General features: G+C 63.7%; 42 protein-coding genes and 1 pseudogene (1 of these 43 cut by a window edge). 26 read left to right on the forward strand and 17 right to left on the reverse strand.

Going from position 1 to position 57671, the window contains the following annotated elements; all coding sequences use genetic code 11:
* Window positions 1–48 precede the first annotated feature (48 nt).
* On the forward strand, window positions 49–1197 hold the full coding sequence (locus tag LZC95_34090) for an IS110 family transposase (protein ID WXA91476.1): 1149 nt from the start codon (window positions 49–51) through the stop codon (window positions 1195–1197).
* Between the two features lie 802 nt (window positions 1198–1999).
* Here the strand turns inward: LZC95_34090 and LZC95_34095 are convergent.
* Complete coding sequence (locus LZC95_34095) at window positions 2000–3106, reverse strand: type I restriction enzyme HsdR N-terminal domain-containing protein (GenBank protein ID WXA91477.1); 1107 nt, start codon at window positions 3104–3106, stop codon at window positions 2000–2002.
* 502 nt (window positions 3107–3608) lie between these two features.
* Between LZC95_34095 and LZC95_34100 the strand changes: the two genes are divergently transcribed.
* The 3 genes from LZC95_34100 (at window position 3609) to LZC95_34110 (ending at window position 7488) form a co-directional block, all read left to right on the forward strand.
* Window positions 3609–5702, forward strand: a complete 2094-nt coding sequence (locus tag LZC95_34100) for a RecQ family ATP-dependent DNA helicase (GenBank protein WXA91478.1) — start codon at window positions 3609–3611, stop codon at window positions 5700–5702.
* Between the two features lie 67 nt (window positions 5703–5769).
* Window positions 5770–6540: a hypothetical protein gene (locus LZC95_34105; protein WXA91479.1), complete on the forward strand. Its 771-nt coding sequence runs from the start codon at window positions 5770–5772 to the stop codon at window positions 6538–6540.
* 48 nt (window positions 6541–6588) lie between these two features.
* Entirely contained in the window at window positions 6589–7488 is a 900-nt protein-coding gene (locus LZC95_34110; GenBank protein ID WXA91480.1) for a LysR family transcriptional regulator, read from the forward strand.
* On the opposite strand, the gene LZC95_34115 is transcribed toward LZC95_34110, so the two are convergent.
* Window positions 7454–8629 carry a thioester reductase domain-containing protein gene (locus LZC95_34115; protein ID WXA91481.1) on the reverse strand — a complete coding sequence of 392 codons (1176 nt, stop codon included), beginning with the start codon at window positions 8627–8629 and terminating at the stop codon, window positions 7454–7456. The genes LZC95_34110 and LZC95_34115 overlap by 35 nt on opposite strands.
* Window positions 8630–8699: 70 nt before the next feature.
* On the opposite strand from LZC95_34115, the gene LZC95_34120 reads away from it, so the two are divergent.
* Together LZC95_34120 and LZC95_34125 are read left to right on the forward strand one after the other, a co-directional pair.
* The gene (locus LZC95_34120) at window positions 8700–9248 is read left to right on the forward strand and encodes an EF-hand domain-containing protein (protein ID WXA91482.1); all 549 of its coding nucleotides are present in this window, start codon (window positions 8700–8702) and stop codon (window positions 9246–9248) included.
* Entirely contained in the window at window positions 9245–16651 is a 7407-nt protein-coding gene (locus tag LZC95_34125) for an SDR family NAD(P)-dependent oxidoreductase (GenBank protein WXA91483.1), read from the forward strand. The genes LZC95_34120 and LZC95_34125 overlap by 4 nt, the downstream gene beginning before the upstream one ends.
* Here the strand turns inward: LZC95_34125 and LZC95_34130 are convergent.
* The 9 genes from LZC95_34130 to LZC95_34170 all read right to left on the reverse strand — a co-directional run bounded on the left by LZC95_34130 (window position 16648) and on the right by LZC95_34170 (window position 25189).
* Window positions 16648–17238 carry a hypothetical protein gene (locus tag LZC95_34130; GenBank protein ID WXA91484.1) on the reverse strand — a complete coding sequence of 197 codons (591 nt, stop codon included), beginning with the start codon at window positions 17236–17238 and terminating at the stop codon, window positions 16648–16650. The genes LZC95_34125 and LZC95_34130 overlap by 4 nt on opposite strands.
* Window positions 17235–19358 (reverse strand): xanthine dehydrogenase family protein molybdopterin-binding subunit, encoded by a 2124-nt coding sequence (locus tag LZC95_34135; protein WXA91485.1) that lies wholly within the window; start codon window positions 19356–19358, stop codon window positions 17235–17237. Before LZC95_34135 ends, LZC95_34130 begins: the two co-directional genes overlap by 4 nt.
* Entirely contained in the window at window positions 19355–19822 is a 468-nt protein-coding gene (locus LZC95_34140; protein ID WXA91486.1) for a (2Fe-2S)-binding protein, read from the reverse strand. The genes LZC95_34135 and LZC95_34140 overlap by 4 nt, the downstream gene beginning before the upstream one ends.
* A 64-nt stretch (window positions 19823–19886) precedes the next feature.
* On the reverse strand, window positions 19887–20714 hold the full coding sequence (locus tag LZC95_34145; GenBank protein ID WXA91487.1) for a hypothetical protein: 828 nt from the start codon (window positions 20712–20714) through the stop codon (window positions 19887–19889).
* Complete coding sequence (locus LZC95_34150) at window positions 20711–22015, reverse strand: major royal jelly family protein (protein WXA91488.1); 1305 nt, start codon at window positions 22013–22015, stop codon at window positions 20711–20713. The genes LZC95_34145 and LZC95_34150 overlap by 4 nt, the downstream gene beginning before the upstream one ends.
* A gap of 108 nt (window positions 22016–22123) precedes the next feature.
* Window positions 22124–22948 (reverse strand): phytanoyl-CoA dioxygenase family protein, encoded by an 825-nt coding sequence (locus LZC95_34155; protein WXA91489.1) that lies wholly within the window; start codon window positions 22946–22948, stop codon window positions 22124–22126.
* Window positions 22945–23682, reverse strand: a complete 738-nt coding sequence (locus LZC95_34160) for a DUF1989 domain-containing protein (protein WXA91490.1) — start codon at window positions 23680–23682, stop codon at window positions 22945–22947. The genes LZC95_34155 and LZC95_34160 overlap by 4 nt, the downstream gene beginning before the upstream one ends.
* A 172-nt stretch (window positions 23683–23854) precedes the next feature.
* The gene (locus LZC95_34165; GenBank protein ID WXA91491.1) at window positions 23855–24247 is read right to left on the reverse strand and encodes a nuclear transport factor 2 family protein; all 393 of its coding nucleotides are present in this window, start codon (window positions 24245–24247) and stop codon (window positions 23855–23857) included.
* Window positions 24248–24274: 27 nt separating this feature from the next.
* Window positions 24275–25189, reverse strand: coding sequence for a glycoside hydrolase family protein (locus LZC95_34170; protein ID WXA91492.1), 915 nt, complete (start codon window positions 25187–25189; stop codon window positions 24275–24277).
* Between the two features lie 49 nt (window positions 25190–25238).
* On the opposite strand from LZC95_34170, the gene LZC95_34175 reads away from it, so the two are divergent.
* The 3 genes and pseudogenes from LZC95_34175 to LZC95_34185 all read left to right on the forward strand — a co-directional run bounded on the left by LZC95_34175 (window position 25239) and on the right by LZC95_34185 (window position 28615).
* Complete coding sequence (locus LZC95_34175) at window positions 25239–26609, forward strand: hypothetical protein (protein ID WXA91493.1); 1371 nt, start codon at window positions 25239–25241, stop codon at window positions 26607–26609.
* A 177-nt stretch (window positions 26610–26786) separates the two neighbouring features.
* Window positions 26787–27989, forward strand: a pseudogene (locus LZC95_34180) (DUF2403 domain-containing lipoprotein).
* Between the two features lie 182 nt (window positions 27990–28171).
* Window positions 28172–28615, forward strand: coding sequence for a hypothetical protein (locus tag LZC95_34185; protein ID WXA91494.1), 444 nt, complete (start codon window positions 28172–28174; stop codon window positions 28613–28615).
* 15 nt (window positions 28616–28630) lie between these two features.
* Here LZC95_34185 and LZC95_34190 read toward each other — a convergent pair whose 3' ends face one another.
* Window positions 28631–30079, reverse strand: coding sequence for a glycoside hydrolase family 43 protein (locus tag LZC95_34190; GenBank protein ID WXA91495.1), 1449 nt, complete (start codon window positions 30077–30079; stop codon window positions 28631–28633).
* 539 nt (window positions 30080–30618) lie between these two features.
* Here LZC95_34190 and LZC95_34195 point away from each other — a divergent pair.
* The 5 genes from LZC95_34195 (at window position 30619) to LZC95_34215 (ending at window position 36136) form a co-directional block, all read left to right on the forward strand.
* Window positions 30619–32304 carry a serine/threonine protein kinase gene (locus LZC95_34195; protein ID WXA91496.1) on the forward strand — a complete coding sequence of 562 codons (1686 nt, stop codon included), beginning with the start codon at window positions 30619–30621 and terminating at the stop codon, window positions 32302–32304.
* 287 nt (window positions 32305–32591) lie between these two features.
* Entirely contained in the window at window positions 32592–32771 is a 180-nt protein-coding gene (locus LZC95_34200; GenBank protein WXA91497.1) for a hypothetical protein, read from the forward strand.
* 68 nt (window positions 32772–32839) lie between these two features.
* A complete protein-coding gene (locus LZC95_34205; GenBank protein WXA91498.1) occupies window positions 32840–33823 on the forward strand; it encodes a hypothetical protein in 984 nt (327 codons plus the stop codon).
* Entirely contained in the window at window positions 33823–34674 is an 852-nt protein-coding gene (locus LZC95_34210; GenBank protein WXA91499.1) for a hypothetical protein, read from the forward strand. The genes LZC95_34205 and LZC95_34210 overlap by 1 nt, the downstream gene beginning before the upstream one ends.
* A 67-nt stretch (window positions 34675–34741) precedes the next feature.
* Entirely contained in the window at window positions 34742–36136 is a 1395-nt protein-coding gene (locus LZC95_34215; protein WXA91500.1) for a hypothetical protein, read from the forward strand.
* Window positions 36137–36351: 215 nt separating this feature from the next.
* Here LZC95_34215 and LZC95_34220 read toward each other — a convergent pair whose 3' ends face one another.
* The 5 genes from LZC95_34220 to LZC95_34240 are packed head-to-tail and all read right to left on the reverse strand — an operon-like array spanning window position 36352 to window position 41622.
* Window positions 36352–37254, reverse strand: coding sequence for a hypothetical protein (locus tag LZC95_34220; protein ID WXA91501.1), 903 nt, complete (start codon window positions 37252–37254; stop codon window positions 36352–36354).
* Window positions 37255–37257: 3 nt separating this feature from the next.
* Window positions 37258–38331: a polyprenyl synthetase family protein gene (locus tag LZC95_34225; GenBank protein WXA91502.1), complete on the reverse strand. Its 1074-nt coding sequence runs from the start codon at window positions 38329–38331 to the stop codon at window positions 37258–37260.
* Complete coding sequence (gene fni, locus LZC95_34230; GenBank protein WXA91503.1) at window positions 38328–39419, reverse strand: type 2 isopentenyl-diphosphate Delta-isomerase; 1092 nt, start codon at window positions 39417–39419, stop codon at window positions 38328–38330. Before fni ends, LZC95_34225 begins: the two co-directional genes overlap by 4 nt.
* A gap of 23 nt (window positions 39420–39442) precedes the next feature.
* A complete protein-coding gene (locus LZC95_34235) occupies window positions 39443–40645 on the reverse strand; it encodes an HlyD family secretion protein (GenBank protein WXA91504.1) in 1203 nt (400 codons plus the stop codon).
* The gene (locus LZC95_34240; GenBank protein ID WXA91505.1) at window positions 40642–41622 is read right to left on the reverse strand and encodes a sigma-54 dependent transcriptional regulator; all 981 of its coding nucleotides are present in this window, start codon (window positions 41620–41622) and stop codon (window positions 40642–40644) included. Before LZC95_34240 ends, LZC95_34235 begins: the two co-directional genes overlap by 4 nt.
* A gap of 1130 nt (window positions 41623–42752) precedes the next feature.
* Between LZC95_34240 and LZC95_34245 the strand changes: the two genes are divergently transcribed.
* The 12 genes from LZC95_34245 to LZC95_34300 form a co-directional block, all read left to right on the forward strand.
* Complete coding sequence (locus tag LZC95_34245; GenBank protein ID WXA91506.1) at window positions 42753–43589, forward strand: polyprenyl synthetase family protein; 837 nt, start codon at window positions 42753–42755, stop codon at window positions 43587–43589.
* A 32-nt stretch (window positions 43590–43621) separates the two neighbouring features.
* Window positions 43622–45097, forward strand: a complete 1476-nt coding sequence (locus tag LZC95_34250; protein ID WXA91507.1) for a coniferyl aldehyde dehydrogenase — start codon at window positions 43622–43624, stop codon at window positions 45095–45097.
* Window positions 45098–45105: 8 nt separating this feature from the next.
* A complete protein-coding gene (locus LZC95_34255) occupies window positions 45106–45972 on the forward strand; it encodes an SDR family oxidoreductase (protein ID WXA91508.1) in 867 nt (288 codons plus the stop codon).
* Window positions 45969–47012 (forward strand): hypothetical protein, encoded by a 1044-nt coding sequence (locus tag LZC95_34260; GenBank protein WXA91509.1) that lies wholly within the window; start codon window positions 45969–45971, stop codon window positions 47010–47012. Before LZC95_34255 ends, LZC95_34260 begins: the two co-directional genes overlap by 4 nt.
* Window positions 46981–48246: a cytochrome P450 gene (locus LZC95_34265; protein ID WXA91510.1), complete on the forward strand. Its 1266-nt coding sequence runs from the start codon at window positions 46981–46983 to the stop codon at window positions 48244–48246. The genes LZC95_34260 and LZC95_34265 overlap by 32 nt, the downstream gene beginning before the upstream one ends.
* Before the next feature lie 12 nt (window positions 48247–48258).
* Window positions 48259–49848 carry a hypothetical protein gene (locus tag LZC95_34270; protein WXA91511.1) on the forward strand — a complete coding sequence of 530 codons (1590 nt, stop codon included), beginning with the start codon at window positions 48259–48261 and terminating at the stop codon, window positions 49846–49848.
* A gap of 31 nt (window positions 49849–49879) precedes the next feature.
* The gene (locus LZC95_34275; GenBank protein WXA91512.1) at window positions 49880–51079 is read left to right on the forward strand and encodes a hydroxymethylglutaryl-CoA synthase; all 1200 of its coding nucleotides are present in this window, start codon (window positions 49880–49882) and stop codon (window positions 51077–51079) included.
* On the forward strand, window positions 51072–52610 hold the full coding sequence (locus LZC95_34280; protein WXA91513.1) for a DHA2 family efflux MFS transporter permease subunit: 1539 nt from the start codon (window positions 51072–51074) through the stop codon (window positions 52608–52610). The genes LZC95_34275 and LZC95_34280 overlap by 8 nt, the downstream gene beginning before the upstream one ends.
* Window positions 52611–52644: 34 nt before the next feature.
* Window positions 52645–53592 carry a mevalonate kinase gene (gene mvk, locus LZC95_34285; protein WXA91514.1) on the forward strand — a complete coding sequence of 316 codons (948 nt, stop codon included), beginning with the start codon at window positions 52645–52647 and terminating at the stop codon, window positions 53590–53592.
* Window positions 53589–54554 (forward strand): diphosphomevalonate decarboxylase, encoded by a 966-nt coding sequence (gene mvaD, locus LZC95_34290; GenBank protein ID WXA91515.1) that lies wholly within the window; start codon window positions 53589–53591, stop codon window positions 54552–54554. The genes mvk and mvaD overlap by 4 nt, the downstream gene beginning before the upstream one ends.
* 67 nt (window positions 54555–54621) lie before the next feature.
* Window positions 54622–55887, forward strand: a complete 1266-nt coding sequence (locus LZC95_34295) for a hydroxymethylglutaryl-CoA reductase, degradative (protein WXA91516.1) — start codon at window positions 54622–54624, stop codon at window positions 55885–55887.
* Window positions 55884–57671, forward strand: the 5' portion of a protein-coding gene (locus LZC95_34300; GenBank protein WXA91517.1) for a type I polyketide synthase. The gene runs 1320 nt beyond the window's last position; only the first 1788 of its 3108 coding nucleotides appear in the window; it begins with the start codon at window positions 55884–55886; the stop codon falls past the right edge of the window. The genes LZC95_34295 and LZC95_34300 overlap by 4 nt, the downstream gene beginning before the upstream one ends.

Consider the following 57671-nt stretch of genomic DNA (forward strand, 5'->3'; position numbering starts at 1 on the left):
GCGTGGTCAGAGCCACAAAGAGAAGTGGGGGCCCAAGGGAGGTCGATCATGCGTAGCGTAGGCCTGGATTTAGGAGCGCGCCACATCGCTTATTGCGAGGTGTGCGATGGGAAAGTCGTGGAGCGGACGAGCGTGCAACAGATCGAACAGCTCAAGGGTCGATTGGGGCCCGGGACGCTTCCGGCCATTGTCGCCTTCGAGGCAGCGCGAGAGGCTTGGTTCGTCCATGATCTCCTCCGAACCTGGGGACACGAGCCGAAGATCGTCGACACCACGCGACTCAAGACGATCGGGATAGGACACCACAAACGCAAGAACGATGCGCTCGATGCCGAGCACCTCGCCATCGCGGTCGAACAGGGGCGCATTCCCGAAGCCCACGTCCTATCGGTGGAAGGTCGAGAGCTTCGCGAGCAGTTGAGTGTCCGACAAGCGCTGGTTGAGACCCGCGCGGGTTACGTGACCACGATCCGCGGCCTCGCGCGTGCACATGGGAAACGTGTTGCTACGTGCGATATCAGCAACTTCGTGACGCACTTGGAAGCAACCGAGATGAATCCTGGCTTGCAGAAGCTTGTTGCGCCGTTAGCCGCCATGCTGAAAGTACTCGACGAGCAGCTCGTGAGAGTGGAAGAGAAGTTGCAGAACTTGGCAGGGCGAGATCCTCGGATACGTCTTTGCGCCACAGCCCCCGGTATAGGGCTCATCGTCGGGGCCACGTTCATGTCCGTCATGGACGATGCCCACCGTTTCAAGAATGCCCATGCGGTGAGCGCCTATCTCGGACTCGTTCCGTCCGAATCGACCACGGGAGGACCGAGCAAGCGTCGTCTCGGAGGCATCACCAAACAAGGAAACCCTCACGCGCGAGCCATGCTCGTGCAAGCAGCCCACAGCCTACTGCGCACGCGCAAGCATGCCGGGGACCCCATTCGTCTTTGGGGAATGAACATCGCCAAGAAAAAAGGAAGATCGATCGCGGCTGTCGCCGTGGCCCGACGTCTTGCTGGTGTGCTCTGGGCGATGTGTCGTGATGGGGCTTTCTACGACCCGAATACGGCCACAAAGGGGACTTTCCAGAAAAAGAGCATGCGTGGAAGCGATGAAACTCAGCGCACCGTTGCGCTCCGGCGCGCGACCAAGAAACTTCAGCGGCGATACACTCGCCGTAAGACTTCGGAGGTCACCATGACGTGACCCACCCGATGCGCCGCAGAGCGCGCGACGTTTTGAGAACCCATTGGAGGACGATGAACGCGGGGAGAGCGGTGTGAGCACGACCGAGGTAACGCCAAGGTCGAGAGCTCGCCCCGTAAATTGCGTCTCGCTCCGCCCTACGAATCCCATACTGCGTCCCGGGGCTACCCGCGACCATCGCTGCCCGGTGAACGCGAAGAGTCAATTGACGGCAAACTCGAAACGCACGTCTGGCGGCCCATCTTTTTCAAAACGCAGCGGGCTCGTCTCGAGCCACAGGAGAGCTCCATGCTTCGCCAAAACACCTCCTCCCGGACGACGAAGAAAAATCCGAAGAAGAAGAAAATCGCCTTGCATAAACCGCCGGTACAGAGTCACCGCTCTGCGTGTTGTTCCCGCTGGCGAGGCCCCGTGGGAGTGGTTCCTCGCTATCAACGGGCACGCGGAGGGCTGTTGCCTCCCAATCATACCAATGGCAACCCATCGTCTTGATCTGCGACCTTGCGGGCGCGGTGTCCGGAGCACCGCGCACGAAGGTCTGACCCAACGCATTGCCAATGCAATGCCAACCCGCATCTAGCTAAAAATGCGCGCCCCCGCGCAGTGCGCCCCTGTCCCGGACGAATTTCGACCTGTCCGTGACACCCCGCCCCGCATTCACGCGCCACGCTCGGCTAACCGGTGGAGGCTCCCGCGGAGGCGGTAGGATCGCCCTCGTCGCTGCCCGATTCGCGCCGGCGAACGGCGTCTTCGAAGGCCGTGTGCATGAGGGAACGAAGCCGGGTCAGGTCCTTGACATTGTTCAAGTAGACGCGGCTGACGCCAAAGGTCGAGGTGCGGCGTCGACCTCGAAGCCCGGCGACATGATTTTCACCTTGTCGACGGCAAGACGCGTGACCACCGACTTTCGCTTTTGATCCCCAAAATATCGGCAGAACCAATAGCGAATGCTTCCCGCGTGGATCCCGAAGTAATTCTGAGAGTCCTTGTACTGAGGTGGATACTTCGCGAAAAGCGGCGAGTCCGAACAAAGCTCTCGAACGATCTCGAAGGCTTCGAGCTCCTCGGCGGTGGTCACGATCTTGCCACCCTCGGCCGGAGACTCGGGCACGGCCGCCTCCGTTGGAGCCGGCGCGGTCACTGCCGGAAGCGGCAGGACAATCGCGAGCTCTGGCTTCTCCGTTTCGAGCTTGATGGACCGCGTGGCCATCTCCAACAAGGTCCCCTGGATGGCCTTTCGAACGGCGGGCTGGAAGCGTTCGATGATCTTTGCCGTGAGGCGCTTGCCTGCACCGACCGCCTCGATTTCGTTCAGAAGGAATCGAACGAAGTTCTCCGACGGATTGCGCAGCAGATCCCCAACCAGCGCCGTGAGCTTTCCAACGTAAATCAGCTCCTCGGCGCCATCGTGCACCGCATCGCCATCGTAGCTTTCCCGGGTGAACTGCTTGAGGGTTTCCGCATCGCGTTCCGTGAAGGAATGAATGTCGAACACGAAGAAGGGCTGTTCATCGAGAAGATTCTCTCGCTTGAGATCGGTATAGAAGCGATACACGAGCCCATTCGTCAAAATGGCGGTCTTGACCGACGGGGTCGCGTTGAAATAGCGCGCGAGCTGGGCGTCGTGGTCGCTCGAGGTCACGTCGATCGCTTTGGCCTCGATGAAGATGGCGGGCGTGTCCACCAGATGGATGGCGTAATCGACTTTCTCGAACTGCCCATTCGTCTTCTTCTTGGCGAAATCCGCGATGTATTCGGGCTGAACCTCGGTCGGATTGTAAATGTCGTAGCCGAGTAACTGAATGAGCGGGAGCACGAGGGACTGCTTCGTGGCCTCTTCCCCCTTGATGTAAGACTGCCTGCGTTTGACTTGCTCTGAAAAGTTACGAAGATCCTCGAAGAAGCCCATACTGCCCTCCAGTCGACAGCGTCGTGATGGGCGATGTACGTACCGGCCCGCGTACGGCCGAACGAATATCGCTGCGCGTGCATGATACCAGAATGAAATGCCGAATCCGTGTTGGCCGTCTGGCAAATCGGAGTGCTAAGGCCAAATGTGACCAGCGAGATGAATTGACATCGCGTTTTGCGTCGATGTCAGGATTGTTCCTAGTCGGGATTCAACGCGGCCGCCCTCCTTAAAGAGATGAAGAAGAATGGCCGGCGGACCGCGATATTCGTGAGCATTCACGATGTCGAATGCAGGCAACAAATCCTCGCCGCGGCCGAATGCCCTTCACGACCTAAAGATCGCCAGCACCGGCCCGGCCAAAGGTGACCACCCCGCAGCGCCTGTCCGGGACACCGCCCATGCTGTCCCGGACACCGCGACGGGCCCGGATTTCCCGAAAAACAGGCCCTTCGTCATAACGGCATGACGCTCGCACCGCTCCCGTGCGATGAACTTACCCATGACGGACGACGCATTGCGACAACAGGCGGAGAGCAAGCTCAAGGCACTCGCAGGCCCGCGTGCCACCTTGCGTGACGATCAGTGGGCCGCCATCGAAGCGCTGGTCGTCGGCCGAAAACGAGTGCTGGTCGTCCAACGCACCGGGTGGGGCAAGTCGGCCGTGTACTTCATCGCCACCGCGCTGCTCCGCAGCCTTCGCACCGGCCCCACGGTCATCGTCTCACCGCTGCTCGCACTCATGCGCAACCAGATCGCCGCGGCCGAACGCGCGGGCATCCGCGCCGTCACCATCAACTCGGCCAACCTCGAAGAGTGGCAGGAGATTCATGAGAGGATCGCCGAGGGCACTGTCGATCTGATGCTGGTCAGCCCCGAACGCCTCAACAACCCCGACTTTCGCGATCAAGTATTGCCCAAACTGGCCGCGAGCGCCGGCCTGGTCGTGGTCGACGAGGCGCATTGCATCTCGGATTGGGGTCACGACTTTCGGCCCGACTACCGGCGTCTGCGCACACTCTTCGCGAGCATGCCGCCGAACGTTCCCATTCTCGCGACGACGGCCACCGCCAATGCCCGCGTCACCCGCGATGTGGCCGAGCAGCTCGGTCAAGATACCTTCGTCCTTCGCGGCGCGCTCGAGCGCGACAGCCTTCACCTGAGCGTCGTCAAGCTTCCCTCCGCCGAGCAACGCCTCGCTTGGCTGGCACACATCCTTGGTGAGCTGCCGGGCTCCGGCATCGTCTACACCCTCACCGTCGCAGGCGCGCTGGAGATCGCGGCCTATCTGCGCGAGCAAGGGTACCAAGTGGCCGCCTACCACGGTTCGACGGAGCCGGCCGAACGCATCGCCGCCGAACAGGATTTGATCGACAATCGACTCAAGGCCCTCGTGGCCACGTCGGCGCTCGGCATGGGATTCGACAAGCCCGACCTTGGCTTCGTCATCCACATGGGCGCGCCGGCATCGCCCGTCGCGTATTATCAGCAGGTCGGTCGCGCAGGGCGTGGCGTCGCGCGCGCCGAGGTCATCTTGCTCCCAGGCGCCGAAGACAAGGAGATATGGTCCTATTTCGAGGGCCTCGCCTTCCCGCCCGAGGCCATCGTGCGCACGACGCTCGACGCGTTGGAACGCGGGCCTCTCTCGACCATCGCCCTCGAAACCATCGTGGACATGAGCCGCAGCCGGCTCGAGACGATGCTCAAGGTCCTCGATGTCGACGGCGCCGTACATCGGGTTCGCGGCGGGTGGCAAGCCACGGGGCAACCCTGGAAATACGACGCCGATCGTTATGCGCGCGTTGCCGGCGAACGCCGAGCCGAGAAAAACGCGATGCTGGAATACATCGAGACCTCCTACTGCCGCGAGATGTTCCTTCGCAAGCACCTCGACGACGACAAGGCCGCCCCCTGCGGCCGTTGCGACAATTGCACGGGGCAGCACCGCTCATCCGCGCCCTCCGCGCTCGACCCAGGCGCGATGGCCGCCGCACGCGAACGATTGCAAAGGCCGGGGGTCGAAATCGAGGCACGCAAGCAATGGCCATCAGGGCTCAAGGAAATCGGCTTATCGGGAAAGATCAAAGCCGATATCGCCCACGAGGAGGGCCGCGCCCTGGGCCGCCTGACCGACATTGGTTGGGGCAACCGCTTGCGAGCGATGCTGGCGGATGATCACGAGGACGGGCCCGTTCCCGACGACGTGTTCACCGCGGTGGTGCAGGTGCTGGCCTCCTGGAAATGGGCCGAGCGCCCCATCGCCGTGGCAAGCCTACCGTCGGAGCGACGACCGCTTCTCGTCGCGAGTTTGGCCCAGCGCCTCTCCCAGGTGGGAAGGCTTTCCTACCTCGGGAGTCTCGCCTACGACGCCGGCTCGCCAGGGCGCCAGTTCAACAGCGCCAAGCGCGTTCAAGCCGTGCACCGAACCTTGGTTCTACCGCAAGAACTGGCCGCACTCACGGCCGCAACCACGGGGCCCATACTCCTCGTCGACGATCGCGTCGACAGCGGCTGGACCATGACCATCGCCGCCATGCTCTTGCGCCAGGCCGGCGCCAAGGCGGTGCTGCCGTTCGCTCTCGCTACGACCACGTAGCTTATGCTTCTCATCGGGTGGGCGAACACGGCGCGGCGATTGGCACGTGGTGTGCTGGCAGCGCGGCATGAGCACTTCTCGCGGAATTCGATGGGCCGAACGTGCAGGCGATGTGGGCGGGCTCCTGCTCGCGCCGGTAACGGCCGCGATCAGCCGTATTCGGCACGCGCGCATGTTTCATCCTGATGGCCGCATGTACCGCGCCAGCGTGAGGCCGTGCGCCGTCACGCCCGAGCTCGACCGGCTTGCGGAACGTCTTCAAGGCCCAGCCATCGTTCGCTTGTCGAGCGCCTGGTGGCGCGGAGAAAAACAATGGCGCGATGCCCTTGGTATGGCGGTGCGCTTCGTGCGCGAGGCGCAGAGCACCACCGAACCAAAAGGTGACGACCAGGATCTGCTCCTGGCGACCATCCGCTTTCCGCTCACGTTGCCCTTTGCGCCCTTCGCAACCAACGTCAAAAGCTATCTCTGGAATCATTTCCACGGAGTGTCCCCCTTCGAAAGCGACGGCGTGGGTCGGGTGAAGATACGGGCCCGCTCCCCGCGATTGCGAAACGATCGCGACGTGTCACGCGAGGACCATCTCGCGTGGGCGGTGGCCGCTCGGCAAGCCGTTTACACGCTGGAAGCGCGCAAGCTCGATCGGCCCGTGTGGCGACGCCGCTGGGAGCCCATTGCCGAATTGCGACTCGAGCAGCCCATCGAACTGGACCAATCGGCATTGCGCTTTTCGCCATTTCGATCGGGCCGCGGGCTCGAGCCCGTCGGCTTCGTTCACCATCTGCGAATCGCCGCCTATGCCGCGAGCCAACGCGCACGAGGGATGGCCACAACGTAGCGTAGCAAACGACAGAATCGCGCAGTATTCTTTCTGCGAAAGAACACAATGCGCGGAATCGAATTCACCGAGTTGAATGCCTTTGCAGCCGTTGCTTCCCAGGGAAGCTTCACCCGCGCCGCCGCGCAGTTGCGCGTCTCGGCGCCGGCGCTCAGTCAGACCGTGCGCAGGCTCGAGGAGCGGCTCGGTGTGCGCCTTTTGAACCGAACCACCCGCAGCGTCTCCCCCACCCAGGCCGGGGCGCGCCTGCTGGCGAAGCTCCGACCCGTTTTCGACGACCTGCATGCCGCCGTAACGGACGTGAAGACATTTCGCGAGCGGCCGGCGGGGATCGTCCGCATCAATGCGGCACGCGTGGCCGTCTTCGGGTTCCTCGCGCCCCTGGTGGGGCGTTTTTGCAAGAAGCACCCGGACATCGTGCTGGACATCGCGAGCGACGACGCACTCACCGACATCGTGGAAGGACGGTTCGATATCGGCGTTCGCCTGGGCGAGAAAGTCGACAAGGACATGGTGGCCGTCAAGTTGAGCGGCCCGCTGTCCACCATGGTGGTCGCCTCGCAAGATTACCTGGAGCGCCACGGCACCCCGAAGACGCCGTACGAATTGCACCGTCATCGCTGCATCAACCTGCGCTTTACGCCCAACGGCAACGTTTACCGATGGGAATTCGCGCGCGGCAAGAAAAGCCTCGATGTCGCGGTCGAGGGTCCGCTCATCGTCGACGATGCGGATATCTTGTTGCGCGCCGTGCGCGCAGGCGTCGGAATCGGCTACGGCATCGACGAAAAGATGCGCCGCGCCGTGGAACGCGGCCGAATCGTGCGCATTCTGGAGGCGTGGTCGCCCACGTTTCCTGGCTTCTATCTCTATTATCCAAGCCGCAGGCAAACACCGCCGGCGCTTCGCGCGTTCATCGACTTCGTGCGCGAGCATGCTCCGTCGTGACGTCCATACCGCTTTGGCGGCGCGACGCGATGGGGACGCGTCGCTCCGTGCCCGCGGGGGGAAGCCAGCGGCGTTTGACGAGATAGTCGATCATGCGATCGAGCAAGACGTCATCGGCTCGGGGAACGGTCATACCGAGCCGGCGCAACGCCGCAGACGTCGCGTCGCATCGGAAGATCGGCATGCGATGAGCCGGCGTTTCCTCCAGAAGGTACGCGCCGACCCGCCACACGGCGGCCATGGCAAACGCGTTCGAGTCACCGATGTTCTCGATCAGCGTGCTCCGCCAGCGTGACGCCGGCTCCTCGATGAGCCCGTAGCCGAGCTCCAATAGCCTGTCGAGCGCGCACTGGATCGCGAAAGGGACGTCGTTCGTGAGATGGAACGTCTGGCCAATCACACCTTCTTGCTTGGAAAGCGCGACCAGGGCGCGCGCGACGCCGTCGACGGGGCCAACCCACAGTTGTCCCGTCGTTCGTGGTACGATGCCAACGGCAACCGCAGCGCGAAGCAAGCGGACGAGAATATCCCGTTCACTGCTGGTGCCGGCCCGCGTGTCCCCGAGAATCAGCCCGGGCCGATAAATCACGACGGGCAAGCCCGCACCGCGAACCAGCGTTTCGGAGTCGAGCTTGGTGCGGCAATAGCCGATTCCTGCCGTGGTCTCGAGACTTGCAGGCGTTGTCTCGTCCACCTCCGAAAACCCGGCCGCACGGGCGCCAACGAACACGCCCAGCGACGAGACATGGTGAATCGTCTTCGGCTTTCGGTGCTTGGCAAACTCGAGGAGCGTACGTGTACCTTCGATGTTCGTCGGGGCGAGCCATTCGTACTCGGCCGCGAGGTTCAACGTGGCCGCGCAGTGATAGATCGAGTCGCTGGCTATCGCGAGTCGATCGTAGGCCGTGTCCGACAATCCCAGTCGAGGTTGGGTAATGTCCCCATGCACCACGACGAGCCGTTTCAGGCTGTCCGCACTCAGGCCGTGACCGGCCATGTGATCGCGCAACCTGCGCGCGGCCCCGGCCTCGGTGTGTCCTCGGATTAGGCAATGAACGGTGGCCTGCGTCTGCCTGAGAAGCTCGGCGGCGAGGTATCCGCCGAGAAAGCCAGTGGCACCCGTAAGAACGGTATCCGGCACCTCGCCGATCTACCACATTTCGATTGGCCGACGATGGCATTTGCTCCCCCAGCTAACCAGGTTTGTCGGCATGCAAAACCAATTATTGAAGAACAAACTCAACAGAGCATTCAAACATCTCGACGTGGACGGAAATGGATATGCCGAACACGAAGATCTCCTGAAGCTGGCCGCTCGGTTGATGGCTGGCTTTCACATCGATCCAGCGTCGTCGAAAGGACAAAAGCTTCTGAACACCTCCGAGCGCTATTGGCAAGCGATGGTCGCCGCCGCTGACCTCGACGGAGATCGGAGACTCAGTCCAGAGGAATTCCGCGCGGGCATGACGGGCGCCTTCGTCGAGACCGATGGCGGATTCGAACGGAACTTTCGACCGCTCGTCCAAGCTGCCATGGATATTGCCGACACGGACGGGGACGGCGTGCTCTCATTTCCCGAATTCGAAATATTTCAGCATGCGGTCCACACGCCCGACGATCTCATTCCGCAGGCGTTCAAGCATTTGGACCGCGACAAGAGCGGCACGCTGACGGTCGACGAGCTCGTCGAAGCCGCACGGGATTTCTATACCAGCACGGATGAAAGCGCGACGGGCAATTGGATGTACGGGCCCCTGTGAAAGCCGCGTTCGAGGAAAAGGGCACCCGAGAGTCCATTGCCATCGTGGGTGTCTCCTGCCGTATGCCCGGTGGCATCTCGGAGTTGCGAGCATTGTGGTCGGCATTGGAAGCGGGCCGCGATCTCGTCACGGAGGTGCCGCCGGATCGCTTCGATGCCGATCGCTTCACCGATCCGAACCGAGACCGCCCCGGGCGTAGCTACACGTGTGCCGGCGGGTTCCTGGAGGATATCGCCGGGTTCGATGCCGAGTTCTTCGGCATTGCACCCCGTGAAGCGAGCCGGTTGGATCCTCAGCAGCGTCTCATACTGGAATTGGCCGTGGAGGCCTTCGATGACGCCGGAATCGACGACGGCACGCTCGCCGGCTCGGACACCGCGGTGTTCGTCGGCGCGAGCTACGAAGATTACGGCGCTCTGCAGATGAACGGCGCGGAGACGCTGGACGCGTACAGCATCAGCGGCTGGACGATGTCGAACATCGCCAACCGGGTGTCCTACGCTCTGGATCTGCACGGCCCGAGCATCACCATCGCGACGGCGTGCTCGTCGAGCCTCGTCGCTCTCCACGAAGCGTGCCGATCCCTTTGGGCCGGCGAGACCGCGATCGCCATGGTGGGCGGTGTCAATGTGATGCTCAATCCCTGCGGCTTCGTGGCCATGGCCAAGGCGGCGATGCTCTCCCCCAGCGGTCGATGCCGGACGTTCTCTGCGGCGGCCGACGGCTTCGTCCGATCCGAGGGCGGCGGAGCCCTGGTTCTCAAACGGCTATCCGACGCGCTGGCCAACGCGGATCGCATTCACGCCGTGGTGCTAGGGACGGGCGCGAACAGCAACGGCCGCACGCCGGGAATCAAACAGCCGAGCTTGCGCGGACAGGAAGCGCTGCTCCGTACCGTCCTTGCGCGCGCCGGAGTGCACCCCGAGGAACTCGTGTACTTCGAGGCACACGGCACCGGAACGGCGCTCGGCGATCCCATCGAATGTGGGGCCATCGGCCACGTGCTCGGATGCGCGCGCATCCGGCCGTTGCCCATCGGTTCCATCAAGACCAATCTTGGCCATCTCGAGCCTGCCGCCGGCATCGCGGGCGTGCTCAAGGCCATTCTGGTGTTGCGCCACGGCGTGATTCCCGCCTCGCTTCACGGTACTCCGCGAAACCCTGCGATCGACTTCGCCGCCCTGAATCTCGAGCCGGTCGAACGGGCCGTGACGATCGAGCCGGTGCAGGAACATCCGCGGGCCGTGGTCGGCGTCAATTCCTTCGGCTTCGGCGGCGCCAACGCGCACACCCTACTAGCCGCGCCGCCGGCGGATCGAGCTCCGGAGATCGCGCTGCCCGCGGTCTTCCCGATGCTCCTTTCGGGTCGCTGCGAAGCGGCATCGAAGGACGCGGCCCGGCGCATGATCGAGCGACTCGACGGCGTGAGCGCGCAGCAGCTTTTCGATATCTGCTGGACGGCGTGCCGGCGAAGAAACCTCCATCCTTATCGTTGCGCGGTGATCGGTGCGAACGTTACGGAGCTCGCCGACCGCCTGCTGGCCGTGGCAACGGGGCAGCCGATGGCGGGAACGGCGTCGGCCCGGGCCGTTCCCCACGGACGAATCGCCTTCGCATTTTCCGGCAATGGATCCCAATGGGCCAGGATGGGTGCCGACCTGCTCGACGCCGATCCTATCTTTCGAGCCGAGCTCGAAGCCGTCGACCGCCGGCTCTCCGCGATGCTGGGCTGGTCCGTCCTCGAAGAGCTGAGGGCCCCACCGGAGCGGTCTCGCATGGCCCGGACCGAGGTGGCGCAACCCTGCCTGTTCGCCCTGCAAGTGGGCCTGGTGGAGGTGCTGCGAGGTCATGGGATTCGCCCGGCGGCCGTGTTCGGACACAGCGTGGGCGAGGTGGCCGCAGCCTACACGGCCGGAGCGCTCGACCTCGACGCCGCCGCGACCGTGATCGCCGTGCGCAGCTCCGCGCAAGCACGCACCTCGGGATCTGGGCGCATGGCGGCTGTGGGCTTGTCGCACAGCGATGCGCGGACGGCGATCACGCCGTACGGCGAACGGCTGGAGCTCGCGGCCATCAACAGCGAACACGATGTCACCATCGCGGGCGACGCCGAAGCGCTGCGCGAAATTGGCGCGGAGCTGTCCGCGCGCGGTGTGTTTTGCCGTGAGCTGGATCTCGATTATGCCTTTCACAGCCGCGCGATGCTCCCACTCGAACGTGAGATCACGACGGGCCTTCATGGACTTCGGGCCAAGAAGGTCCACACCCCATGCATCTCCACGGTGACCGGAGAGCCCGTTCGCGGTGACGAATTGAATGCCGATTACTGGTGGCACAATGTTCGGGACCCGGTGCTGTTCGCTGCCGCCGTCGAGCATTTGCTCGCGCAGGCCTTCGACGTTCTCGTCGAAGTGGGCCCGCAACCGGTGCTGAGCTCCTACCTGCGCCGGCTCGCATCCAACCATGCCGAGACCCTCGTCGTGCCGACGCTCGCGCGCTCCACGGTGGCGCACGAAGCCATCGCGAGCGCGGTCGCATCCATCCTGGCCAGCGGCGCGCCGATCGATTGGGTCCCGTATTTTCCGATACCGGGGCGGGTCGTCGATCTGCCTGCGTATCCGTGGCAGCGCACGCGCCATTGGCATGGCGATCCCGAACTGTGGGAGCGGCGCCAGCACGGAAAAAGCGAGCATCCGCTGCTGGGCGAGCGCGCTGCCGTCTTGGAGCCTACGTGGTGCGGCCTCCTCGATGTGAGCCGGCTCCCATGGTTGCGCGAGCACCGCATCGGCGAGGCCATCGTATTTCCCGCGACGGCATTCGTGGAGATGGGCCTCGCGGCGGGCCGAAATGCGCTTGGCGCGGCGGTGGAAATTCGGGATCTCGTCATCCCGCACGCGCTGGTGCTCTCGGAGGGCACGGAGGTATTTCTGCAAGTAGCCCTGAGCGATGAAGACGGGGCGATGCGCATCGCTAGCCGCACCGATACGGCGCAGGAATGGAAGGTGCACGCGCAAGGGCGAGTTCGCCGCGCGCTCCGAAGTGCGCCGCCGCCGGTCGATCTCGATGCCATTCGAGCGCGACTCCATTCACCCGAGGCAGGCGCGGTGCACTACGACCGCGCGGCCACCCGCTTTGGGCTGCGGTATGGCCCAACGTTTCGAACGCTGCGCGAGCTCTGCAGCGGCGCGGACGAAGTGCTGGCCCGCTACGTTCACGAGGGACCGCAAACGGAGTTCGAAGTCCATCCTGCGCTGCTCGACGGGGCTCTCCAAAGCGCGCTTCCGCTCATGCCGTGGACGGATACCCGCCACACCACCGTCGTTCTTTCGATCGGGGCGGTGCGCCTATGGCAGCGGCCGACCTCCATGGGTTTCGCGCATGCGCGGCTCCGTACGCGAGCAGCGCGGCAGATTCACGTCGATGTCCTCGTGACCGACGAATCCGGGACCGTCACCATCGAGGTCACCGGGTGCCGGCTGGGACGACTCGACGCGGGCTCCGCCGAATCTCCGACGCCCTTCACCTACGTCATGCGAGCCGCCCCTCGAGCCGATGTGCCGGCTGGACCGAGCCCGCTCCCGTTGCCTCACGATCTCGCCGCAGGATGCTCGGTGCGATTGGCAGCGCTCAACGGCGAGTGGCACACGACGGCGAAGGCGCACGCGACATTCGTCGCTCGGACGAAGGAACTCGCGGCGCAGTTCGCGGCACGCACGTTTGCGCAGCTCGTAGAGGATCGGGCTTTCGCACCGCACGATCTGGTGCTGGCGGGTGTGGACCGCAAGCACCTCCGCGTCATCGATGCGCTGCTCGCCCTGGCGTACCGCCACGGGTGGATCGAACATACGAGCGAAACGCACTGGAAGGTCACCAGGCAGGCCGCGCCGGAGGCGCTCTTCGCCTCGATGGTTGCGGATCATCCGGAGCATGCCGCCATGCTCGTCCTGCTGGGTCGATGCGGACGACACCTGCCGGACATCCTCTGCGGGCGATGCGACCCTCTGGAGATCATTCTGGGCAGCAACAGCCGCATCGCGGAGCAGTCTTACGAGGCCTCGCCGTGGAGTCTTCGATGCAACCGGCTCACACGGGAGTGGGTGCGCGCGATCGTCGGTCATTGGCCCGCCGACCGGCCCCTTCGCATCCTCGAAATCGGCGCGGGCACGGGCGGAACGACCACGCTGCTCCTTCCCGAGTTGTCCCCCGCGTGCACGCAATACGTCTTCACGGATGTCTCCGAGGCGTTCCTCACGCGGGCGGGTATGCGCTTTTCGGAATACGACTTCGTCGATTATCGGCTCCTCGACCTCGAACGCGATCCGATGGCGCAAGGGTTCGCCGAAGGGACCTTCGATCTCGTGATTGCCGCCAATGTCGTGCATGCCACGACGAACTTGCGCGCGACACTCGAACGAGTCGCCCAGCTTCTCGCCGACGGTGGCCATCTCCTCCTCACGGAGCTCAGCGACCCCGATTTTCCGCTCCTCTGCTTCGGGCTCCTCGATGGCTGGTGGAGTTTCGCCGACCGACCGCTGCGCACGCGATCGCCGCTGCTCGACGCAGTGCAATGGCCCACGGTGCTGCGGGAGTGTCGTTTCTCGAGTGTGATTCGCCTCGATGACGATGCCCCCGAGGAAGCGGTCGGGCACTGCTTCGTCGCCGCGCGGGCTCCTCGAACCACGACCCAGTCGCGGATGCTCGAGGTTCACGACACCACGCAATGGATCGTCGCCGCCGAGGACTCCCGGGCAAACGAGCTCGCATTGGCGACATCGGAGGCGTTGGTTGCCGCCGGGGCGTCCGCGGTGCGCACGATCGGGGTGACGAAGGACACCCCGTGGTCGGAGCTTCTCGCCGGTGCCATGTCCACGGTTGGCGTTGTCCTCATTCTGAGCGATCCGGGCATGGCTCGCGATGCACACGCCACCACCGAGCTGACGGTGCGCCGCCTCGAGGCGCTCGGCGCGATCGCCAAGGCCTGCCAGCTCCTTTCGTCCGAAATATCGCCCATGCTGTGGCTCGTCACCGCCCCATCGGGTGCGCTCCCGGCCCCGCAGTTGCCCCTGGCGCCTGCCGACGCGGCCGTGTGGGGCGCGACGCGCACCATGGCGCAAGAGCATCCGCGCCTCGCGGTTCGGCGGCTCTCCCTGGAGCGCGGCGATCGCGCGAGCACCGACGGGACGCGGTTGGCCCAGGAGTTGGTGGCGCCATCGGCGGAGGACGAAATCGTGCTTACACGCGCGGGGCGGTTCGTCCCGCGGCTCGTGCCATGGAAGGTCCCGACGCGCCAAGTCCTTGCGAGCGCGACGGATGGATACGCGCTGGACCTGCGTGAGCAAGGGCCGTCCTATCGGCTCGCTTGGGTACCGGCAGCCCTCCCCATTCCCGGTCCCGACGAAGTGGTCATCGGCGTGCGGACCATGGGGCTGAATTACCGAGACGTCCTGCGGGCACTCGGTAGGTTAACGGAAAGCGAGAGTGCGAACGCTCCGGTCTGGTATTTCGATTGCGCGGGCATCGTCACAGCCGTCGGATCGGCCGTCACCACCTGCCAACCCGGCGACCGCGTCTTTGGCGTCGTCGTGGGGGCGGGGCTGCAATCGCACGGGCTGGCGAAAGCTTCCCTGGTCCAGCCGATGATGGATTTCACGGGTTTCGACGCCGCGGCGACGATCCCCACCCCATTCATCACGGTGCATTACAGCCTCGAGCGCCTGGCCAGGTTGGCGGAAGGCGACACGCTTCTCGTTCACGCGGGTGCGGGCGGTGTCGGGCTCGCGGCCATTCAACACGCAAGGAGCGTCGGGGCACGCGTGATCGCGACCGCGGGCAGCGACGAAAAGCGCGACCTACTTCGATTGCTCGGTGTCGCCGACGTGGTGAGCTCTCGAAGCCTGGCCTTCGCCGACGAAATCCTGGCCATGACCGACGGAAAAGGAGTCGACGTCGTTCTCAACTCGTTGGCCGGGGAAGCGATCCCTCGCGGATTGGAACTGCTACGGCCCGGTGGCCGCTTCATCGAGCTGGGCAAGCGGGATTTCCACTTGGACAGCCCCCTGCGCATGCGCGCCCTGCGCAACAACGTCAGCTTCTTCGGTGTCGATGCCGACGAGCTGTATCGCCGGGCTCCCGACCGGATCGCGGAAGAATTGGCCGCCGTCACGCGGCTCCTTCGGACCGGCGAATACCGACCGCTTCTGCATCGGGTTTACCCGGCGTCGCGTATCGCCGAGGGCTTCGCCTTGATGCAACACTCCCGTCATATCGGCAAAGTGGTCATCTCGTTCGATGAGCACGTGCCGCTCGAACAGCGTTGTGCGACGCCAAAGTTCGACAACGACGCAGCGTACCTGGTGACGGGGGGCACGCGCGGGTTTGGGGCCGCCAGCGCGCGGTGGCTGGTCGAACGAGGCGCCCGCCACGTCGCCCTGGTGAGCCGGAGTGGACATGCGGACACCGAAGTGAACGCGACCCTCGAGGCCCTCGCCGAACGAGGTGCCACGGCCACCGTGTATGCGGCCGATGTCACCGACGAGGCTGCGATGCGCACCGTCGTCGCCGCCGTGGAGGCCACCGGCCATCGATTGCGCGGAGTCATCCACGCCGCCATGGTCGTCGACGATGCCCCCCTCACGGAGCTCACCGCGAAGCGCCTCGAAGCGGTCATCGCGCCAAAAATTTCTGGAGCGTTGATCCTCGATGCCCTAACGCGAGACCACCCGCTCGACCTCTTCGTCATGTGCTCGTCGATCGCGAGTGTCTTTGGCAACATGGGCCAGGCCAACTATGTGGCAGGCAACATGTTCCTCGAGGCTCTCGCGCGTGCACGTTCGAGAGCCGGATGGCGTACACTCGCCGTGGCCCTCGGAGCGATCTCCGATACCGGGTATGTCTCGCGCCACGGCTTGGCCAGCGGCTTCGCAGGGCGAGGCACATACGCCATGACCGCCGAGCAGGCACTGCGAGTCATGGACGAATTGCTCGGCGGGGAGGCGGATATGGCGATGGTCGGCCGCTTCGACTGGGGTCTCGCCCTCGCATCCACGGGACTCGCCGACGTCCCCCGAATGGCGTACGTCCGACCCGCCCGGCTCGAGCAAGACGCTCCTGCCGACGTCGATCTTTTGACCGCGCTGGCGAAGGCCACACCCGACGAAGCCAAGCCCCTCATCGAGAACGCCGTCGCCGCGATCGTGGCGAATGTTCTCAGGGTCGCGCCCGATCAGCTCGAACGAAGCCGTTCCTTCGAGCAGCTTGGCATCGATTCACTCATGAGCAACGAACTGCGCGCGGCCATCGTGCGCCGGTTCGGGTGTGAGATCTCCACGATCCACATCACGGGCAGCGCCGGCATCGGCGCGCTCACGCGGCACCTTTGCACCGTGATGCGCGTTCGTCACTAATCGGGGCAAGGCGCGCCCGCGCGCATCCACCTTTCCCACGCCGCAAGGAAGGTATCGCGTGGCGTCGGCACGGGCGCGCGGCCGTGGCCTGGAGTCCAACCCCAGACGACCAGCGGGTCTTCCAGGTGAACGCGCAACGCGGCCGCGTCCTTGTGGCCATTGCGTGCGGGATCGCGGACTTGCTCGCACAAGGCGCGCGGCGAAAGGCCGACGAAAACGAGCTTCGTGTCGGGCGGCGGCATGTGCCAGCCGTTGGCATTGCCCGGCGGGACGTGCGGGCCATAGGCGCTTGGCGGATTGGCCAGTCCATGGCACGTCGCGCATTCCGCGCCGACCATGCCTCGCCCTTCCGGCCCGCGTTGCACGTTTTGCGTGTGGACGTGGCTGTCGTCGCCCTGAAGCGGTGCATCGCCGGCCGGATGACAATTTTGACACCGCGGATGCTGCAGCACACGGCGCACCGTCTCGAAGGCCACGACGCCGTCCGCACCTCGTGCATCCGTGGGGCTCGCACCGTCGCTCGGGGGACGGCACGCCGAAAGAAGAAGGACGAGCATGACGAGCATGGCGAGGCGATGGGGATTCATGATTCGAGCCGCAGTGGGAGCGTACGCAGCCGCTGTTTGGTCAACGCGAAAACGGCATTGGCCACCGCGGGGGCAATCGGTGGGGTAGCCGGCTCGCCGATGCCGCCCATGGGGGCGTTGCTTCGAAGAATGTGAACCGCGATCTTCGGCATCTCGAACATGCGCAGCAGCGGATAATCGTGAAAATTGCTCTCCTGCACCTGCCCCCCGACGAGGGTGAGCTTCCCGTGGAGCGCCGCGGTCAGACCGAACGCAATCGCCGACTGCACCTGCGCCTCGACGGCCAGCGGATTGACCGCGGTACCGCAGTCCACCGCGCACGTAACCTCGTGTACGCGAATGCGCCGATTCTCGATGGAGACCTCCGCCACCTGCGCCACCACGGTCCCGAAGGCCTCGTGCACGGCGAGCCCGCGCGCACGCCCTGCCGGCGGCGCGGTCTTCCATCCGGCCTTGTCGGCGGCGAGTGCCAGCGCCGCCGCGAACCGCGGTCGCTTTTCCAGGAGCTCGAGCCGGTACTCGAGTGGATCGCGCCCCGCCGCATGCGCAAGCTCGTCCACCATGCACTCCTCGGCGAAGGCCGTGTGCGTATGCCCGACGGAACGCCACCACAACACCGTCACCGGTGTCTGCGGCAGGTGGAGCGACACCCGCTTCGAGGGCACGGCCTCCAGATAGGGCGACGATTTGATTCCATGCACCGAGGCCCGGTCGACCCCATTCTGAATGAGCTCCGATTCGAATTGCGTGCCACGGCCAATCGATTGCCCCACGATGGTCTGATCCCACGCGATCGGCTTGCCCTTGGCATCCACCCCGACGCGAACGCGATGCACGTGCGCCGGCCGATAGTAGCCGCCTCGAATATCGTCCTCGCGCGTCCACACCGTCTTGACCGGCACGCCTGCTGCCTTGGCAACATGCACGGCTTCCGACACGAAATCCGAAGTATCGTTGAAGCGCCGTCCGAAGCTACCGCCGAGAAACATCGTATGGACGCGAACCTTTTCGACGCGCGTGCCAAGGATGCTCGCGGCAACCCGCTGATCGTTGCTCGGAAACTGCGTGCCGGCCCAAATCTCGCAATGTTCGTCGTCGATCTTCACCACGCAATTGAGCGGCTCCATGGGCGCGTGGGCGAGATACGGAACTTCGTAATGAGCCTCCAGGCAACGGGCCGCCCCCTCGAATGCGGATTCGAGCTTCCCATCCTCGACGACCACGGCACCTGGCTTCTGCGCCAAGGCGCGAAAGCCCTCGAGCAAGGTGCGTGAGTCGACGCCACCCCCCTCGGGCGCGTTCCACCTGATGGCGAGCGCGTCCCGCCCGAGCTTCGCCGCCCAAAAGTGCTTCGCCACGACGGCCACGCCATTTGGAATCGCGACGACCTTCTCGACACCGGGCACCGCAAGTGCGGATTTCGCGTCGAAGGATACGAGCTTCGACCCGAAGGCCGGCGGACGTGCGATCACCGCCGTGCGTAGGCCTGGGAATGAGACATCGATGGCAAATACCGCCTTGCCGGTGACCTTTTCCGGAGAATCGAGCCGACGCACGGGGGTGCCGATGAGCCGCCACGCCTTGGGATCCTTCAGCTTCACCGACGCGGGCGGCTTCAACGCCATGGCCTCCTCGGCAAGCTCCCCGAACCGCAACGAGCGTCCCCCGTGCGAAATGATCCCATTGGCCACCGTGCACGCGGCGGGCGACACCTTCCACCGGGCCGCGGCCGCACGCACGAGCATGTCCTTGGCCGTGGCGCCCACCGTGCGGTACCGATCGAATTGACCGATGGTACTCGACGAACCTCCCGTCGCCTGCACGTTGTCTTCGCCATAGACCGAGGCCAGGGCGGGCGCGTGCTCCGAGCGCACCTTGGACCAATCGCAATCGAGCTCCTCGGCGATGAGCATGGCGAGCCCCGTCCAAATCCCCTGCCCCATTTCGGAATGCGCCAGCACCACGGTGACCGTATCGTCGGTCCCGATGCGCAGAAATGCATTGGGACGCGCCAGAGTCGGGGGCGCCTTCACGAGGGCCGCACGCGCGACCTCCGGCGCGACGTGGAAGTGCAGCACCAGCCCCGCTGCCTGCAAAAAGCCCCGGCGCGAGATCCTCATCGAGAGCCTTGTTTTCTCAGCAGCTTCGAGGCGAGATGAATGGCCTCGCGCACGCGCACGTAGGTGCCGCAGCGGCAAACGTTGCCGGACATGGCCGCGTCGATGTCCGCGTCGCTCGGATTCGGCTTTCGCTCCAGAAGCGCCACCGCGGTCATGATTTGACCGGATTGGCAATAACCGCATTGCACGACGTCGGCCTCGACCCACGCGCGCTGCACCGGGTGCGAGCCATCGCTCGAAATGCCCTCGATGGTGGTGATCTTTCGCCCGCCCACCGCCGAGACGGGCGTCACGCATGCGCGCACCGGGCGCCCGTCGAGGTGGACGGTGCATGCGCCACAGACGGCCATGCCGCATCCGAACTTCGTGCCGGGCAGCCCCACCAAATCGCGCAATACCCACAAGAGTGGCATATCCGGCGGCGCATCGATCTCCCGAGTCGAGTCGTTGATGTCGAGCTTCATCGCGGTTTGGCCATGAGGATGGCGCAGCCCGACTCATTTGAAAATGTCATAGAGTCATAGAAACCTATGTCCCTGGATCGACATAATCGGGAAGAAGCAGCTTGCCTCCCGGCGCCAGCGCGAGATCGTCATCCAAATGGGCCACGAAGCGCTGCGCGTCCGACGTGACGAAGTGAACGTGGATGCGGCTCACCGGATTGGTCAGCACGCCCTTTTCACCGCCCACGTAAAAGCCCAGCGCTGCGATGGCGTGCTCGCCGAGTGGCCCCAAACGCCGCTCGCGCATGAAGCTCACGTGCGGATCCGGCAAACCGGTACCGGTCCCCCCCACGACGAACCATCGCAGCGAGCGCGCGCTGGCCTCGATCCGAAACGGCAGCGCCCGCGACGGGTCCACGCCAGCTGCGCGGGCTGCCTCCGGTACGAATTTCTCGAGATCTTGAAAGCTCACCACGTTCGCGGGGATATCGACGGAGCACCAGCGTGGGACGCGCGCATAAACCAAGAAGGCGACGGGCGGCAACGGGCCGTCCGAACGGCTGTAGGCCAGGCCGGCGTATTGACCCAGGTGCACCTGATCGCCGAGCACGAGAACCTCACGATCGAGCCCGTGGGGCATGCCGATCGCCCAAAGCGGCCCTTGCCCCTCGAGCGCCGTGATGAGAACACTCCCATTCAATTCGTTGGTGGCAATTCGCCGGAGATCGCCCACCGAGTGCACGCCCGAATCGCGCAAAGGAGCAGCACTCGTGGCCGACGGTAGGGAGCACGCCTCGACCACCTCCGCCGGGCGAACGGGCACGTCGGCGGGCATCGAAGGAGATTTGTCCGCGCAACCGCAGAGCAGCGCAAACGCCGCTCCCAATCCAATGTTTTGACGAGAGAAATTCATTTGACGAATGCCTTGCTGGAATCGGTCTGAATACGCCATATGCGAAAGTTGGGCGTGCCCTGTTCGAAATTCATTTGTCCGGCAAAAGCTCGATTGAGCCAATTGCTGCTGAACCACAAGCCGCCCCGGTCATCCCAGGTCAGGCTGTCCGGCCATTCCGTGCCGGGGCCTTCGGCGATGGTCTCCACGTTTTCGCTTTGGGGGCCAAAATACTGCACTTTGCCTGCGGCGAGGTTCGTGAAGTAAATGCGGCCCTTGGCGTCGGCCGACATGCCGTCACTTCCACCACCAATCCGTTTGGGCCCGATGATCGCTTGATCGATCTGGGCCGGGGTGGCGGTCGGATCGAGCAGCGCGTCCACCTTGGCGGAGTAAATGGCATCGCCGGTCGTCACGTTCCAGTACAATGTGCTGCCGTCCGGTGACAACGCGATTCCGTTGATGCCAACTGCCAGACGCCCCGAGGGCAGGACCCGCTCGCCCATGACCGTCAGCTCCCGGGTTGGGTCGTCTTGCACGGAGCGGTGATGGTTCAGAATGCGACGCGCCGTGTTGGCTTTGAAATCGTAAACGATGATGCCACTGGCCGTGGGCGATCCGGCGCGATTTCCGCTGTCCGTGATGAAAGCGAGCTCCCTCTTTTCGTCGATCACCAGGTCGTTGAGAAAGGAGGTATTGCGGTTCGCGACCGAGTCCGGAATGGCATAACGTTTCAACTCGGTGGCCGTGTTCAAATCCAACACCACGAGCTTCTGGGCGCCATCGGGGGTAGGCTCCATCCCCGCCACCCAGCCCATGTCGAGGATCCACATGCGATTCGCGCTGTCCACCTCGACGCCGAGGACATTTTGAAAGCGGGCGGCGGCGTCGCCCACGGCGTTGTCGTCCCAGGTGGGAAACGGCAAAAGGACCGATTTTCCATAGACCGATACGACTTGGTTGAGGGTCGATGGCACGCCCTTGTCGAGCCATCGCGGGGTGGTCACATAGACATGGCCTTTGCGGTCGATGTCGACACCCGCCAAGGTCGCAGCCTTGTAGGCCCCGCCGGATTGGTACGATTGCCGTTCGGCAGCCGTGCGCCAGAACCAGTCCATCCGTGTCCACGAGTGCATCACTTCGGCCTTGCCGAAGGGCGTTTCTCGCTCGGCGTCGCGCTCCGAGGAAGGTGTCGCGTGCTCCGCATCCGGCTTGCCGGAGGGCGCCGGGGTCTCGTCGCTCCGCGCGCACGCGGCCACGAAGATGCCTGCGCTTGAGGCCAACGCCAGGGCGGCGAAGTTGCCATATCGATTCGTTCTCATGTTCGTTCCAAACGCTAGGCGGCAGCCTTCGTTTCGTCCATTCGAACGAACTTCGCATTCTGTTAACGTATACGAAACAATGGCGGAGGATACGGATGCCCAAGGGCATCAAAATCCGCGAAATGGGTTGTCCGCGGGGCGCTGGAGCCAGTTGTCGGCGGCGTACGGAAGGTCTCCGTCGATGAGGTGGAGCGTGTACGCGTGGCGCGAGTGTGGGGACGTGTTGGCTTTGCTCGCGTGCGGCAAGAGGCCGTGAAGCACGATGACGGTGCCCTTTTTCGCGGGGAGCGGGACGAAGCCGACGTCGGGCCACGGCGTCGGATCGAGGACCACGAATTCGTCGCTTCGACCGTTCCGGACGAACCGCGAATGTAGGCCGGAGCGATGGCCGCCCGGAAGGGCCCACATGCATCCGTTGTCGACGGTGGCATCCTCCAGCGCAGTCCATAGTCCGACGACACTCGTCGGCTCCGTATAGATGAACGATGCATCCTGGTGACAGCCAATTTCGGCTCCGATGCCGGGCTGTTTGAACAAGTACATGGACTGCGCCAACAACGGCTTGCGCAGGCCGAGGCTTTTCGCCAGGTGCTCGAACTGCCGACTTCGCGAGAACGCGTCGAACACGGGATCGCAATCGTGAAGCGCGTGGCCGATCTTGCAGAGCGCCAGCTCCTTCGGCCGTGTCAGATTTCCGCCGGCATCGAAGGCGTCCCCCTCGAAAAAGAAGCGAATCTTGTCCGCCGAGTCATGAATGTACTCGGTGGCCGCTGCCTCTCCGGCCAGGTATGCGGAGAACACCGAAAACTCGCTCGGGTCGCCTCGAGCAACCCATTCCAACGCACGCGTACGCAAGGCGTCGCACGCCTCGGGCGAGACGAAGTCCGGCAGCACCAGAAAACCATCCCGCTCGAAAGACGCTCGAGAGATCACTTCACCCGCTCCGTGCCATGAGAACGCGAATAGCCATTGACGCGGGCAGGCCGCCAACCGCCGAGGCTATCCTCCGGACAGCGATGGATTTCGACCTTCAATGGATGGCACGGCGCCGCATCGCTCGAATGGCTTGCGCTGCAGTCCCCTCCCGGGCACGCCGAAAGTGCCGCGAGCAAATCCATCTCGGCGAAGAACTCGATGAAATCGCCCGGCCGCACGGGACTCGCCTTCATGAAGTACTGATGCGTGTCGCGCGTGAAACCCGTGCACATGAAGACGTTCAGAACATCATGAACATGAGGCTCGGCTTCGGACAGCGGAATGTTCAGCTTGGCCGCAAGCGCGCGCTTAAGGTTCGAATGACAGCACCAATGGTACTCGAGCCCATGCAGAAGGAGATTGGTATACGGATCGCACCGCGTTCCGATGACGTCGTGCACGCCCGCACCATCTTCGTCCCAGCCATACCAGTCGAGGGTGTCCTGCGTGATGGTGGCCATGGCTCGCAAATTCGGAAGGGTGCTCCACAATCGGCTGCCGGTGCTCACGTGCGTGCCATGGAATGCACGCGTTTTCCCGCTGAAGAATCGCTCGGAAAGATCGTGCAGATTCCATAGATTCAGATCTCCGACCTGCGAACCTTCCACGCTGACGATTCGGAAGAAATGCCCCGCGGGAACGACGAATGCGCGGGCATCTCGCGGCGGTACCGTCAGCTCGAGTTCTTTCACCGCATGGCGCCTAGCCTCGTCGTAAAAGGACGCGTCGTAAGGCGGAAGCTGGTCGCTCGAATACACGATGACCGGCGACGCAGCGCGCCGTATCGCTGCGTCTGCCGGGGGTACATTTCCTGGTTTCCGCACGTACCGAGCATACGTCTCGGGCGCGGGTGACGCTAGCCCTTCATCCCCTGCCCGCCTCCGTAGCGTCGGCGCCGTAACATGCGGAGCCGCGGATGGCGCGGCGCTGCTCGTCGAACTCGATGACCTCCACCACATATTTGCGTCCGACGCTGCGATAGTGAATCGCAACCGTGTTCACGCCTGCGTACGCGTCGATCAATTCGAAATGGAGCGGAGGCTTGGCCGCGGTAATCCCGCCACCCCAATATGGGCGAATCGCGTCTTTGCCGCGCAGTACACCCGTCGGCGAGAATCCGCGTTCGGCGATGAGCGGCGAGCGCATCTCGAAATCATCGGTGTAATGGGAAAGGACGCGTTCGAGGTCGCCGCTGTTCCATGCGGCGACCCATTCCGAGGCGAAGGCACGTGCAAAAGCGCTGTCGATGATGACCATGGCCTCACGATACACCTTCCGCCCGATTCAGGGCCCCGCGAGCGGTAGAGCCAGGTACTGTTTGCCCAATGGCGAGAGTTCACCCGCTTTGGGTCGGAGCAGATCGACGGCGTGCTGCGAATCGAAGCGGCCCGTAAACCACGCGTAGCGAAAGACCTTGGGGTCGGCCTCGAGCACCGCGACGGCGTCGCGCATGTATTGGAGCTCGACGGCTTCCGAGATGTCCTTGCTGTCGAGGCAGGAAAACTCGGTGAGCCAGACCGGGCGCTGGTACTTCGTCTCGTATTGGCCGAGCACCCACGTCAATGCCTCTTTGGAGCACGCGTACCAGTGAAATGCCACATAGTCCACGCGGCAGTTTTTGCACGCCGCGAAGAAGGCATCGAGCCACTTGAAGGGATCCGTCTCGTTGCAGCCGCCGCCGCAATAGTTCACCGCAGGGGAAACGAGGCGCATACCGCGCGATGCCGCGAAAGCCTCGAGCTTCGGCCAGAGCGCTGCGGCCTGTTGGGGCGTCAAATTCGATTGGGCATGGAAGTTCGGTTCATTGAAGGCGAGAAGGTACTTCGACCCTGCAGGAACCTCTTTGGCGAGCTGGTCGACATCGAAGCTGCCGCCCCACACCATGGGGACGAATTCGACACCTTCTTTGGACGAATCGGGCTTTGGCGACCAATTGTACGTCCAACCGACACCGCTCGAGACCGCGTCGAGATCGGCCAACGCGCGGAAGCCGTAGGCGACACCACGTTTCGTCACCTTGCCGGGTGCACTCGCATCCATGGAACCGGGGGGAGCTTCCCCATCTTTGCCGGCATCCGCCCCCGCTCCGCCGGACGATGTATTTCCGTTCGGTCCATCGGTAGGTGAGGAATTCGAGCTGCATGCAAGCGCAAATGCGCAGGCAATGAAGGCGAGACAACGCGGGAAGGAGGTTTGCATAGCGCCCGGTCCCTAGCAAATGGCCTACCGCCCACGAGGTGCCTGGACGATGTCGACGACACGTAAAGTCGAACTTGGTTTCCTTTTCGTATGCAATCTTCTCCTTTGCGGTTGTGGGAGCAATGACTCGGATCCGGGCGGCACGAGCACGCAAGGTCCGCAGGGTCCACAAGGTGGAGCCGATGCCGGATACGATGGGCCGGACACCCGCCCCGACGAGGATTGTGTCCCCGCAGGTGTGGACAACAGTACGCCTTTTTCCAAGACCTACCGGGTGCGGCCCGTCGGTAACACCTCGTTTCAAGGGACGCCCTACAAGATCGTCACCTCCATGCCGTGGTCGTACCTCGTATCGACCGTGCAATGCCACAAACGGTTTCCAATGGTCGAGACCGACACGCATTACATCGTCGATAGCAAATTCGAACTACCTTACATCAAAGGTGTGCTCGATGACGTGGCCTGGACACCCGGTGCAAAGAACAAAGGATGGGCCATTGGCTCCAACGACGACCCGGAAGCGCTGGTGAAGAAGAACGGCGCGATGCGCCCGTTCGTCTACCATGTCAACGCGGGATACGAATACGGCTACTTCACCTACACCAACGATCCGCTTCCGAACGACCCCATTCGCTATTCGGCCTTTCGACCAACCTGGGTGGTCCACCCGGATGGCGCTGCGTACAAGATGTTTTTCGTCAATCCGGCGAAGCCCGATGATCAGGGTTTCACCTGGCCGCGCCACGGCGACCGTTGGGAGCTCAACTTCGGCCTCTACGTCGACCCGACGGGTCACGTCTACGTCCCCAAGCCGGCCAAGGCGAAGCTGGCCAATCTCCTCGGCTGGGACGATTATCAGGCGTGCGTGGTGATCAACAAAGGCAGCGCGCCCATTCCCACGACGCGAACGCAGTTTCCGGGCAATGAATCGTATTATGCCTCCGAGACGTTTCTGCCCGGTTATGCCGCCCCGGGTGCGATTGGCCATCGCTATTGGGGTCACAAAGGCCGGAGCATGGATCAAGTGGCCCTCTGGGAGGACGACGGGGCGCCGGGGCTCAACTCCCCGGGCAATTACCACAAGCCCTATTCCGGCGGGTGCGACACCAAGGGCTACAACTTCGCACACGCCGAGGGCTTCACATGGCCCGAACTCCGCGCGGCCAGGACGAAGATGGGCGACATCCCGACGCGGGAGCAACTCTACAAGATCACGCTCTACCGGTACGAGGCGAAGACGAGGGAAACGAAGCTTCTTGGCACACTGTCGTACGAGCAGCAGGCCGATGGGCAGTGGATTCCAACCGGCACCGGCCCCGAGGCGCATTCCTTGAACGACAAGAATGGGCGTTGGATCATCAATGGCCCCGTCTTTCAGGACCGCGGCGATCATGTCTTTGCCATCCTCGAGGATCTCTGAATCATGAATACGGGCTCATGGCAGATTCGATGGCTGCGCATGGCTGCCGTTGCCGCAGGACTTGGCGGCGCGACGATCGTGGCCTGTAGCTCCAGCGACCACGATCCGCCGGCGGGTTCCAACGGAGGGCCCGATTCCGGTGGGCAGCCGCCGGGCTCCGAGCCGGTCGGCGATCCCAATACCGGCGTTTGGACCGATCTGGGAAATACGCACGCCCCCGACCACACGCCGGCCCCCGCCACGAACGAGGGCGCCATCACGCGCGGCGGGACCATGACCTTTACCCACGTGGGTGCGCCGGGCTATTGGGGCCGCGTGATCGAAGCCGAACCCGGCGATCCACGATGCGACGTGCAATCGGAGACGATCCACCACCCGTGGGGGGACGCGTTTTGCTGCCGGACCAAACACGTCGTGACCTCGAACGCGATCACCCCCTTCAACGAACAGCTCACCATGGTGCTCGATGGCCCGCTCGAAGTGAAGCAGATGGCCATCTATCAGCCCCTCGCCGAACGCACCGGCTCCTGGGCGATTCGGTCGTTCTGGGACCGGCGCACGCCCGAGCGCCCGTACAATATCCATTTCTCGGGACCAAACAAAGCCACCACCTTTTCCGGGACTCTTGGCAATAGCTGCACTTTCTTTGCCATGCAGGAAAAGCCGTTTCGATGCGGCCATGGGAGCGATCCCTATTGTCCCGGCTCCGATCTCGATTTCAACGGTTGGCCGGGATCGAAGCTCGTCGTTCTTCTGGCGTCGATGCCGTATGCCGACGATCCCAAGATGAAGCCTCTCAGCTGCATTCGCGCGGGGCAGGACGATCGGAAGGAGGATTCGCCGTGGGTGGGCGTCTCTCCCTCGGAGCTCGCCCGCGATGGATGGTCCGGCTACAACCCTTGCCACTGTTTCGCGAACACGAATGCCGCTGTGGGCGATGGCTGCGGGCAAATCAATGTTTTCGAGGTCGTCGCCGAATCGTCAGGCCCCAAATGGGGAAATCGCGACATCATCAGCACGGGGATTCGCTCGTATCAAGTGGGCTCGTTGGGCGGCGCGACGTGCGGCATCGAGGGCTGCGGTATCGAGAAGTTCCCGGCCGATGCCGACCTGCTCGATGCCAACGGCCTGCGCTCGATGCCGGCCGGCGCCGTCATCGATGCCGACCATCGCCAGAGCGCCGAGGGCCCCGTTTGGCGGCGCGCCCGCGACGACCGGTACTACCTCTTCTTGCTCGACGAAGCTTCCCGCACCGTGCAGGTCGCCGTGATTCATCCCAAGAACGTCCCCGAGGCCGCGCGTGCCGTCGTGCCCGCATTGCCAAATACGGTATCGCGCACGGCCATCGACGGCGTGCTGAATCTCCGTCTCCCGCGATGAGAGGCTCTCACGACGGGCTGGCAACTACCGGTCGGCCTCGACACCAGAGATGTTGCTTCCACCAAGGAACGCCATATCCAACAATCGATCTTGAATCATCATAACGAACTCGAAATCGAATCACATACGGGGCGGTCGAATGCAGCAACCTACGCTGTCTTTCCCCATACGGAGGATTTCTCATGACCGCTATCCGTCCCATCGTCCTGGCCGCGTCTCTCGTCGCGAGTGCGCCAGTGCTGGGCGTTCCTCAGCGCGCAAACGCCGACACTGCAGAAATTTTCGATGATTTCGCACCCTATTGCATCGCTCTCCAATCCGATACGGTGGGACAAAGTCCCGTCCATATCGCGCAAAGCTGTGTAAGCGTCATACCCGAATCCACCAAACGCTCGGTGGTGCTCTCGGGGACCGGCGCTGGCGCGGACGGTATCGTTCACGTTCTCGTCACACTCAATGGTCAGGAATTCGCGAGGGGTGAGACCCGCGTGATCAATCCCAGTTCGGTGTCGCCTTGGAGCGTATCCGTTCAATTGCCGCCGGGCGGCTGGTACGTCATCAGGGCATGGACCACCAACGGCAACGGCAGCAACAATTACGCCTGGGTTCAGCTCCAAATCGGTTGAACGGATGACGAATACTCACCGCGTGTGGACTTCGGCGCGATCGATGCTGATGGCAGTTCCCGTCGAAGCGGTGTTCTTGTTTCCCGTCACGCGTACGCGCAACGTGTGGTGGCCGAAGGCCACGCGCGGGCTGATGTAAACGACTTGCTCGCCCTGCCGAATCGATGCGTAGTAGTCCGACGTCGTTTCGGGTGCGCCGTCGAACGAGAAGGCGGCGATTCCGTTTCCGGTATCCCGAACGGAAAGAAGGTCGATGCCGGTGCCGTCGAACGTGAACGTCGCCGTGGCACCGGCTCGGTCGCTTCCATGATCGTCGCCCCAAAAACATTGCACACCGCAATTGGGATATGCCGTCCACCCACTGCTGAACTGGATGGATCCTGCTCCGCTGGATGTCCCCGTGTCGTTGATCCAATAGGGACCACCACCCGGATCGCCCGAGGGTAGATCGGCGGTTGCGCCGGCCGCCAGCGGAGCCCCGAAACGAGGCGTCCCGTCGGCGTTCCACGTGAGCTTCTGCGCCCGCGTCGTGCGCCCATCGTAGGTGAAGACCGTCGTATTCTTTGCGTGGTAGACGAACCAATCTTCGCTTCCGTCGGGGCTCTTGAAAAAGGCATTGGAGCCAGGCCCCCACGTTCCAGTCGCATCGTTGCGCGAGAAAACGGCGGACGAATGCTGCTGCCATTGCGCTGCATTCGTCGGGTCGGCCGTCGCGGGAATGCTCTTCATCCACAATTGATAATCCGGTTTTCCGGTATCACATGCCGAGTAGACGAGAAACGTGCGCCCGCCATGCTGCACGAACGACGGTGCTTCACGCACCTCCGGGCAGCCGCCAGCGCTCGCGATGAAGGTGCGCGGACCGGAGACGGTCCACGGATTGCTCATGGGTGCGATGAAGAGCAAATTGTAGGTTGCATCCTGCTTTCCGCTCCACGCAAGGTACGTCCTGCCGTTCTGGACCAGCAGCGCTGCATCGATGGCCCAAGTGTTCTCCGAACCTGGCGCCTCGAGCTTCCCCTTGAAATGGTACGGCCCGAACGGATCCGTGCCCGCGGATTCCACGACGTACAGCCGATGGTGATCGTCGATGCCGTCGTCGGCCGTGTAGTAAATGTACCAGTGCCCATCGATGAGATACATCGAAGGCGCCCACATATCGCGATTGCGCGAGGGGTCGCTGTCCCTCCAAACGACGCGTGATTCGCCGGTCAGAAGCTCGCCGAGCGTGGGGGCTTTCCATAGGCGAAGCACGTCGAATTGCGTCGTCGCCAAGTAGTAATTGCCATCGTAGTACGTCATGTACGGGTCGGGCGCGCGGTTCAACGGATTGCGAAACGTGCCATTGGCCACGACCACGCGCTCCGCGGTATTTCGATTCGAGCCCGGGTCTGCGTCGCGATCGCACGAAATCGTGAATACGAAGAGCATTGCGATTGGTATTTCGATGAACGCAAATCGCATTCGAGGCTCCTTTTAGTGAGCATTCTCTCCTTACCGGCTTTCGAAAGGCAACCAGACAAATGCCTTTAAAACCCTTCCAGCTCAGGAATGCCAACGTGCCGCTGACGTCGGTCATTCGATCGGTCTGGCTGCAGAAGCGCTGCGCAACCCCCTGCGCAACGGTGCACAATTGTTGGGCAATTCGCTGCTCGATTTACGCTTGCGCCGTTGAATCCTTACAACGCATGCACACGAACCATGAGTGTTGAACACACCAACACCCACCACTCGTCTCACGTTGCGGGCATCGTATCGAGCATGACGTCCTTCTTCGAAGTACGTCATAGCATCGCCTGCAGGCATTATTTTCGCACGTGATCGAGCCCAGGCAAGGCTTTTCGCTGTTGTTCTTTGCGCTCAACCTCGACGCGCGCGGGACAGATCGTCCGCGCGCCCCTGCGAGCCGCACTTCGTACTAGCAGTTGATCGTTCATCTCGGGAGTGGGTCATTTCATACCGCACTACCGAGTGTGTACAGGCGAATCGACGGGAGGGGAATCGTGAGTACGAATACGGCAGAGAGTGCGGCGGGGGCCTTCGAGGACCGTCGCTCGTTTTCGTTGGGGAGATACCATCTCTTTGCGCGCCTCGGTACAGGTGGAATGGCAGATGTCTACCTCGCCGTCGCACGTGATGGGATGAATGTCACGAGGCTCGCCGTCGTGAAGCGCCTGCGCGATGAGCAAGCGAGCGAACCGGAATCGCGTGAAATGTTCATCAACGAGGCCCGGCTTGCGGCTCGCCTGAATCATCCGAACGTGATTCAGACGTTCGAAGCGGGCTCCGAGGGCGGTTGCTACTTCATCGCCATGGAATACGTGGATGGCCAGCCGCTCTCCCGCATCATCGCTCGGCTGAAACGCGAGAAGCGGACGATTGATCCGACCTTCGTCGCTCGGATTTGCTCCGGTGCGCTGGAGGGCCTGCACCATGCCCACGAGCTCACGGATCTCGACGGCACGCCGCTTCAAATGGTTCACCGCGATGTCAGCCCGCAAAACATCATGGTTACCTACGACGGCCGCGTGAAGGTCTTGGATTTCGGCATTGCGAAGGCCGTAGGTTCCACCCAGACCGTGCATGGCGTCTTCAAGGGCAAGGTGGCCTTCATGGCCCCTGAGCAACTTTTGAGCGAGAAGATCGACCGTCGCGCAGATCTCTTCTCAATGGGAATCTGTCTCTGGGAAGCCGTCACGCAGCAGCGCCTCATGGCGGAGGACACGCCCGCCAAGACGCTCCTCAACCTGATGAACAAGGAGATCCCGCGGGCTACGGAGATAAATCCCGACGTGCCCGAAAAGCTCGCTTCGGTGATCGCCAAAGCGCTCGAGCGCGATCCTGCGAATCGTTACGAGTCGGCCCACGAAATGCACGTGGCCCTCGAAGACTTCATCCGTAGTGAGCGCCCGGTGACCGAACAAGACGTACGCGATATCGTAGGCGACCTTTTCCGCGAGCCGCGCGAAAGGCTGCAAGCGAAGATCAAAGCGCAGGTCGCCAAGCTCTCGTCACGCGGGGATGCCAATAATGATTTTGGCGATAGCCAAGTTCGCTATCTGAGCACCAGCGATGGTTTGCTCGATCTCAGTGATGCCGCCGAAGCAGACGGATCCAAGACGAAGAGCACTGCTCTGCGCATCGGCACGACATCCAGCGGGGTAACGTTCACTGCCGGCGCACCACATATCGAGTCTGCGTCGGATGCGCACCCGCGACGTGCCTCCGTTCGAGGGTGGGCGGGCATCGCGACTGCAGCCATGCTCGGTAGCGGTGTCGCGTTCAGCATTCTCTTGGCAAGCGGTATTGCGATTTTGCGTTCGCATCATCTCGCCGACCGGACGACCGCACAAATGAAGGGCGCCACGGAAACGCCACCCATCGTTGCCACCGTCGAAGCGCCCCAGCAGCCGGTCGCACCGGCACCGGCTCCCGTGCACGCGCCCGAGTCGACCATCGCCACGGGTGCGGGCAGCGCGACGACTGTTGCCTCGGCACCTACGAAAATCGTGCCCGTGCACCCGATGCGCCCACCGCCGCCCATGCGGGCGACGGCGACGGCTGCCGCCCCTGCGGAGCCGCCGGCCGAGGGTCCGAATGTACCTGCACGTGCGACGAGCCCATCGAGCACGCCAACGCCGGCGACGGCAGAACCACCCCAAGGAAGAGTGTTTCGGCGAGAACTATGAAAACGAATTTTTCGAAAGCACTGGGTATGCTCATCGTGTTGGTGGGCCTCGCATCGGCCTGCTCCTCCGGGAGTTCCTCCGGAGATTCCTCGGATAGCGAGCCGGCCGCCGGGCCCGTACGCGAGGGGCCGAATGACGAAAATGAAATCCCGTGTGCACCGCGCGCCGTTCTGCAGAGGACTTGTCAGCAATGCCATAGCCGCCCAACCAGGAACGATGCGCCGTTTCCGCTGGTGACGCGCTCGGATATCATCCGGCGCGGGCGCAGTGGCAGCAAGATAGCGGAAATGATGGTTGTCCAGCTCGAGAGGCGCACGATGCCGCTCGCGCCGGTGACCATCGACGCCGCAGGCCGCGATACGTTGCTCTCATGGTTGCGCGGCGGCGCAACGGGTATCTCCCCGCAGACGTGCATGGAGACGAAAGCAGGTTTCGAGTCGCCCGATTTGGACGACGTTTCGGAGTAACGAACAAGAGGAGGGGGATTATGACCACGGGACAACGCTTACGGTTACTCGTCTCAGCGCTATGCGTAATGGCAGGCCCCGCGGGCCTCCTTCATGCGAGCGTAGCCTACGCGGGCGAACCGCAAAGTGACCAGCAAAGCGACGCCACCGCCGAAGCGCGAAAGCAATTTCAGGCGGGCGTCAATTTGCTGGATGACCCCGAGGGGGCCCGATACGAAGAGGCACTCTTCGCATTTCGCAAGGCCTACGAGCTTTCCCGCTCACCGAAGATCCTCGGAAACATCGGCTTCTGTGCGATGCACCTGGAGCGCGATGGGGAAGCCATCGAGGCCTATACCGAGTATCTGAACAGCGCGCCCTCCGTGGATGAGCGTGAACGTGCTCAGATTCAGAAAGATCTCGCGACCCTGACCACGACGTCGGCGAAGTTCCACGCGACGGTGAAGGACAAGGGCAAGTTCGTGCTCGTCGACACGCGCATCGTGGGGCGCGGAAATCCGATCGTGAACTCGTATCCCTTCGAGGGGAACGACATCACCGTTCGGCTACGGCCAGGGAGGCACTCCTTCAAGATCGTGGGCGGGCAGACCGAATCGATGCCTTTCGAGACGAGCATCGAGCCGGCGTCGGAGGGTTCGCATCCATTCACCTTCCCCACGCCGGTCATGCTCGATCCGCCTGCGCCCGCTTCCCGCCCATCACTCGTGGGCCCGATCGTATTGGGCGCCGCCGGGCTCGCGGCCATTGGCACGGGCGTGATCACGGGCATCATGGCACGCAGCAAAGCGAGCGACATCGATTCCAATTGCCCGAACGACACCTGTCCGCGCAGTTACGACCTGGATTCGAACAGAAGCAGTGTAAACACGCTTTCGACGGTTGCCGATGTATCGCTCATCGGCGGAGGCGTCCTGCTCGGTGGTGCGGTCACCTGGTACATCATTCAATCGAAGGGCCGTTCCCGCACATTGGGCGGCACGCAACAACAAAAGTGGGTAACGGGCGGTTGCTCGGGCTACGGCTGCGGCATTCAACTCCGGGGGCGGTTCTGATGGATACCAAACGACTCTACAAGTTCGCCGGCCTGAGCGTGCTGGCATGGTCGTTGGCCTGCTCGATGTCCATCGATGTCGACAAGTACCACACGCAATCGGCGGAGTCGGCGTCGCCGCTGATGGACATCAAGTTCACCGCGAGCCACATGACGTCGCACATGCACGAGGATTTCGAGATCCGCGTTCTGGACCACACGAACAACGTGCTCACCAAAGCTATCTACCATTACGTCAACGCGCGTGATTTCACGTTGTACATGAAGGGCACGCTTCCCAGGACGACGCCTCCTTACCGGCTCGATTTCTGGAGCGACCACAATCACGATCAGCAATACGGCGGCGTGGATGGGCCGGTCTCCGAGCACGATCACTCCTGGAGACGCGAGCTCACGAATCCGCTGCCTGCGGACGTCACGCTGGTGGATGGAGTCCGCTACGAGGTCAATTTCGTACACGACTACGCTTTCGTCGACATCCAGCGCGACCCACAAGGAAATGCCATCACGAGCACGGCTTCGCTTTTGCCGTGTCATCTCAACGTCGCCGGCAGCGCGGCCTACGTGGGAAAGATGATGGAGTTTCGCGTCCACGAGGTGGCCACGGGGCGGCTCGTCGGACTCTACCGAGAAGGCGTGGCTGCCAGAGAGAGTTACCAAGCAGAGATTCCCGGCATCATCGACGAGTTGACCTCGTATCGCATCTCGGCGTACGCCGATGCCGACGGGGACAGCAAGTACTCCTCCGGCGATCCGTCGTGGCAGCTCGATCTCGAGTCGAACACGCAAGGCCTGATTGCAGACGTCAATGTCGCGACGCTCGCGACACACGTACTCGATCTGGACGACTGACGCTCATCGCATATCGAACGACGGGCTTGGGGGGGGAGAAATGAGGAAGTTCAAGCATGCGTATCTAATGACAGCCCTGCTATCGGCCGGCGGGCTCGCGTTCTTCTCGGCCTGCAGCAGTGGCGGCGGGGACGATCCGGCGACCGGCTCCCCGCCGGGCGCCGCCAATCCGGGGGATGACCGACCGACACCGACGGTTACGCTCACCGCCGAGGAATGGGCGCAGGCGAGGACCCAGTCACCGCTTCCGGCCGTACCGCCGGATCCGACCAACAAGTATGCCGACAATCCGGATGCGGCACGCCTGGGGCAGATGTTCTACTTCGAAAAAGGCTACTCGGGGCCACTCGTCACGCCGTCGGATCTCGGCTCGCCGGGTCAGTCGGGGCGTGTCGCGTGTGCGAGTTGCCACGTGCTCCCGTGGGGGAGCGACACGCGCTCGAGTCCCAACAATATGTCATTGGGCGTGAACTGGACGGGGCGACACTCGCCGGCGGTCACCAATTCCGCGTTCTACGAGGTGTTCTTCACCGACGGGCGCGCCGATTCGTTGTGGATGCAGGCGACCGGGCCGGTAGAGAATCCCAATGAGATGGCCTCCGACCGCATGCGTGTGGCGGCCATGATCTACAAGAAGTACAAGGCCGAATACGAAGCCATCTTCGGGGCCGAGTACGGTCCCCTGCCCGCCCGACTGGATCCCGCCAACGCGAGACCGTTTCCGCTTTCCGCGATGCCCAAGGCAGCCGGGTCCACGGCAAACGGAGCATGGGAAACCGATCTCACCGATGCCGAGCGGGATCAGATCAATCGCATTTTCGTGAATTTCGCGAAGTGCATCGCCGCGTACGAGCGGCTATTGGTGAGCCGCAACGCACCCTTCGACCGGTTCGTGGCGGGGGACGCGAAGGCCATCAGCGACTCGGCCATTCGGGGCTACAAGGTTTTCGTCGGCGATGGCTATTGCAAAGACTGCCATTCCGGGCCGAACTTCACGGACAACAAGTACCACAACATCGGCGTGGCGCAGGGCAATGGGCCTCACGTGCCCGAGGTCGACAACGGCCGCATGTCGACGATCACGGGCAATCTCACCGCGACCTTCCTCGGTAGCGGAGCCTACAGCGACAATCGCACGTTCGGCGCGGAGAAGCTTTCGAAGCAGCTCGACTTCAATGCGGCCGTCGGAAAGTCCGAACCCGGCCTATTCCGCAGCACGGGGCTACGGCAAATCGCCGAGACGGCCCCCTACATGCATACCGGGAGCATGGCGACACTCGAGGAGGTCGTCCATCTGTACGCAGAAGGCGGCGGCAAGTCGGGCATCGGCAAACTGGACAAGGCACTCCTGAACCACGAGCCGTGGACACCGCAGCAGGAGAAGGATCTGGTCGCGTTCCTGAAGACGTTGACCGGTGACCCTCCACCTGCGGAGCTGTTGAAAGATACGTCGAAGCCCTGACTCAATTCAGGCAACCACTCGCGCGGCGCGATACGATGGCGGCTCACCTCGTTGGGCAGGACGACCATCGTTTCGACGCCGCGCAGTCTTTTGTTTTCAATATCCGATTGCCCGCCAATCGAATGAATCCTTTCAGTCGAACACACCGATATATTGCAGTATCATATCAACATATACATTTGTCAGAATAGACGATTCCCGGCCGCCCCAAATAATCACATCGTGCGATGAATGCCCTTCGTGTCGATAGCAATGGACAGGGGGCGCATGCCTAGTGCGGTATAGCGGCGGAGTAGGTCGGTGGAGGGGGGGCGCGTTCCAAGGTAGATGCCCACGTCTCCGCCGCCTGCGCCCGATGGATAGAAGGCAGCGCCTTCCGCCTCCGCAAGCTCCGCGAGCTCTGCGAACGCGGGGGGAACGATGGCGGCGCGCGCATCGCGCCCCAGGGCGGTCAATGCGATACGCGTCGCCTGCCCGGCGCGGAGAATGCCCGCGATATCGCGCCCTCCGAATGCGGCGACGGCGGCGGCGGACGCGTCGCCGAGCTCGCGCATCCGCGCGGCGTGCGTCGCGCGATCGAGGGTGGCAACGCGCGCGCGAAGCTCGGTCGTGCGCGCGGAGGTGCCGCTCCACACGGCGTCGATGTGAAGGCCCGGCGGGATCGCAAGTGCGCGAACGGCGCCTTCTCCGCGGGCCATCGAATAGGCCAGAATGCCGCCCCACACGCTCGCCGCGACATCGACTCCGCTGCCGCCGCTCTGCGCCTCGGCGTGTGCGCGGCGTGCGGTCTGCGCGATGCTCGCACGCGTTGCGGACCTCGCGAGATCTGCGCCCGACGCGGCCAGGCGGGCGCCAATCGATGCAACGAGAACGGCGGCGCTCGAACCGAGGCCCAACTTGGCAGTACCATCGTAAAGGGCGCTCGTGTCGACGGCGGGCGCTGCGTCGTCGCCGAGGGCGGCGCGCACCTCGCGCGATGCGGGACCGCGACGCAATGGATCGGCGAGCGCATAGCGATCCACGGCGATGACCACCGCCGTCGCGCCTTCGAGCACCGCGTACGCTCCACTGAGAAGCACCTTGCCCGGCGCCGCCACCCGCAACGCATCGACGTTCATCGGCTACTTTTCCCGATCACCCAGCGCGGTGATGGCCCCGTCGAGTGCAAGTGCACCCGCCCGCGCGAACGGTGCATCGACGAGCTCGCGCCGCGCCTTCGTAAGGAGATCGCGCAGGCGTCGTTCGACCCGATCGCGTGCCCCGGACGTGATCATCAATTGGACGAGCGCGCCGAGGTCGCGGGGGTCCGGCTCGGCAATGCCAAGAACCTTTGCCAAAAGTGGCTCCGCATCGGGATGCTTTACGACTTCGTCCACCAGCGCCGTGCGCTTTCCCTCGCGAATGTCGCTCATGACCGGCTTACCCGTCACCCGCGAATCGCCAAAGGTGCCCAGCAAATCATCGCGCAACTGGAATGCAATTCCGAGTGGCGCGGCATACCGCACCAGCGCGGCACGAGCGTCCGCGGAGCCTCCCGCGAGTGCGGCACCCAACAAGAGGGGCCCGCGCACGGAGTAGCTCCCCGTCTTGAGATCGTGCACCACCTCGACGCGCCCGCCACTCGGGCACATGTCGAGGCATTGGCCCACGACGGCATCCTGCTGCATGTGCGCGAGAATGCGTGCCGCTTCGAGCACGGTCGCCGGCGCGAGCGGGACCGACAACAGCGCCTCCAACGCGAGGGGCGCGATGTAGTCTCCGGAGAGAATGGCCATGGCGTCGCCCGTCTTGGTCGAACCGAAGCGCGCGCGAAGCTGGGCATGCACACTCGGTCCTCCGCGCCGGAGATCGTCGTCGTCCATCCAGTCGTCGTGGATGAGGAAGTGCGTTTGCAACAGTTCCAGCGCCACACCGGCCATGGCGATGACCGACGAATCCCCACCGCCGCATGCTTCGAACGCTGCGGCGGCGAGCACGGCGCGCGTCCTCTTCCCACCACGCGTGGTGAGCGTTCGTGCGGCCTCCAGGGCGATACCTGCTTCCTCGCCGTAGGCCGCAGCCACCTTGGTTCGCTCTTCGAGCATCTGTGCAAGACGCACGTCGACGGAGGCGCGCACACGTTCCGTCAGTGCGGCAAACACGTCGCGGGGATGCACTTGCGGCCTCGCTTCACCATTCCATGCTTCGACGGTCATGTCTCTCCTCCATTCACGGGCTGTCCCCCAATCTGTTGCAGCCATGATGCGAGCTCGCCGCTCACGATTCGCGGCGCACGGCGGAGCGCGCCCACGTTTCCACTTCCCGTGAGGAACATCGCCGCGCGGAGCTCGCCCTCGATGCGATCGAACAATGCATTCAGCGCATCGAGGCCTCCGGTGTGGAACGCGCGCAGTGCGGGGCGCGCGATGCCTGCCGCGGTGGCCCCGAGGGCCAGCGCCTTGGCCACGTCGAGTCCCGTCGAAACGCCGCCCGTCGCGAGAATCGCTTCGAATCCAAGAGGCGCGGAGAGTGCCACGCACGCCGCCGTCGGAATTCCCCAATCCCAGAACGCCTCGCCGAGCGAACGCGCTTTTTCGTCGCCCAGCTCGCCCGCGCGCAATGTTTCGACCCCGACCCAGGAGGTACCGCCCGCCCCGGATACATCGAGATAGGCCACACCGACGCTGCGCAGCCGCGCAGCCACTTCCGGCGATATCCCACTGCCGACTTCCTTCACCAGCACCGGTTTGCCAAGCTCGGATACCAGACGCGCAATCGCCGCCAATCCACCGCGGAAATCACGCTCGCCGCCCGGCTGGACCAGCTCCTGCGATGGATTCGTATGAATGCAGAGTGCATCGGCCCCGACATCGTCGATCAGTGCGCGCACCTGCGCCGTGGTCATCTGGCGCGCCTGCACGAGGCCTAAGTTGCCCATCACGACGGTGGACGGTGCCACGTCGCGCACGTCGTAGGTGTGGCGTATGCCGCTCCGGACGTGCATGGCGCGCTGGCTTCCGAGCCCGAAGGCGTAACCGCGTGCCTCGGCGACGCTGGCCAGGGCGCGGTTGACCCGTCCTGCGACCTCGGCGCCACCGGTCATGGCTGCAATGAGGATAGGGGCGCGGAGCTTTTTGCCAAAAAGGACCGTCGAGGTGTCGATGCGATCCGCGTCGAGCTCGGGCAGTGCATTGTGGACGAGCCGCACTTGGTCGAAACCGGGAGTTCTATTTCGAAAACCGACATCGCCTGTCGCGCAGAGCGCCAAATGTTCGGCCTTGCGCTGCTCAATATCATTGCTCATCGCTATTCTCCAATCGGTTTCCCTCAGCGGGTAAACACAGTTGCGTCGGCCGAGACGCCCACCCTGAGGGCGATATCCGGCGGCACGTTGGACCATGCGATCTTCACCGGAACGCGCTGCACGATTTTGACGAAGTTCCCCGACGCATTGTCCGGTGGAAGCAATGCAAAGTGAGCTCCTGTTCCCGGCGACAAACTCTCGACGTGCCCTTCGAAAACGCGACCTGGAAAGGCGTCCACCTTGATTTCCGCCCGTTGCCCGACATGCATCCGCCCAACCTGCGTCTCTTTGAAGTTCGCGAGGACGTACGTCGTATTCGGCACCACCGATACGATGGCCTGCCCCGGCGCGACGAGCTGCCCCTCGCGCACGGCAAGCCGCGCGAGCGAGCCGTCGACCGGCGCCTCGATGCGCGTGTACGAGAGCTGCAGCTTGGCCAAGACGAGCGCCGCCTCCGCCGCATCGATGCGCGCGTGCGCCAGGGTCGCGTTTGCGCGGGCCGCCGCAAGCTGGGCCTCCACCGGCGCGCTCTGCTCGACCCGGCCGCGCGCCTCGTCGATGTCCGTCTGCGCCGTGCGCTTCGTTTCCATCGCGCCCGCGAGCTGGGCCCGCTCTTGGGCGACTGTGGCTCGTGCCGCGAACGCATTGGAGCGCGCAGTGTCCACCTCGGCGGCGGCAATTGCACCATCGCGGAAGAGCGCTTCCGCACGCGCGAAGTCATTGTCCGCGCGCACGGCGTGCGCCTCCGCGCGCGCCAGGGCCGCCTTCGCCGACTCGAGACCGGCTTCTGCACCCGCCGCCGAACGCGTGGTGCCCGAGAGATTCGCCCGAGCGACGGTGAGGCCTCCACGCGACGTCGCTTCGACAATCGCCACCTGGGCGTCCGCCGCATCGGCCTGAGCGCGTGAGGCCGCCAGGTCCGCCTCGCCTTGCTTCACGCGCGCGGCCCAATCCGTCGGATCGATCTCGATCAATGGGTCGCCTTTCTTTACGGCCTGGTTGTCGTTCACGAGCACTTTGCGCACAGTGCCCCCGATATGCGTGGAGATGCCCACGACGTCCGCCCCGACTTGCGCATCGTCGGTGCCCTCGTGACCGTAGGTGCCCCACGAATACACTCCGTAGACGGCCACGCCGGCTGCAAGAACACCGCCCAGCAGCACCCTCGGCTTCGGTCTCGCCTTGGCTATCGTCGTGGTCGTCGGCGCGGTTGCGGTGGTGGTCATGTGGATCCCTTGCCTGCACGCGTTTTGAGGGCGTAGAGCGAGCGCCGGGCCAGGCCCGAAGCTTCGGCAGCTCGTGTGACGTTTCCGTCGTAACGTTGGAGAATCCATCTCACGTAACGTCGTTCGAATTCCCGGAGCACGCGCTCGCGTGCTTCGGTGAACCGAGGCTCGTCCCGAAGAAGGGTATCGACGAAATCGCCGGAACGATCCGTCATGGAATGCGCAGGAAACTCGCCCGATGGGATGGGCATCTCGCTCGAGGCGACCGGTTCGTCATCGAGGTACCGCCGCGATGAACGCTCGTCCGCGAGCTCGCCGAGCGCGAGACGGTGGACCACGGCATTGTGAAGCTCCCGAACGTTCCCCGGCCAATCATAACGTTCGAGCGACTCCAGGAAATCGGTAGGAATGGCCGCTTCGTCGCCGCCGAGTTCGCGCCAGAAATGCCTCGCCAACAACGGAATATCCGCAGTCCGCTTTCGCAGCGGCGGCAGTTCGATACAGGTCACGGCAAGTCGGTAATAGAGATCGTCGCGAAAACGGCCCGCGCGCACCTCCCTCCGGAGATTTCGGCGCGTGGTACAAATCACGCGCACATTGGTCTTTGCCCAGCTCGTTCCGCCCACACGCTGGATCTCGGAGCGCTCGACCGCGCGGAGAAGTTTGGGCTGCAAGCTGCTGTCGAGATCTCCCAGCTCGTCGATGAGCAATGTACCGCCATGCGCCTGTTCGAAGACTCCTTGACGGGGACTGACCGCGCCCGTGAACGCTCCGCGTTCGTGGCCAAACAGGGCGGACTCCACGAGGTTCGGGGAGACCGCCGTACAATCGAATACGATGAACGGGCCGCGGGATCGGCGGCTTTGGGCATGAATCGACTCTGCGAGTACTTCTTTGCCCGTCCCAGTTTCCCCTTCGATGATGACCGGTACATCCGACGCGGCGACACGCTGCAGGAGCGGATAGAGCCGGCGCATTTCCGGGCTCGCTCCGACTGTGCGGCTGAATCGACCGGCGCCATACGTTTCATCGCCTTCTGGAGCGCGTGATTTCATGGGCGACGCCGACGATGTGGAAGATGCAGAAAACGCTAATGCGGAAAGAGCGAGCGGTACCCTCATGAAGTCCTCCGAATCCACGACGTACAGCGCGCAAACACAATTTGTTTCATGGGCGACGGACTTCGCAAACGCGCGGTCCGGGGATACTTCGTGCCACTGTTAGGCAACCTCGATGCCATCGCATGAATCCAGGGCGATCGGCCGAACACGAGCCCCTCTTCCGGGCCCGTGGACGGGAACGTCCGCGGCCCCGGACGGCTCCGTCCAGCGGACACTTCCTGTCGTTCGGGCGCAAGATCTCCAGCCTGCAGCACATGATGCGGTCGTGACACGATATTTTCCTCGATAGGTCCAAAGCGCGCCAGCCAGTGTTCGTGCGAGCGAAGCCCCGCAATTCTCAATCGCGGACTCCATACCTTCGACGAAGAGCGAATTTCGCTTTTTGCCCGAAAGAGAAGCTATAGGTCACCGCCCGCGAATGGGCAACGTGCAAAGGAAACTTTACGACCTCGTGCACGTGGAGCGATTGCCGGTAAGACGCGAAGCCGGCCGCGACCGCCTTCTTTAAATCGCTTTAAGCTCACTGTCTTCGCGCAATGCACATCGTTCTTCATTTCAAATCACTATGTGCAGTCACCGTGCACACCTGAATGGATTCTGCACGCGGGCGACACCGCAATCGTCGATCGAACGTGTCGACAGAACAATGGCACGCCTCCTGCTCGATATCCGTTCGCGCGCCGCGGATCTCGGCGGGGCGGTGGAGACGCCAAATCATGAACGATGTCACAACGAGCTTCGCACCGGAACGAATGGTTGGTGAGACGACTCCTAAATCAACGCGTGCTCCGGTCCTTTTTCAGACGGAGAAGGGTGAGCACCTTTCTCGAGTGCTCGCGCGGATCGTACGGCAGCCCCCGCTGCGATACGAAGAGGCCTGCGCACTCTATCTAGAGGAGATCGAAAAGAGGGTGCACGCGGGCTTGGTTTCGCGAGGCCTCATTCGCGAGATCTTGGAATACCAACTAACGACAGGCGGTAAACGTATGCGTGCCGTCCTTCCGGTGTGGGTTTGCGTGAACCTCGGAGGTGAAGCGGAGGCTGCTTTCGATTTCGCCGTCGCATTGGAGTTGCTGCACAACGCGTCGGTCGTGCTCGACGATATCGAAGATGGAGATCACGTCCGACGAGGGCGTCCGGCCGTATGGTCGCAATGGGGAACGTCTCACGCCATTACGGCAGGCACCACATTGATCTTCGAGGCGCTCGTCAGCCTGGGGCGAGCTCGATCCATGGCCAGCGTTCTCGGTGCCATGGCAACGGATTTGGTGCGCCTCACCGAAGGGCAAACGATGGACGTGCAACTCGCGGCCGGAGCGCTCGCTCCATCTCGCTCCACCTGGATGGATATGGCGCGGGGGAAGACGGGAATGTTCTTTTCGACGTGCCTGCGAGCGGGCGTTGCTGCTGCGCACGGAGACGATGCGGAATTGATCGAGGCGGCAGCAACGTACGGGGCCGACATTGGACTCCTCTTTCAGGTTCAGGACGACCTTCTCGACTTGACGGGAAACAAGGGGCGCGACCTGCGAGGAGCCGATTTGATCGAAGGGAAACCTTCCTTTCCCATGCTTTGGGCCTATGAACACGCGAGCCTTGCGGCACTCGCGCCGCTCCAAGAGGTGATGCATCTGCCCCGCGAGCAGCGCACCCCCGAGAAGGTCGCGGCGGCCGTCGATGTATTGCACGCCGTCGGCGCGGTCGATGCAACCGCGCGCTGGCTGGGCGACGCGAAACGGGCAGTGGAGAGACATCCACTTACCCGTGCCCTGCCGGGTTGGGCGGAAAGGATTCTCGCCCCGGTTGCCCACTGCCTTCCCTGACCTGTCCAAGCGACACGCATCCACGAGGCGACATGACGACGACGATGATGAATGTGACGACGACCCACATCCGGCGCACCCCCGCGGCGAACGAGCTCGCGTTCGGGGAAGACCTCGAAGCATCGCTCGCGCGCCTCCGGGGGCTCCAAGCGGCGGAGGGGATCCCGAGTTACGAAACGCGCATTCATCGCTTGAAGCGATTGAAGAGTGCCCTGCTCGTTCGGAAACACGAGATTGCCGCAGCGGTCTCACGCGATTTCGGTCATCGATCGCGGCACGAAAGCTTGATGGCCGAGGTGTTTTTCACACTTCGAGCCATCGACTACACGATAAGCCATTTGCACGGCTGGATGAAGGTGCGACGCCGGCCCGTCAGCTGGCTCTTTCCCATGGGGCGCGCGTGCGTCGCCTACCAGCCGCTGGGCGTGGTCGGGATCATTTCCCCGTGGAACTATCCCGTCCATCTCGCCTTGGCACCGCTCGCGACGGCCATCGCCGCGGGCAATCGGGTCATGTTGAAGCCTTCGGAGCTGACCCCGACGACGTCGCGCTTGCTCGAAGAGCTGCTCATGGAAGCCCTGGGGCCCGAGGTGGCGAGCGTCATCACGGGAGGGCCGGCTACCGGTGCGGCGTTTGCGCGTCTGCCGTTCGACCATCTCTTTTTCACGGGTTCCACGCGGGTGGCCCGGCTCATTTTGCGGGACGCGGCCGAGCATTTGACCCCCGCGACGTTGGAGCTCGGGGGGAAGTCGCCGGCCATCATCGGAAAGGATTTTCCCTCCGAAAAGGCCGCCGGCCGCATCATGACGGGAAAGCTCTTCAACGCGGGGCAGACGTGCCTCGCACCGGATCATGCGCTGGTCCCCGCCGGCAGGATGGGCGAGTTCGTCGCCGCGTGTTGCCAAGCGGTGGCCGCGATGTATCCGTCGCTCACCGGGAACGACGATTACACCTCGATCATCAACGACGACCATTACCGTCGCCTCGAGTCCTACGTCGCCGACGCGCGCGCCCGCGGTGCCGATGTCATCGAAATCAATCCACAGGCCGAAGCGCCCGATCGGGTGGGGAGGAAATTCTTCCCCACGCTGATCGCGAACGCCACACCGGAGATGCTCGTCATGAAGGAGGAAATCTTCGGACCCATTTTGCCCATCATGAGCTACGCGTCTCTGTCGGAGGCCATTGCCTTCGTCAACGCGAACCCGCGCCCCCTCGCGCTCTATTACTTCGGTTACGACGGGCGCGACATCGACGAGGTGATCAATTCGACGATGTCCGGCGGTGTGACCATCAACGAGACGTGCCTTCACGCGGCATTGGACGATTTGCCCTTCGGCGGCGTCGGGCCGAGCGGCATGGGCGAGTACCACGCCTTCGAAGGATTCGAGACCTTCTCGAAGAAGCGCGCCATCTTCCGTCAGGGTCCCATCGATACGGGCCGCTTCCTGCGTCCACCCTTTGCCGGCGCCGTCGACCGCGCCTTGAACCTCATGTTGGGGCGTTGAGAAAACCGATGCCGAACGACATGCTCGAAGGAGCCGTATCACTCGTGACCGGAGGCGCCCAGGGTATCGGCTGGGCCATCGCGCAGGCGTTCGCCGATCACGGTGCACGCGTGCACGTTTGCGATATTTCCGAAGCCGCCATTGCGCGGGCCCAGGCGTCGCTCGTCGAGGCCCCGTGGGGAAGCCGGATCACCATCCATCGATGTGACGTAAGCCAGCGCAACGAGGTGGAACGCCTCATCGAGACCATCGTCGCGCGCGACGGGCGCATCGACGTGCTGGTGAACAATGCCGCATTCATTCGGTGCAAGCCGATTGACGAGCTGACCATCGACGAGGCCGAGGCGAGCATGCGCGTCGCCTACAATGGAATGGTCTACACCGTGAAGTCGGTTTTGCCGGCGATGCGTGCACGAGGCAGTGGGTACGTGGTCAATCTCGGCTCGTCGGCCGGTCGCATTCAACTCGGCCAAACGTCGACGGCTTACGCGGCGACCAAGGCGGCCATCGAAGCCTACACACGCGAGCTGCAGGTCGAGCTCGAAGGCTCCGGCGTTTCGGCGATCTTGATCCGGCCGGGCGCGGTGGCGGGAACGACCTTCTTTGGCGAGCACGTTCCCTGGTCGCGCATGCCGCGGGCATCGGATTTCATACCGGTTCTTCTCCCGCCCAACGTGGCCGAGGCCGTGGTCCACGCGATCCAGCGTCGCCAATTGGTGATGGACGTGCCGTCGTACCTGCCGTGGGTTTATCTCTTCTTCGACTTGGCACCGCGATTGTTCCGGCGGCTCCTCGCCGTGGGCGGCGGCAGCCAACGCGATCACGGTGCCGCGGCATGGCGTTACGAGGGAAACGATCGTGAGGTGCGACGATGAGCGCGGCCCCCGAATCCGCGCCGTCGCTCGACGAATGGCTGGCCATGCCGCGCTCGGAGATCGCCGCCGTGATCGCACCGCGGCGCTTGTCGATGATGTATTGGATCGACGGTACGCGACGGCACTATTTGCTTTCGTCGCCGGCGCTCGATGGAAAGATTGCCGACTTCGACGATTATGCGCGCCGCACGTCGGAGGCCTACGTCCGCGTCTACGACCTGCTCTTCGAGCTAGGCGTCGGCTCGGTCATGACGACGCTCCTCTATCCACCGAATTTCCAACGGGGAGCATCCTACGTCAAAAAGGCCATGGCGCTCACCGAAGCGATGCTCCTCGAAGAGCCCTTCAAGAGCCTCTATGCGCGCTGGAATACCAAAGTACGCCTGTTCGGCGATTATCGAACATCGCCCCATGCGGCCTCGGCACGTTCCACGCTCGAACGGGTGCAGCAGGCCCTCGTGCAATCGACGCCAACCGGATCGAGGGCGCTCTATTTCGGTTATTGCGCCGGCTCGTTCAACGAGGAAATGCTCGTCCGCGCGGCGACTCTCCAGCAGTCGCTCGGACGCACTCCGACGGAAGAAGAAGTGCGCGCCGCGTGTTATCCCGATGGACCGGGGAATATCGATATCTTCGTCACCTCGGGCTGGCTGCGGGTCGGGCTCGTCCTTCCTCCCCTCCTCGATGCGGGCAAAACCGATTTGTATGCCCTTTCCCACCTTGCACTCGACGTGCACGAAGAATCATTGCGACGAATTCTCCATGATCATCTATTTTCCCGCTGGGCGGGTCGCGAGGACGACGCTATCTATGGTCCTGCGGACGTTCGCGCGCTGAAGCGCTATTACGATACGCACCAAAGATGCCTCGTGGGTACGGGGCACTTGGTCGGACCGGGCATCTGGCACCCGGACCACGATCATCATCCACGTACGTCCGTGCCGATCCCGAGCATCGATCGCGCGCGGGCGCTCTGGCACTTCATTCGAACCAACAAGGAGCGAATCCATGAGTATGTCCAACGTCTCCGTCACGCCTAGTGGCTGCCCGATGCATCAGGTGAGTGAAGCCGATTTGAGCATCAAGAATCTCATCATGAAGCGCGAGCTCCACGCCGATCCGTCGGGCTTTTTCCGCACTCTGCGCGAGACCGATCCGCTGCACTGGGATCCGGACATGAATGCGTGGATGGCGACGACGTACGAAGCGGCATTGGCCATTCTGAAGGATCCGCGCGTCGGTTCGATGCCCACCAAGTCGCTGGAGGAGGCCCGCAAGCAGGGCGGAGCCGAGGCCGAGCGCTTCTACCATCTGCTCTCCAAGAACATTCTCTTCATGAATCCGCCGGAGCACACCCGGTTGCGAAAATTGATCAATGCCGGGTTCAAACCGAGCGTCCTGCAGAAGATGAGGCAGGTCACGCGCGAGCTCACCCATGCCATCATGGACAGGGTCCAGCCGACGGGGAAGATGGACGTGGTGGCGGATTTGTCTCGCCCCATTCCGGCCATGATCATCGCACGGCTGCTCGGTGCGCCCGACGGCGATCACGATCGCTTCCGCAAATGGGGCGATGCCGCCGTCGAATTGATTCAAATGGTGAGCATCGAGGACGAGCGGTTCATGCCGCTCCTGCGCAAAGGGCTCGAGTATTACGATTACATGGGAGGGCTCATCAAACGCTTTCGCGCGGCGCCGGGCGAAGGATTTCTCCACGAGCTCATCGCCGCGGTGGATGCGGACCCGAACCTCGATGACGAAGATCTCATCGCCAATTCGCGGGCCATTCTGACCGGAGGCCACCAGACCACCGCCGATGCCATCGGTGCGGGCCTCTATATCCTGCTCAAGCACCCCGAGCAGCTGAAAATGCTCCGTGAGGATCCGTCGCTGATGCCGGCGGCGGTCGAAGAGCTCATGCGCTTTTTGAGCCCCGTCGTCCTGCATCCACGGCGCGCGATGGAGGATATGGAGCTGCAAGGCAAGAGCATCAAAAAAGGGCAGATCATTTTCGCGGTGCCGGCGGCCGCCAATCGCGATCCGAAAGCCTTTCCCGACCCGGAGAAATTCGATATCACGCGGGCCAAGAAGCTCAATTTGGCATTTGGGCAATCGGTTCACTATTGCGTGGGTGCGCCCCTCGCTCGCATCGAGCTGGAGGAGACATATTCCGTCGTTCTCGAACGGCTGCCGGATCTCCAGATCGATGGGGACGTGGACTGGTTTTTCCGCTTTCCGATGCGCGGATTGAACAAATTCAACGTGACGTTCTGAACGAGCGACTCCATGACGACGAACGACCACGCCCCTACGCGTTCCTGGCGCCCTTATCTCGATACCGAGATTCGGCGCCTCCTGCTCCTCGAGCTTCCCTTCATGGTGCCCTCCCCTTACGACGCGGCGTGGCTCGGGCGCCTTACCGATGGGGGCGGCGCGCCCTCGTACCCGCAGATGCTTCCATGGTTGCTTACGCAACAACATGCCGATGGTAGCTGGGGGAGCGACGCCTTCTTTCTGCCTGACCGCGTGCTCACCACCCTGAGCGTGGTCAATTTCCTGGCTTCCCGCGCCGATGCGCCGCGTGAGGCCCAGGAGCGCGGGGAAGGCTTTCTCCGGCGGCGCGCGGGTGAGCTGCGCGCCGACGACGACTTGACCGTGGGCTTCGAGCTGCTGCTGCCCGCGCACGTCGCGGAGGCGCGGCGGCTCGGGCTCGCCGTCGATCACCTCTCGTGGGACTTCATCGATCGAGCGGCAAAAAAGAAGCGCGCGCAGCTTTCCACGGAACGCCTGCTCGCGCCGACGAGGGATTGCCTTCGTCCGGAGAATACGGCGCTCTTCTCCTTGGAGGCCTTCGTCGGCGACCTGCCCGACCTCGAAAGCGCCGCGCATCGCATTCTGCGGCGCGATGGTTCGGTGTGGACGTCGCCGTCCGCGACCGCGGCACTCATGACCCGCGTGCCCAATTGGTCGGCGCGATTCCCGGCAACGCGCGCGTACCTCGACGCCGCACTCACCATGTGTGGCGGGCTGCCGCCGAACTTCGCCCCGTACCAGTACATGATGCGCGGCTGGATTGCCTATTACCTGTTTCACGGCGGGTGCTGGCCGCAGCATCGGACGCACGTCCGGCACCATCTCGATTTCCTTCGGGCAGCGTGGGGCCCGAACGGAATCGGGAGCGACGAAGGAATTCCGCCCGACGCCGACGACTCGGCCATGTCCATCTTCCTCACCTCGCAGTCGGACACGCCGCTCGATTTCACACCGCTGCTCGCCTTCGAGCGGGACGATCGATTCCTCGATTATAGTTACGGCGGCCACTCGGTCTCGACGAATCTCCACGTTCTCGAGGCGAGTGCCTCCTTTCCCGAGCCGCACCGGCAGCGGATTCGGGACAAGATTGTCGCCCATCTGCTCTCCGTGCGGCAAGAAGGCGCGTGGTGGAACGACCGCTGGAACGTGTCGCCGCACTATTCGACCAGCAATGCGCTCATTGCCATTGGCCCTCTGGCGAACGAACCGATGCGCGCGACCGTCCGCTGGGTGCTCGAGTCGCAACATGACTCCGGCGGATGGGGCTTTCTCGGCGAGCCGACCCGCGAAGAAACCGCGATGGAGCTCCTGGCGCTCACCGTGGCGCGAAATAGCTGGGCACCGGAGATTCCCGAAACAGCGCTCCATCGCGCGGCGAGGTTCCTCGCGTCACGCGAAACGAGTGGAACGGGTCACTTCCGCGAACCGGCCTTGTGGAAATCGAAAGTGCTGTATGCGCCCATTCCGTTCGTGCGCGCAGCGCTCTTGGGCGCCCTCACACGGTACATCGAGTCGTTCGGAGAGGCGCACCTGCCGCCGCCGCCGCCAGTAGGTCTCTTGTGATGCAAACGAGCATCGGAAAGCGAAACAAACGATGAGCCTTTCGATTGGAATCGACGCCATTGCCCTCGGCGTGCCCCGGGGTTACGTTCAATTGACCGATCTCGCCGAAGCGCGCGGCGTCCCGCCCGAGAAATACCGAGATGGGCTGGGCGTGGAGCAAATGGCCGTCGCCGCAGCCGACGAAGACGCGGTAGCCCTCGCCGCCAATGCCGCGCGACGAGCCTTGAGCGTCTCGCGCACCAAGCCCGCGGATATCGGTCTTTGCATCGTCGGCACCGAAACGGCGGTCGACCACTCCAAGCCGGTTGCCGCCTTCCTCCACGGCCTTGCCGGCCTCCCGCCGTCGTGCCGCGTATTCGAAACGAAGCACGCCTGCTTCGGCGGTACGGCGGGGCTCTTGAATGCCATCGACTGGATTGCCTCCGGTTCGGCACGCGGTCGCGCCGCCATGGTCATCTGCACCGACATTGCGCGTTACCAGCTTCGTTCGGCCGCGGAACCGACGCAGGGTGCAGGAGCGGTGGCCATGATCGTGCGCGAGTCGCCCCGCTTGCTCGCGTTCGACGTGGGGCGAAACGGCTCGTACTCGCGCGACGTTCACGACTTCTGGCGGCCTCTCCACGCAAAGGAGGGAATCGTCGACGGGCACTTCTCGGTCGATTGTTACCTCGCCGCGCTCGAAGGTGCCTATCGCGAGTGGCTCTCGCTCCAAACGGCGAAGGACGAAGCGCCCGTGCGCGCTTGCTACCACGTGCCGTACGGGAAGATGTCGCGCAAGGCCCACCGGCATCGCAAGCAGATCGACGGCCTGACCAAGGAGCAAGCCGACGCCAGCTTCGAGAGCGAGGTGGGCTCTTCGCTGATACTGCCCAACAAAATCGGCAATGCGTACACCGCATCGCTCTATCTCTCGCTTGCCTCGCTCCTTCATCACGAGGCAACCGACATCGAACGAAAGCGCATTACCCTTTTCAGCTACGGCTCGGGCTGCGTCGCGGAGTTCTTCAGCGGGCGCGTGGTCGAAGGTGCTGCGGCATGGGCGCGTGAACTTCGCATCGACGAACCGCTGAACGATCGCACGCGACTCACGGTCGAGCAGTACGAACGGGTGCGCGGCTTGGACACGCAGGCCGATCCTCGCTTTCCGGATGGACAGCCGAAGCCCGTGCTGAACGGCGGGCGCGTCAAATTCTTGGGCGTCGATTCGGGCGAGCGCCGCGTTTATGGCTGACAACCGATGGGGTATCGCGCTGGCGGTGTCGCTCGGCGCACTGTTGGAGGTCATCGATACGAGCATCGTCAATGTGGCGCTGCCCGAAATGGAGACCTCTCTGGGCGCCACGCTCAGTGAAGTGAGTTGGGTCGTCACGAGCTACGTCGTCGCGAACGTGATCATCCTCACGCTCGCCGCGTGGTTGGGAGACACCTTCGGCAAAAAGCGATACTTCATTTTCTCTTTGGTGGCCTTCACCGCAGCGTCCGTCGCCTGCGGTCTCGCGGTCAATCTGCCCATGCTGATCGCCGCGCGCGTGGTGCAGGGGCTCTGCGGCGGCGGCCTTCTGACCAAAGCGCAATCGCTGCTCTTTCAGACATTCACCAAAAAAGAAGACCAAGCGATGGCGCAGGGGCTATTCGGGACCATCGTCATCGCTGGTCCCGCCATCGGCCCCACCTTGGGCGGCTGGCTCGTGACGCATGCGGGCTGGCGGTGGATCTTCTTCGTCAATCTGCCCGTGGGCATCATTGCCACGTTCCTATGCGTGGCCTTCTTGCCGGCCGACGATTCGACGGGGCATGCGAAAACCAAGGTGGACTGGGTCGCCGTGGGGCTTCTGACCATGGGGCTCGGCAGCTTCCAGGTCGTGCTCGAAGAAGGGCAGTCGCACGATTGGCTGGAATCGCCCTTCGTCCGCAGGTTCGCAATCTGCGCGGCCATCGGGTTGGCCGTCTTCGTCTGGCGCGTGCTCACCTCTCCACGACCCATCGTCGATTTGCGCGTCCTCCGGCATCGCGCGCTCTGGGCCGGGAGCATTCTCTCGGTGGTCGTGGGCATCGGCCTTTATGGGACGCTTTTCGCGATACCCATCTTCGCACAGGAGATCCTTCACTTCACCGCGGAGCAGACGGGAATGCTCCTGATCCCCGGCGCGCTCGTGTCCGCGTTCGCCATGCCGATCGCGGCAAAGCTGATTGCCAAATTCGACGTACGAATATTGCTCGTCGGCGGCATATTCTTACTTGGCTATGCGCTCTACGATTTGAGCTACCTGAGTCCACTCACGGGCGAGAAAGATCTTTTCTGGCCGCTCATCGTTCGGGCCTTCGCCATCGCGCTGGTCTTCCTTCCGCTGAACATGGCCACCCTCGGTTCGCTCCCGCCCAAGGACATACCGGCGGCCTCGGGCATCTTCAGCCTCACGCGGCAGCTCGGCGCAAGCATCGGCGTGGCGTCCCTCACGACCATCCTCGTGCAACGGCATGCCTTTCACCGCGCGGTTCTCGTGGAGAAGCTCGTGGCGGGAACGCCGGAAACCGTGGCTCACTTGGATATCATGGCGGCCAACCTCGTGACCCGTGGGTCCGATTTGGTGAAGGCGCATCAGAGCGCGCTGGCCATTCTCGATCGACGGGTCGACGTGCAGGCCGCGGTCATGAGCTTCGGCGACACGTTCTGGCTCACCCTCGTCTTGTTCGCCGTGACATTGCCACTCGTTCTTTTGCTCGGAAAGGCCGGGGGTGCTTCGGCGGGCCCCGCCCACTGACATGCATATGCCCCCCAGGAATAGGTCAGGAAACATGCAATTCGATTCGAACGTGGCGCGCGGGCGCGGAAAAATCATATTGCTTGGCGAGCACGCGGTGGTCTATGGCGCCCCTGCGCTGGCCGTGGCCATCGAGCGAGGCGCGTCCGCGACCGCGCGCCCGAGCCTCGGAGGCATAAGCCGGCTTCGGATTCCCAGCTACGGACTCGACACCGTGGAAGAAGGGCCGTGCGATCATGGCCGCGCTTTTGGAGCGCTGGTGCGTGCCACGAAGCTCGCGGCATCGATGGAGGTGGAGGCCGATGTGGAGCTCCCCGGCGGCGGTGGCCTCGGATCGTCGGCGGCACTCGGCGTCGCCGTGGCGCGTGCACTCGACCCCCACGCGGGCCCCGATGTCATCGCGGCCCGCGTCATGGCTTGGGAGCGCGTCTTCCACGGCAATGCGAGCGGAGTGGACGCCGCCATCTCGGCGCGGGGAGGCTGCATCCTCTTTCGACGGGGCGCGGCCATCGAGCCCGTGCACCTCCGCGCGGCACTCACGGTTTGCGTCGGCTACTCGGGGGCCGCGGCAAGCACGAAGGCCATGATCGAATCCGTCATTCGCCTGCGAGAACGCCATGCCGGCCTGGTCGACGCCGCATTCGACGCGATCCCCGCGCTCGTGCATCGCGCACACGATGCCATTCGGACCATGGATCTCGCCACCTTGGGCCGGCTCATGAACGAGAACCATGAATGGCTCGCAAGGCTTCGGTTGTCGACGCCGCAGATTGAACGCTTGCGTGCTCTCGCCCACGCACAAGATGCATTCGGCGCCAAGCTGACGGGCTCCGGCGGCGGAGGCTGCGTGGTGGCGCTGGTCGAAGGTCCTTTGCACGCGAGCCGTGTGCTCGATGCTTGGCAATTGGCCGGCTTCGACGCCTTTTCCGCGCACATTCTCCCGCCCCCGCCGGTCACAGAGATTCACGAGGTGGCGTCGTGAATCGCGCAGCGCGAGCCATCGCCCATTCGAACATTGCCCTCTCGAAATATTGGGGAAAGCGTCCCGACGCGTACAACTCCCCGGCCGTGCCGAGCCTCTCGGTCACCCTCGAAGGGCTGGCAACCCATACCCGCGTCGAGTTCCGCGATGACATCGATGCAGACCGACTGGTGGTGAATGGCCGCGAGGAACGTGGCCGCGGCATCGAGCGGGCCGCGGCTCTTCTCGATGGCCTGCGCCGTGAGGCGGGCATCACCGCGCGAGCGTCGATCGATTCGGTCAATGATTTCCCCACCGCGAGTGGGCTGGCCTCGAGCGCCTCGGGCTTCGCGGCCCTTGCGGTCGCCGCGGTGGGTGCGGCCGGCGTCGATTGGGACCTGGCGCGCACGAGCGAGCTTGCACGCCTCGGATCCACCAGTGCCTCCCGCAGCGTGTTCGGCGGCTTCGTCGAGCTCGACGCCGGCGCCTCCAGGGCGCATCCGCTTTTTCCGCGCGATCACCTGCCGCTCGTCGTCTTGGTGTGCGTGGCCGACGAAGGGCCGAAGGCCGTCGCGTCGCACGACGGAATGCGCATCACCATGCAGAAAAGCCCCTACGCCCGAGCATGGCTCGAGGAGGCGCCGCGGCTTCATGCGCGGCTGCGGGATGCACTTCGCGCGCGCGACTTCGCCGGCGTGGGCGAGCTCGCCGAGGCGAGTGCCCTGGCGATGCATGCGAGCGCGATGGCCGCGGGCATCGTCTATTGGAACGCCGTCACCCTGGATGCCCTCGCCACCGTGCGTGCGCTGAGGGCCGAGGGAACACTGGTCTACGCGACCATGGACGCAGGGCCCCACGTGAAGGTGCTCGTACGCCCGGAAGACGTGGCGCACGTGCGCCCGCGCATGGCGGCTTCGCGCGGTGTGGTTCGCATCATCGAAGCAAAGCCCGGGGGAAACGCAGAACTCGTTCCGTCCTCGTGAATCGCCGACAACTGGTTGTGAGAGGTCCCAAATGGCCAAAACGTCTCGTATGCCCGGTTTCCACAAAATGCGTATTTCCCAACGCCGCGCGCTCGTCGGCCAGGTGACCGGCGCCGACCTTCGCGAGATCGAAGGGACACTCGACACCGGCGGCATCGACCCCGACACCGCCGACAAATTCGTCGAAAACGTACTCGGCACGTATGCGATGCCTTATGGCGTCGCGCTCAACGTGCAAGTCAATGGGCGCGATTACGTCGTACCCATGGTCGTCGAAGAGCCAAGCGTGGTGGCGGCGGCCTCGAATGCCGCGAAGATGGCCCGCGCCGGGGGCGGCTTCACCGCGGAGTGGGACCCGTCGGTGATGATCGCGCAAGTGCAGGTCCAGGACGTACCCGACGTGCACGTGGCGGTGCGGAAGATCCTGGAGCACGAGCGGGAAATTCTGGCGCTCGCCGACGACGTACTCGGAGGGGTTACGACCCGCGGCGGAGGCGCACGGGCCGTCGAAGCCCGCGTTCTTGCGGACGACGTGGTCGTTGCCCACCTTTTGATCGATTGCAAAGAAGCCATGGGCGCAAACTTGGTCAATACCGCGGCCGAGCGCGTGGCCAATCGCGTGGCGGCATTGGCCGGCGGGCGCGTGGGGCTGCGCATCCTCTCGAATCTGTGCGACAAGCGCTGCGTCCGCGTGCGCTGCAGGGTCCCCGCCGAGGCATTGGCCACGAGCGATCTCCCCGGCGGTGCCGTCATCGATGCCATCGTCCAAGCTTCGCGTTTTGCCGAATTGGATCCCTATCGCGCCGCGACCCACAACAAGGGAATCATGAATGGCATCGACGCGGTCGTATTGGCCACGGGCAACGACTGGCGCGCCGTCGAAGCCGGTGCACACGCCTATGCCGCCCGAAAGGGTCGTTATGCGCCACTATCGATCTGGAGACGGGATGGCGACTACCTGGTAGGAACACTGGAGCTCCCCCTTGCCTTGGGTACGGTGGGAGGCACATTGCGTGTGCACCGTGCAGCACGCCTTTCGCTGGCGCTGCTCAACGTGAAAGGCTCCGGCGAGCTCGCCGCCGTTGCCGCATCGGTGGGCCTGGCCAACAACTTGGCAGGGTTGCGCGCTCTGGCAACGGACGGCGTGCAGCGAGGGCACATGGCGCAGCATGCGCGGTCGGTCGCCCTGGCGGCAGGTGCCGCGGGAGAACTCGTGGAGCGGGTCGCCCGCATGATGGTCGACGCGCGCGATATCCGGCTCGAAACCGCAAAACAGGCGCTCGCATCGCTCGTCGCGTTCGAGATGCCCATTCAACAAGCGAGCTCGCGATGAACGACGGTATTTGCTTGACGGGAATTGGCATTCGCTTTCCGGCAGGAATCGATTCGCCCCAGGGTTTGTGGAGCGCTCTGGCAAGCGGCCGCGATGCGATCGGCACGGTTCCCCTCGATCGCTGGGACGCCGCGGGGCATTACGATCCGGATCCGAGCGCGCCGGGAAAGGTGACCACGCGTCATGGTGGCTTTCTGTCGGACGTCGCGGGCTTCGATGCTTCGTTTTTCGACGTCTCACCGCGCGAAGCCCGGCAGATGGATCCGCAGCAGCGTCTGGCCCTCGAGACCGCGTGGGCGGCATTCGAGGATGCGGGCGCCACCCCGCAGCGGCTGCGCGAAGGACGGACCGGCGTCTTCATTGGCTCGATGTGGGCGGAATACGATCTTCTCCTCGCGCAAATGCCTGGCGAGGTGTCTCCGTACACCGCGACGGGCAACGATTCGGGGATGATCGCGGGGCGGATTGCCCACGCGTTTGGATTGCGCGGGCCTGCGTTGACGGTGAACACGGCATCGTCGTCCTCGCTGGTCGCGGTGCATCTCGCATTGCAAAGTTTGCAGAACGGGGAATGCGATCGGGCGCTCGTCGGTGGCTCGAATCTGATTTTGACGCCGTACAACACGATCAAAATGACCAAGCTCGGGACCATGGCGCCCGATGGACGATGCAAGGCATTCGATCACCGCGCCAATGGCTACGTGCGGGCGGAAGGCATTGCATTCGTCCTCCTCGAGCGACGGTCGCAGGCCGAGGAGCGCAATGCTCGCGTGTATGCGCTCGTTCGCGGTTCGGCCGCGAACAATGACGGGCCGGCGAGCAGCTTGACGGCGCCGAGCGTCGATGCGCAAGAGGAGCTGCTGCGTGACGCGTACGCGCGGGCCGGCGTGTCTCCGCACGAGGTCGACTACGTCGAGGCGCACGGAACCGGCACGCCGCTCGGCGACCGAACGGAAGCCGAGGCGCTCGGGCGCGTGCTCGGTTCGGGACGTCCGCCGCACGCGCGACTGCGAATCGGTTCGATCAAGACGAACTTTGGACACATGGAGGCTGCGGCGGGCGTCGCAGGGTTGATCAAGACGGCGCTGGCCCTTCATCACGGGTCGATCCCGGCCAGCCTTCACGTCGAGACGCCAAACCCGGATATCGCATTCGATGCCTTCGGTCTGCAGATCCAGACCGAGTCGAGCGCATGGCCCAACACCGGCCGCCCGCGATGCGCTGGGGTGAGCTCATTCGGCTTCGGCGGGACGAATTGCCATGTGGTGTTGGAAGGCGCACCGCACCACGCCCCCCGCAGCGTAGACGCGGTTCGTCCGACGTTGCCGCTGCTCCTTTCCGCCAAGAGCGAGGCCGCGCTGCGCGCCCAGGCCCAACGGTGGGCGAATTGGCTCGAGGAGCACCCCGAGGCAGCACTGCGCGACGTCGTGCATACGGCAGCGTGCCTCCGAGCGCACCACCCCGTGCGCGCGCAGGTGATGGCGGCGGATGGATCCGAGGCGGCGGCGGCACTCACCGCGCTTGCGAAAGGCGAGGCCCACCCGGCACTGACCGAGGGAGAGGCCAAACCGCGCGGACGCGTGGTGTTCGTCTACCCGGGACAAGGAAGCCAATGGCAGGCCATGGGGCGCAAGCTCTTCGAGGAATCGGAAGCATTCGCAAAAGCCGTGCGCGAGTGCGATGCAGCCCTGCGTCCATGGACGGGTTGGTCCGTGGAATCGGTGTTGCGCGGTGAACCCGACGCGGACGTGCCACCGGAAGACCGCGTGGATGTGGTGCAGCCG

Source organism: Sorangiineae bacterium MSr12523, from assembly GCA_037157775.1.
Lineage (GTDB): Bacteria > Myxococcota_A > Polyangia > Polyangiales > Polyangiaceae > Pendulispora > Pendulispora brunnea.

Excerpts from the sequence above, each read along its gene's own strand:
- LZC95_34090 (WXA91476.1), top strand. The coding sequence starts at position 49 with ATGCGTAGCGTAGGCCTGGATTTAGGAGCGCGCCACATCGCTTATTGC.
- LZC95_34095 (WXA91477.1), bottom strand. The coding sequence starts at position 3,106 with ATGGGCTTCTTCGAGGATCTTCGTAACTTTTCAGAGCAAGTCAAACGC.
- LZC95_34100 (WXA91478.1), top strand. The coding sequence starts at position 3,609 with ATGACGGACGACGCATTGCGACAACAGGCGGAGAGCAAGCTCAAGGCA.
- LZC95_34105 (WXA91479.1), top strand. The coding sequence starts at position 5,770 with ATGAGCACTTCTCGCGGAATTCGATGGGCCGAACGTGCAGGCGATGTG.
- LZC95_34110 (WXA91480.1), top strand. The coding sequence starts at position 6,589 with ATGCGCGGAATCGAATTCACCGAGTTGAATGCCTTTGCAGCCGTTGCT.
- LZC95_34120 (WXA91482.1), top strand. The coding sequence starts at position 8,700 with ATGCAAAACCAATTATTGAAGAACAAACTCAACAGAGCATTCAAACAT.
- LZC95_34130 (WXA91484.1), bottom strand. The coding sequence starts at position 17,238 with ATGAATCCCCATCGCCTCGCCATGCTCGTCATGCTCGTCCTTCTTCTT.
- LZC95_34135 (WXA91485.1), bottom strand. The coding sequence starts at position 19,358 with ATGAGGATCTCGCGCCGGGGCTTTTTGCAGGCAGCGGGGCTGGTGCTG.
- LZC95_34140 (WXA91486.1), bottom strand. The coding sequence starts at position 19,822 with ATGAAGCTCGACATCAACGACTCGACTCGGGAGATCGATGCGCCGCCG.
- LZC95_34145 (WXA91487.1), bottom strand. The coding sequence starts at position 20,714 with ATGAATTTCTCTCGTCAAAACATTGGATTGGGAGCGGCGTTTGCGCTG.
- LZC95_34150 (WXA91488.1), bottom strand. The coding sequence starts at position 22,015 with ATGAGAACGAATCGATATGGCAACTTCGCCGCCCTGGCGTTGGCCTCA.
- LZC95_34165 (WXA91491.1), bottom strand. The coding sequence starts at position 24,247 with ATGGTCATCATCGACAGCGCTTTTGCACGTGCCTTCGCCTCGGAATGG.
- LZC95_34170 (WXA91492.1), bottom strand. The coding sequence starts at position 25,189 with ATGCAAACCTCCTTCCCGCGTTGTCTCGCCTTCATTGCCTGCGCATTT.
- LZC95_34175 (WXA91493.1), top strand. The coding sequence starts at position 25,239 with ATGTCGACGACACGTAAAGTCGAACTTGGTTTCCTTTTCGTATGCAAT.
- LZC95_34185 (WXA91494.1), top strand. The coding sequence starts at position 28,172 with ATGACCGCTATCCGTCCCATCGTCCTGGCCGCGTCTCTCGTCGCGAGT.
- LZC95_34190 (WXA91495.1), bottom strand. The coding sequence starts at position 30,079 with ATGCGATTTGCGTTCATCGAAATACCAATCGCAATGCTCTTCGTATTC.
- LZC95_34200 (WXA91497.1), top strand. The coding sequence starts at position 32,592 with ATGATGGTTGTCCAGCTCGAGAGGCGCACGATGCCGCTCGCGCCGGTG.
- LZC95_34205 (WXA91498.1), top strand. The coding sequence starts at position 32,840 with ATGGCAGGCCCCGCGGGCCTCCTTCATGCGAGCGTAGCCTACGCGGGC.
- LZC95_34210 (WXA91499.1), top strand. The coding sequence starts at position 33,823 with ATGGATACCAAACGACTCTACAAGTTCGCCGGCCTGAGCGTGCTGGCA.
- LZC95_34215 (WXA91500.1), top strand. The coding sequence starts at position 34,742 with ATGACAGCCCTGCTATCGGCCGGCGGGCTCGCGTTCTTCTCGGCCTGC.
- LZC95_34220 (WXA91501.1), bottom strand. The coding sequence starts at position 37,254 with ATGAACGTCGATGCGTTGCGGGTGGCGGCGCCGGGCAAGGTGCTTCTC.
- LZC95_34225 (WXA91502.1), bottom strand. The coding sequence starts at position 38,331 with ATGACCGTCGAAGCATGGAATGGTGAAGCGAGGCCGCAAGTGCATCCC.
- fni (WXA91503.1), bottom strand. The coding sequence starts at position 39,419 with ATGAGCAATGATATTGAGCAGCGCAAGGCCGAACATTTGGCGCTCTGC.
- LZC95_34235 (WXA91504.1), bottom strand. The coding sequence starts at position 40,645 with ATGACCACCACCGCAACCGCGCCGACGACCACGACGATAGCCAAGGCG.
- LZC95_34240 (WXA91505.1), bottom strand. The coding sequence starts at position 41,622 with ATGCGCCGGCTCTATCCGCTCCTGCAGCGTGTCGCCGCGTCGGATGTA.
- LZC95_34245 (WXA91506.1), top strand. The coding sequence starts at position 42,753 with ATGCGTGCCGTCCTTCCGGTGTGGGTTTGCGTGAACCTCGGAGGTGAA.
- LZC95_34250 (WXA91507.1), top strand. The coding sequence starts at position 43,622 with ATGACGACGACGATGATGAATGTGACGACGACCCACATCCGGCGCACC.
- LZC95_34255 (WXA91508.1), top strand. The coding sequence starts at position 45,106 with ATGCCGAACGACATGCTCGAAGGAGCCGTATCACTCGTGACCGGAGGC.
- LZC95_34260 (WXA91509.1), top strand. The coding sequence starts at position 45,969 with ATGAGCGCGGCCCCCGAATCCGCGCCGTCGCTCGACGAATGGCTGGCC.
- LZC95_34265 (WXA91510.1), top strand. The coding sequence starts at position 46,981 with ATGAGTATGTCCAACGTCTCCGTCACGCCTAGTGGCTGCCCGATGCAT.
- LZC95_34270 (WXA91511.1), top strand. The coding sequence starts at position 48,259 with ATGACGACGAACGACCACGCCCCTACGCGTTCCTGGCGCCCTTATCTC.
- LZC95_34275 (WXA91512.1), top strand. The coding sequence starts at position 49,880 with ATGAGCCTTTCGATTGGAATCGACGCCATTGCCCTCGGCGTGCCCCGG.
- LZC95_34280 (WXA91513.1), top strand. The coding sequence starts at position 51,072 with ATGGCTGACAACCGATGGGGTATCGCGCTGGCGGTGTCGCTCGGCGCA.
- mvk (WXA91514.1), top strand. The coding sequence starts at position 52,645 with ATGCAATTCGATTCGAACGTGGCGCGCGGGCGCGGAAAAATCATATTG.
- LZC95_34295 (WXA91516.1), top strand. The coding sequence starts at position 54,622 with ATGCGTATTTCCCAACGCCGCGCGCTCGTCGGCCAGGTGACCGGCGCC.